This is a genomic window from Colwellia sp. MB3u-4, from assembly GCF_014077065.1.
Classification (GTDB): Bacteria; Pseudomonadota; Gammaproteobacteria; order Enterobacterales; family Alteromonadaceae; genus Cognaticolwellia.
Genome location: NZ_JACGVE010000076.1, coordinates 1 through 57,671 on the forward strand (window position 1 = coordinate 1; position 57,671 = coordinate 57,671).

A 57,671-nucleotide genomic window follows, 5' to 3' on the forward strand; every position below is an offset into this window, starting at 1 on the left:
TGGTGAATAATATCTATTAGATCACAGACGAAAACGGAGTTCAAGCTTAAAAAACAACCAATTCATCAAATGTAAAAAAAACGCAAAAACGTCTTTTTTGGAGAAATTCTACAGCCTCAACGCCCGCTTAAGCGGAAAGATATAGCTGGCTAAAATGTTGAACCGAGTGAAAACAGTCAACTGTATGTTTTCTGTTTGAAGTTCTTGTTAGCTCTATTGCCTCTAACACATTATATTTTTTATTTTTTATTTTTTGGAGAGGCTGAATATAACCATCTAAAAAACTTATTAAATGGATAGAACAATATCAAAATAATAATAAAGCGTATTAATATAGGCACAATATCAAATGAATTAATAAAGAAGCTATAATTTATTTCAAATCCATCCAGAATGGATCCAGTAAGGACACTAGCAAATATAGCGGACATATTACCTGCAAAACTAGAACCATTTTCAGGCATCAATACATCCATTTATGATAAAAGAGCTAACGCCTCGTTAAGCGGCAAATGATTGTTGGCTAAAATGTGAAGCAGAGCGGAACCAGGCAACTGTAATTTGTCCCGCTTGAACAGCTTAAGCATACTTAGCTCAAAACTTTAATTTGATTTAATGAAGCAACTCTTACATGTGTTTGAAAATAATATTTTTTAGTGATTTTTCCATTTGAAAAAATGGAAATTTTCATGCGCTTAGCCTCACCTGTCACCTCAATTGTTTTATTTATGAAGTATGAATCAGGAGATTCACCATATTTCTTCGTAAACGCATCAATTAATTTTGGATGAATCGCTACCGTAATATTTCTTCTATCTCGGTAATCTGTTTCAGTATTTAAGTAAATAATACCTCTTTGATTACCTGAAGCTTTAATTGGAAGCTGAAAAGTACCTTTGATTCCATCAGGTGCATTATCTTCAGTTAAAGCTATCACATTCATGATACTTGCTATATCTGTATTTGAGGTAACTTTAGATGTAGAACTACACCCGCTTAGAACTAATATGGATATTAAGATTAAATATTTCAATTTACGACTTCCTTGTTGGTATGCTTAACGACTTGTTAGTAGTATTTTACTCCACTCAAGTTTCTTTTTGGGATTTACGTCTTTTAATAAGACCTAAAGATAAAAACACTATAGAAGAAATTAAGAACACGGTTGAGCCGATAAAATCCTGCTCGATTACGTTATAAGCCAAACCTATAGCCATAATAAAAGATGCACCGAAATAAGATTTAAATTGAGATGACGAGTTTTTATTCATTAACACTACCCTTTGATTGAATGCTGAAACTTTAATACCAACGCCCCAATAAGAGGCTAAAATAGTGAGGCACGAACGGCCGCCAACTTTTTTAGCCCTTTTGATTGCCTTATTAGGTTTGCGATAACACCCCAAGCCCAATTTTTACACTTGTTATGATGGCAATATAAATCAATACACCGATAGACCTTTTTCGCCTGCGACAAAGTAATTCTTTAACAACGACACCATCATTATTCTCTAATTTGGATTGCCATAAAACTAGCCAAAAAATCTTAAGAGTAAAAGCTGTTCCATTAATTAATATCTCTTTTTTTCTTATCGGGCGCACACAAAGAAAGGCAGAATAAATAATTTTTTCATTTTCTTTTAACTCAAACTTTGTAGTGAAGCGATCATAGCAAGCTTCAAGTGTTGAATTTCCAATTTTATGGCGCTCTGCCTGAATCCGTTCAAAACCCATTTGTAAACCTAACGCCGCAATAAGCGGCTAAGTAATGGTTGGCTAAAATTGTGTAGCGAAACGTAGCCAACTGTTACGTGTCCTTGTTTATTTTCTTGTTAGTTTTTCATTACACCAGCACGCTTTTTAGCATAATAAATTGCTAGACTACAAATGATTATAAAAAGACTGTAGAAACTTACTTGATACTCCCACGGTACTTGTGGCAATGAACCATAAAGCCGAAGACTATCATTAACGATAAATATACTAATACCTGAAATTACCGCTGTAAATTTAAAATAAAATAGATTGCCAGTCTTAATTGCTACTATAGATATAACCAATATTAAGATAGCGATAAATGATGCTAGGGCTGACATTACACCGGGCACTACACTTGGCGCAAGAAGCATTACCTCGATTAGAATACACATCCACCCTAATACTTTTAAATACACCACTCCTCCTTGAAAAACTATTGCCCCGCTTGTTATATGCCAATTTGCTCATATAGCTCTAATGGTAGTCCATCAGGGTCACTAAAAAAGGTAAACTTTTTATTAGTATATTCATCTACTCTAATCGACTCAACATCCACGCTTTGAGACAAAAGGTAATTTCTAACAGATTCAACAGACTCTACATTAAATGCCAAATGCCTTAAACCTAGAGCTTCAGGGAAACTCGGTCTATCCGGTGAATTAGGGAAAGAAAATAATTCTATTTGACCACCATGTGGTAATTTTAGATCGAGTTTAAATGAATCTCGCTCTTCCCGATAATTTTCAGCTACAACCTCTAGTCCAAGAATTGAAACATAAAATCTCTTAGACTTTTTATAATCTGAGCAAATTATAGCAGCATGATGAATCGATTTGAGCACCTAATCTCCTTGGCATATAACGCCCAAATAAGGGGCTGATTAATAGTTGGCTAAAATGTGAAGCGGAGCGAAACGCAGCCAACTATTGCGTGTCCGTTTGATTGCCTTGTTAGTTGCTAATACTCTGGACTAAAAGTATATAACAAAAGTAAATTATAACAACTAGATAGAAAACTGAAATTATACTATTTATGCCCCATAAACAATGCCAGAATTTACCAGTAAAGTAACCTTTAATTCGAATTTTACTATTTAGCAGCCCTAAGGATGATGGAATTAAGGTTAATGCAGAAAAACACAATATAGGAAATACGCCAAACATTAAACCAAGTCCCGATGCACTAGCAGTAGACGCTGAAGTACCCGGTTCTATTGGAGATAAAAGAATATAAGTCAGGAGTATTCCAACTACTGCTGATAAGAAGCCTAACATTTGGAGAGTGCGCATAAACCCCTTTGCAACTAACGCCCCATTAAGCGGCAAAAAATTGTTGGCTAAAATAAGCGAGGCACGAGCAAAAAGCTAACTGTTTTTTGTCGGTTTGAATGCCTTATAGCTCTTGGAATGCCATACTATAAAAAAATTTCAGTCTATCGAGATACTTATGATTAAACAAATCATTATCGGAGCAATTGTTGCTTCACTAGCAGGTTGTAGTTCGTTCACACCAAATAAGGAGACCCGATTTACAACGTCGGTAACAATCTCCGAATACAATAACCTTGCCAGCGAATACATGCACAAGCCGACTTTTGGAACAATTCAACATTTTGATGACTATGATGCATATTACCTCAGAGCAGATCGTTATGGGCAAGGTTATTTAGGGATATATATCACTCCTGAAAACATAGAGCATTACGAAACAGCTCTAAATAAGTACTTGAAATGGAATGACATTGCTCTTGAAAGCAAGGATTTAATTGATAAAACCATAGTTTCGTTCAATCAGACAATGACCACCTGGAAATTGAATTTCTTTTCTGGAAATGTGCATTCTCATTATTTTAATGTATTAGCTTGCTCAGATGGTTTAATAGAAACGTGTACTACTATGGCAACTCTAGATAGCTCGAACGTTCGGAACCTTATTACAGAACTAGACAAGTTCAAAGCTAACTCGCTATCCAAACAACACGCTGAAGATAAGAACAATTAACTCATAAATTAAGAAGGGTATACCCTACCCTTCTGAGCTATAACGCTAAACTAAGCGGAAAAATACAGTTGGCTATAATGCGCAAAGCGCAGCCAACTGTAATTTTTCCGTTTGAGTGCTTTGTTATATGCGATTTATAAGCCCCATAACCAACCTATTTGAAAAGTAAACTGAGGGCTTGAGTAATCACCTGAACCAAAAGTTAAACCTGGCTCCATAAAAAAACCACCTTTTTTTAAGGTTGCAGAAAAACCCACATATTTCCATTTATCAGATTTAAACTTATTTTTTTCAATATCAGAGTATCCACTTATAATCTGGGCTGAATGAAAAAAAGAATCATTGTTTTGGTAAAAATTATAACCAACTTCAATTCCACTAATTTTATCTCCCCAGTAACCACCTGAAATCTGTAAAGGAACATCTAACTCATCGCTCTTAATAACAAAGTTAGCGCCCGCAGGAGAACCTAAAGACAAACCTAATGAAGTTGAATCTTCAGCTAAAGCTGAAAAAGAAGATAGTATTAAAAGACTAACGCATGTGATTTTTTTGTATTTTTGAACCATAACATTTCCTTGTTGGTGGTGATTAGCATATAACGCTTCGCTAAGCGGAAAATAATAATTGGCTATAATCGCGAAGCGATGGCCAACTGTTATTTTTCCGTTTAAGCAACTTGTTATACAAATTTAAAAATGAGGTCACCAAACCCCCAAACAAGAGTACCGAAAATAACCATAAAATGAGCAAAAGGCTTCATTTTTTTCTCTTCTTTTGTAGGGTTAAAATATTCAGCTAATTGAAGCATAGATATAGAGGAACCAGGTACATAGCTTCTTTTAATCGATGCACCTAAACTTAAGTGATACTCCAAAACAGCCCCTAGTAGAACTAATACTGCACCACTCCTAGCAAATAAATCTGCATTTTCAGGTGGTACATTCCAATCTACAATTAATGTAACTAGAGATACGAATAATCCAATAACGCATAAAGTAAACGCTGTTTTTGGGGATGATTTTTCACCAGAACTCATGTTTTCTCCTATTTGTATAACGCCCAAATAACAGGCTAAGTAATGGTTGGCTAAAATTGTGTAGCGAAGCGAAACGTAGCCAACTGTTACGTGTCCTTGTTGATTTTCTTGTTAGCCGAAAGTTGGGAACATGCAAGTTTATACGCAGCAATACCAAACCAGCCCATTGTAGGAATTGCCCACAACCTTTGGATTAAACCATTAATTTCTTGAGGAATAAACCCTGCGTAAATAAGCCAAAACATAAAAACATGCAATACAGTAACAGCAACAGATAAACTTTCAAATACACTAGATTTAATTACATCTTTAAACTCAAGAGCAAAAGCCATAGGAGCAATAATCATGAATATTGATAAGTTATATAAAAGATGAAGCGGAGTTTCGAGTGTCCAAATTCCCGCACTAATCATGCTTATACCAAATAAAGATGTTGCTAACATGGCTGTAGAAAATCGATTTAGCGAGAGTGATTGCATTGCAAATGCGAAACCACACATAGATAAACCAATCATAATGTCAGCTATGCGATGGGTATAAGCATAAATTGGATCTTCTAATGCAACATAACTAATACTTTTTGCAACGAAATCAAAATCAGGAATGACAACTCCAAGCCCTATATTCACTATTGAAGCGATCCAAATGATATGAGCTTGTTTCAGTAACCAGTAGTTTAGATTTTTCACCGTACTTCCTTTTTCGGCTAACAAGCTTATTAGACGGATAAAATCCCACTTTCAACAAAGGTGAATGTCCAACTAATGAATATTTATTCAAATTAATATACATAACTTAATATTAACATTCAACACGTTAATTTTACTTTTTGAATATAGCGATTAGAAAGACAGATTAAATCCCACTTTATACATAAAAGCGGGATATGAAGATTAACTGTATTTATATACAGCCTACATTTAAGATTAATAAGGAATGATTATGAAATCTGAATTTCTCTCGCATATCAAAGAAACTATGTGAAAAGTTTTAAAACTGAATGGATGCAAGTAACGGGTTATCGCTCATTTATTGAAGCTGAAAATGCAGTTGTTAACTATATCATTCGATATTAAAGCAAAGTTAGGCCTCACAGTTATAACGGAGGATTAACACCGAGTTAGTCAGAGAAAAGATACTGGCTAGAATACAAATCCGTGGCAAGCTTTACTTGACCACTACAGTTTTCGCTACTTCAGTTTTACGTTCATTAAGATCATAGCGGCGTTAACTTCTAGGGATTTGGACCCTACTCGAAGGATTAGCTCTATAAACACTAGGTTGTCGTAGAACACTAAATTCTAGATGAAAAAAAACCGCCAATCTTTCGATTAGCAGTTTTTTATAGTTTGACGTTGATATTGGGATTTGAACCCTACTCGAAAGATTAGCGCTATAAACCTTACCTTGTCGTAAATCACTAAATTCTAGACGAAAAAAACCGCTAATCTTTCGATTAGCGGTTTTTTATAATTTGGCGGAGAGATAGGGATTTGAACCCTAGAAGGGCTATAAACCCTTGCTGGTTTTCAAGACCAGTGCTTTCGACCACTCAGCCATCTCTCCAGTGTTCGAAAGCATTGCTGCTTCAGAACGGGGCGAATAATAGATACTGTTCACTGCTTTGTAAAGTGCTAATTTAGCTTATTAGGCTTTTTATTTGATTTTTACTGTCAAGTGCTTAATAAAGCATCAAATGGTGATTTTTACTCGCCTTTTTTCACGTTTATCTCATTTTTGCAGTGCGCTTAACTTTCAACGCATGAATACGATTTGTAACAATCGTATTCATCAGTAATTGCCACGGCAACTGTTATACTGTGCTATTGCGAGTTTCCCGGAGATATTGTGCCTAAATCAAGTCAATCAGTTGCTGACCGAAGTCTTTTAAGTTTAACCTGGCCCATTTTTATTGATCTATTTTTCATTTTCATGATCAATGTGACTGACGCCTGGTTTTTAAGCCGTATATCTGATTCTGCAGCTGCGTCAATAGGTGCTGTTATGCCTATTTTAGGCATTGCCTTTGCGCTTTACAGTACTATGCATCAAGGCGGTAGTAGTATTGCATCACAGCGTATTGGCGCTGGAGATCATAACAAGTTAGCCGCAACTTATGGTGTGCTGTTTGCCATTCTGCTCTTTATCGGTATTTTATTAAGCATTGTCATGATGGCTTTTGCGCCTCTCTTCGCGCAATGGATGGGTTTAACCGATGATATGGCAGGTATGGCGAGCATATACTTAAGCACCATAGGTATGGGCACTGCGATATTAGCCGTACGCTTTGCTGCCGCCGCTGTTTTAACCTCTCAAGGTAAAACACATTGGAATATGTGGTCAACTTTCGTCATGACCATAGTCAATATATTATTTAACTATCTATTGATTGACGGAAAACACGGCTTCCCTGATTTAGGAGTACAAGGTGTTGCCTATGCGTCGGTCATCGCTTGGGTTGTCAGTTTATGCTTTACCCTTGTGATCATTATTAAACATTTACATATCAAGATTACTTTACCCAAGCGCTGGCTATTATTTAAAACAGATAGTGCACCCATCTTAAAAATAGCACTGCCATCGGTGTTAGAGCCCATGTCGTGGCATCTAACCCAAATATTGATGACAGTTATGATCGTCACTATGGGTGAGCTTGCTTTAGCCACGCGTATTTATAGCTTTAATTTACTTTTTACCGCTATTTTATATGGCTTTGCTATCAGTTCAGGCGTACAAATTAAGGTCGCCCATTATATTGGTGCTAAGCGTTTTGAAGAGGCTGATAAACAACTGATGTTGGGACTTAAGCTAGGTATTGCCGGCGCGATGTTTTTTGTTTTCACCTTATTGGCATTTTCTGACCAGTTGTTTGCAATATTTACCAGCAATATTGAAATTTGGGCGTTGGGCAAGCTGATATTGATTATTGCCATCATTGGTGAATTTGGCCGAAGTTTTAATCTGATTGTTGGTGCATCATTGCGTGCGTCTGGCGATGCACGTTATGTGTCAATGGTTGGCTTTATTATTATGTGGTTTATGGCCTTACCCTTAGCTTGGCTTTTAGGGTTACATTATGGCTATGGTTTAGTGGGTATTTGGCTGGCAACCAGTTTAGATGAATGTATTCGAGGAATTATAGCCTTAAAGCGTTGGAATACAGGAATATGGCGCAGCAAAGGCATATATGTTGCCGAGATACCTGCACCACTGAGTATTAATAAGCGTACTGATGACCCAGAAGTTATTAATCAGGAGATAACACAACAACACAATGTTCAAGCAGCAAAAACTTGATAAAACACTTGATAAAAAAAGCCAGTATCATTATTGATGGTTTTCATGTGTTGGTGACAAAGCCCATTATTGCCTTAATTAGAGCGAGTAAAATGACACTTAAAAAGCAGGCTATTCAATATCTCCGTCATCATTTTCGTACTCGCTCAACATTTCATCAAAATGATCGAAGTCGGTGAAATCTTCATTTACAACAAGGGTATCAGTCACGTTATAACAGATACTTGCGGGCTTCGAATAGTTTGGCACCACATCATAACTAAAAACAGAATAGTATTTGGCTATATTGGCGTTACCATATTTATCGTAGGTATACTGGTCTTTTCCCGCATAGAGCTTAACCCCATCGAATGGTGACATGGGTGGATGAAAACAATTTCTCACCACATAACAACCAATAAAATCTTTATCTTCTGGGTTATCCCAACTCAATTTCACCAATGAATTTTCAATCGTTAGCGTTAAATTAGTCGGTGATGACACGGCATTTTTACGACGTGTGACATAGTTAATCATTAGACTCGGTTCGTTATTCTTGCCATTACATGACCAGTCAATAATAGCGTCACGTTCTTGGGAGATCGCCGTCGGTCTGATAATGAAGTACACAGGCTTTTCTTCAGAGTGAAGCCGTTCCAAATCTTGACGACAATAGCTGTCAAAAATCAGATGATGCTGGGCACTTTTTTTAAGTTGTGTGTTACTGATTTCATAACCGATAAATTCAATTTTCTGTCGATTCTTGACGCTAACATAATCCAGATCTTTAAGCTCTGCCAGTTCAATCGTAAAGCGAATATCTTTGTTTGTATTAATACTGTTTTTATTCTGCATAACCAGATAGGCATCAGTGATCACCGTTTCCTGGGGGTCTGGTAACTGATCCAATGAAAAAGCCATTTGACCATAAACAACCCCCCCTTCACTGTCAAACCCGCAGCTCAGACAATCTTCGTCTATTTTGTGCATTGAAATGGTGTTTAACGCTACCGGCGTTAATCTTAGCTCTGTGGGTTTCGCGCGATAAATAATATCAAGGAATGGTCGATAATGGACCCCACCACCAAATGGACCATAACCAATATCAAACTGCATAAGCTGAGATTTTTGCCCTAAGGGCAATGTGTTTGGTCCCTGTATTCTAAACAAAATACGACCACTCGTAATTTGATTTTGTAATAGCGCGCGCTCAACGCCGTTAAAGCGCCATTCTTTCCATATACCTTGTCTGAGATGATCAGACTCAATGGTTTGCCCTAAAGTAAGTAAAGGCACAGCATTTTGAACCTGATTAAAATCAGAGATGTCTTCTAGCGTATTAGCGTCAAGGATCGAAATACTCCATTCACCATAGGTTTCAATCTTGGCACCCACTCTATTCATCGGATATAAAGAAAAAATAGCCGATTTGATGGTTAGCTCAGGAGATAAGTTTTTCAGTGAAAAAGCAATTAAGCCAAAACAGATCCCTTTTTTACTAGAAACACCAATAAACATAGAATTTCGACCAAAATGTTTTTTATTGGCATCAAGACTATATTCGCCAAGGTAACCAATATCACTTTTGGCCGGAAGTAACGCACGAGAAAATTCATCCGGCGCCAACTTTGTTTTTAACCTGATTTCGGGACTAAACGGTGAATTTAGCATATTGCTGGGATCAATCGCGTGAAGATTATAATAATACATTTGACCGCTCTTCAATTGAATATCGGTAAACTCGCCACTATGAGTGATCGCAATCAAATTCTCTCTTGAACAAGCTGATTTAGAGGTGTCACTGCGAAATATTTCAAAATATATCGCTTTATTTTCCAGACTGTCCCAACTCAAACTAACGCTATCAGCAGTGATATCGGTCACATTGAAATTTGCAATACGCGCTGGAGCCTCTTTAACGTAATTTCTCACTGTTCTGAAAGCAAGCAACAAGGCCGGAATATTTTCATCAATCGATTGCGCCATATATTGCAAATAATCGGGAATATTTCGGCTACCCACTTCAACCACTATGCTCATTATTCCTCTATCATAATAATACTCTCGGCCGCTACCGTGGATCAAATTAAACGGTGGTTTTCCTCGATGAATACCGTATTCTCGTCCGGTAACTTTCCTGATTTCATTGTTCATGTTGGCGCACAACACATTCAAATCAGTGCCTTCAATTTCTTTCTCGTGATTGAATTTATGCGCAGGGAAAAAAACATTACCTTGTGAATGATAATCAAGAGCAACACGAATATTGGGGTGAGTCTCAACAAACACTTTGATGGCTTGAGTTTCAGGCTCAGAAAATGCGGCTGGACCTGAATATATCGCCGAACTGGTATCTGTTCCTTTTTTAAAACGCACGCCAAAATTACGATTAAGGTCAACACCAAAGGTATTGTCGCCGTTGTCCCTCCTATTTTTGCGCCAAAATGAAAAATGGGTATGCGAATATTCAAAACCGTCAGGGTTAAGACAAGGCACAATATAAAGACTACTACTATTGAGTGCCGATGATAACATCGGATGATGTTGATGGTTATCAATAATATATTGAATAAACTTTATCGCTAACTCATTGCCAATCCACTCGCGCGCATGAATTGAGCCGGTATAAAGCAAAGCCGGTTTATTGCCCGCGTTACTCACATCATTGGAAATTGTTGCCATCATGATGGGCCGTTTTTCCCACGTTTCACCTATGCTATTAACCTGAATTAGATCAGGGTATTCGCGCATCGCATTGGCCAAAAATTCACAGGTTTGCTGATAAGTTGAATATTGTTTTTTCATAATAGAAGGCCATTTTATTTTTCAATCAAATAATATTACTGTTATTCACTTATAACAGGCAGTACCGGCGGCAATTGCTCTTTTACTTGTATGTCTTCTCTGCCTACATTTTCCACAGTAGATATATCACTTTCCTGTGGATCAACTGATTGAACAGCCACTGCAGAGGTTTTATCAAGGCTTGGTTGATAACGCGCATAATTATCTTGATAATTCCAAACATCACTCGGCCATTCTTCGTACTGATTTGGCTCCGCATTAAGTAATGGAGATCCGTCTGCACTTATTTTGTCGAAGGTTTCACCACTATCGTTGACGCTCTGATGACATTGTCTTGAAAAACTGATGTGGCGCATAGTGCGAAGCAAAGCAGAATTTATTTTCCCTAACTCTTCCCAGTTATAAAGCGGGATATAAGGCTTAGAAAATTGGCCTGAAGACAAACTCCACATCAGGTACTGACCTATCCAGTCTCTGATATAAGAAAATGCGGCAAAAGCCGTAGCGCATTCTAAAATGCGGTATTGACCATCTTTTCCCACGGCGATATCACATGCCCAAAATTCAGCGTTTGCTGCTTTTGATGCCTTAACAGATAATTGCAAAACTTTTCGGGGTACTGCTTTATAATCCATGGAGCCACCTTGGCTCGTGTTGGTTAGCCATTTGCCTAGCGGTGGTCTTCGCCAAAAGGCACATACTGGTTTGTGACCGATTAACATCACCCGAATATCTGCTGCCATCGGGATAAAGTCTTGTACGTATACGGGGTAATATTTTTTGCTCTCTAAAAGTTCACAGGCCTGCGCAAATGAATCTACTTTGTGAACGAAATAGCCGCCATAGTTAGAGGGGCCATAAGATTTTTTGATGATTAGCGGATACGCTGACTTAGACAAAAAATCAAAGGCCTTTTGTGGTTGGTAAAAAATATGCGTATTAGGAATCGGCAGTGCATATTTTTTACAAAACCGAGTCACATTTTCCTTCGATTTATTTGAGAATTGGCTATCTAGGGAGGGGATAAATTGTACTGTTGGTAACGCGCGCGCAATTTCACGAAAAGTCTCATAAGCAGTCGCCGGAATATTACCGATCAATACCTCAATTTCTTTACTTTTTACCTTAGCAATAAAGCGTTCTTTGTCTTTACCCCAATGATAAACCACCTTTTCTATTTTATCAGGCCAGCCTTTAAAATTAGAGTAATCAAAAAAACGCTGTACATGGTCGAGATATAAAAAGGCAATTTTAGGCAATGTATTTGGCAAGTGCTTGCTCATGAATATTTCCTATAGCATTAAGTTTAACTTTGCGTTCGATTAAGTTGACGATTTTCTCAATTTTTAGCGCATTAAAATCCAGTCCGAATTTTTCTTGTTCCGGTGTGGCAAAGGCGGGAATACCGTTGACTTCCAATACCACAAATTGTTCGCGTTCTCGGTCATAAATCAGGTCAACCCCTGCAATATCTAAGCCTGTTAACCTAGCTGCGCGTAGCGAAAGAGCGGCTATTTGATCGTTTAGCTCGCGTAGAATTATCGAACCACCACAAGAAATATTTGTACGCCAGTCGCCTTGGGCTGCTTTGCGTCCGTAGCAACCCACAATTGTCCCGTCAACTACGTCTACTCGAAAATCTGTAAAGTCATTGTCTATCCATCTTTCGAGATAAAAACAACCAGGCTTAGTCTCATTCAATAACGGTAATAATTGTTCGAACTCGGCTGCACTTTCAATGTTAATAATACCCTTGCCGCCCCAGCCGTTAGTGGGTTTAAACAGTGCTTTGCCACCCCAGTTACGTAATATTTCTCTGGCCCTTTCCAACTCTTGGTGATGACATAATTGATAATTAGCGGTTGGGACACCATGTTGATTAAGTAAATGAGAGGTTTTAAACTTGTCTTCCGACACACAAAAAGCTTCAAAGCTATTAATACAAGGTACCGTCATATTGAGCGCTTGGTAGAGATAAACTTGATAATCACTCTGCTCACTAGCGTTATAGGAAAAGTAGAGATCTAGGTTTGCCATGTTCACCTCGCCGGAAAATATATGACCATTATTTGCATAGCCATTTTTCAAGCTCAGATTATTAATCACTGCAATCCCATTTTGATTTAGTTGCTCAATAATACGTTGCTGTATTACTTCCCCGCCGCCATTTCGGTACATCCACATCCCAATAGTGTAATCAGTCATATAGTTGCCACTCAGCAAAGTTAATCTAAAAATAAACGCTCGTATTTTTATCAAATATCAAGCTTAGTTCGAACCGTTATTAACCTCATCTGAATAATTATAAATTAATTAAGCGGCAACTAATTTGACAAATGTCAGGGTGAGGGATTATTAAATTTTTTAACCTTTACCCTAAGCGGTCATTAGTATTTTTATCGCCTATATTATTGACCAATAAGGAACCACATGAAGATTAATCTAGATTTAAAAGCTGGCACTGAGCCAATGAAATTGGACGGATCACATTATGATTTTTCGGAGCTCGCAGAACTCATAAAAATGAACTCCAATACCCACAACAAAAAAGGCGTCGATCTTTTAGGTAAGCGCTATCAAAGCCTTTTTGAAACATTGGGGTATCACACCAAACGATACCCCAGAAATGATATCGGCGATCATCTGCTATTTAGCTCTCAAACTAAGCGCGGCAATAAACTTTTACTGCTGGGTCACCTAGATACTGTTTTGCCACCAGAAGTGCCTAACCTGTTTAGTGAAGATAAAGATTGGATCTATGGACAAGGCGTCTGTGATATGAAAGGCGGCATTCATGTCGCCATTTGCGCCCTTAGGGAAGTAGCGAAAAGGCATGGAAGTATTGCTAATATCGACGTACTGCTAGTGAGCGATGAAGAAACAGGCAGTGATGATAGCCGCCAGATTACCGCCGTATTAGCAAAAAGCTATCAGGCCTGTCTGGTATTTGAAGCCGCAGGTAAAAACGGTGAAGTGGTGGTTGGACGCAAAGGTGTTGGCACTTTTGCTATTGATCTTAGCGGTAAAGCCGCGCATGCCGGTAATAATTATCTACAGGGTGCTGATGCTAATTTAGCGGCAGCAAAAATGCTTATCAAACTCAATCAGCTGACCAATCTTGCACAAGGCACAACAGTAAATGTTGGAAAAATTAGCGGCGGAATCGGTGCCAATACGATTTCACCCAATGCACATTTGCTACTGGAAATTCGTTACAACAAACACAACGAACGGGATCGTTTACTGGCTGCAATCAATGGTATCGTCGCAGCCGAGCAGGTAAAAGGTGTCACCGCCAAATTATCTGGTGGTATTCAACGCGACGTTATGCAAGCTAACGATAAGCAGGCTCAATTTCTCGCCAAGCTAGAATCTATTTTAGGTGAGAAATTACCGACAGAAACAAGAGGCGGAGTTAGTGATGCCAATATTGTTTCAGCAGCCGGCGTAGTGACACTTGACGGTTTTGGTCCCTTTGGGGAACACGACCATACAAAAGACGAGCGAGCATGTAAAAAGAGTTTCGTAAAACGTGTTCAACAAGTCAGCCTAATTTTACTAGAATATAATGGTGTAAAAACTAATATTTAGTGGCACATTGATCGCATAAAGACCTTACCTTTGCGCCTCTTCATCGGCAATTTGTTTACTTTTATTTATTCTCAACGCTAAATACAAGTCAGAATGAACATAAATGCCCTCGCTACCTGATTTAATATCTGCGTTTTTAAACCATGCCAGTAGTTGGCGTTTTCTACCGGCAAGTTCAAGGCGTACCCCGCGCTTTTTAAAGATAGTATTCAAATCTGCCAGCATGGCCATAACACTTAAATCTAAATGGGTGAAGCACGGAACCGCGTCAATAATGACACACTCAATACCATCTTTTTGTCGGGCATATTGCTCTAATAACCTACGTTTAAAAAAACTAGAATTAAAGTAGGTTAACGGTGAATTAAAACGATAGATGAAAACACCGTCTATCGCTTTGGCTTTATCGCTGGTATCTAAACTTCGCACCACACCATTGATATCAACACCAAGTATATTGTCTGTAGGACGCATTACGGTACGAATAAATTGAAATAAACCCAGTAATACCGCCAGTGTAATACCAGGAATAACACCAATAAACAGCACCGCAAATAATGTGATTAAGGTTAAGTAAAATGCTTGCCGGTCTTTTAATCTTAATCGCCATACCGCTTTTAAATCTAAAAGATGTATTGACGCAATGATCAATACAACACCCAATGCAGCGCTAGGAATAAACTCAAGTGGCGCCGTTAAAAAAATCGCAATAATGGCAATAATAATCGCCGCTATAATAGAGACTAATTGTGTTTTACCGCCATTGGCATCATTCACTGCCGTGCGAGAGTCTGCGCCGCTTACTGCGAAGCCTTGTGATAAAGCAGACGCAAAATTTGCCATGCCCAAGGCCATAAACTCTTTATCTGGGTCAATATCGTAGCTATTTTTTTCAGCAAAACTGCGTGCGGTTAGCATCATACTCACAAAGCTGACTATCGCTAGGTTAAGTGCTGGCATAACTAGCCCACGAATAATACCAAGATCAAAATCAGGTGCTTTAAATAAGGGTAAACCACCCTCAACAATGCCAATGGTTTTTATCTCAAACTGTTCTAAATTAAAAAACCATACTAACGTAGCTGCAAAAGCGATGGCGAACATAGAAGCGGGAAAAGTGGGTTTTAAGCGTTTGATAAGAAAATAAATGCTGACAGTAAATAAGGCCATTAATAGCGTTGGCACATGCGCTTGCGAGAGATATTCAGGTACACCCCCTAAACGCTCAACCAGGTGCCTTTCGTCAAATGTAAAACCAAAAACTTTAGAAAACTGACCCACAATAATGGTAATGGCGACACCATTTAATAGTCCCATCAAAATAGGTTTGGATAAAAAGTCCGCCAATACGCCAAGCTTAAAACGACTGGCAATTATGCACCAAAAACCTGTCATCGCCGTCATGGTGATCACTAATTGCCAATGCTTAACAATGTCACCTGCGGCTAAAGGCGTTACCACGGCGGCGATAACCGCACAGGTCGCGGCATCAGGGCCAACAATCAATTGCTTGGAGGTGCCAAATAGCGCATATATGATCATGGGTAAAACACAGGAATATAAGCCAACAACTGCATTAACACCGGTTAACTGTGCATAAGCGATAGCAACCGGTAAAGCAACGGCTGCAACCGACAATGCCGCTTTTGCATCATCAGCGAGCCATTTACGCTGATAATTGAACAAAACGTTCAAGCCAGGCATAAAGTTATATAAACGTGAAAGCAAAGTCGTTTCCTTACTGACAAAGTGAGTGTCTAAATAATAGAGTGCCTAAATAATAGAGTGATAAGACACTTAATATAGCGAATATAGGGTCTAGACACTCCTGACTGCTTTAAAAATCTCATTAAGGAATGAAGACAAAAACAAACGTATAAAGCATTGAAACCTAGATAAAAAACTTGTCAATAAATCAGTTCATAAAGCCACTAACAACCAATTTTTATCACGAAATCCCTTAGCCTTTAATCGTATAATAACCCTTAATTGATAACGAAACTGTTACCGGTTGTTGTGTGGTGTTTTTCCAATACCAACCGTGAGAGCCTTTAAAGGGTGTCGTTAGTGAACCTTGCATATTGTTTGTGGTGGCAATTGAAAAGCTTTCAAAATATCCCGTTGTATCCCCTGCTGGCTCACCGTGAAAATCAAAATAAAGTGCTGTAACACCTGATGTCCACTCGTACTCCACATGAGCATATTTATCCATATATAATTTATATTCTAAGCCTTTGCCTGCAGGGATAATAATCTCAACGTTATCAGTTCGTAATAAATCATTTTGTTTACCTCGCTCAACTATCAAGGTTGGCGACTTTTCTGACGCTTCGGCTATTGCCGTTAGCCCTAATGCTTTGCCACTACCCGTTGGGTCAATATTATATTCTGCTGGTAAAATGCAGGTGATCAGTAGCGTTATGGCCACTAGAAGCGCAATAGCAGTGGCTTTAACTAAAGTTGTCGTGCTATGTACAGGTATATTAAATTTATGCATGTTATATCCTAAATATCTTTTTATTTGTTTTATTTGTTTTATTGATTTACTTGATACGCTAACAACTCGCTAAAATAGGCCTAAGTTGATGGTACTTTAATCAGCGTAAATCACTCACGCTAACTGATAAAATAGCCAGTGAGTTGTAAACCTATCAGCATAAATCCGGCGCTTATTAGGCCGGTATTGGTCAATGTTGCAAAGCTTAAATAGCTACTATGTTTGCGCCAAAAACTTAATATTATTAATACCATGGCAAGTGCTAAAAGCTGACCTATTTCGACCCCCAGATTGAATGAAATAATATTGCTCACTAAGCCATTACTGGGTAACTGAAATTCTTGTATTTTAGTGGCTAAACCAAAACCATGAAATAAACCAAATACTGTGACAGCAATTTTAGTGTTGGGTTGGTAGTTAAATAGCCGTTGAAAGCCGCCTAAGTTATCAAAACCTTTATAGACCACAGATAACCCGATAATGGCATCGATAATATAGGGATTAATTTCAATCTGGCTAAATACGCCATAGAGCAAAGTTAAACTATGTCCTAGCGTGAATAAGCTGACATAAAGCAACACGTCTTTGCTGCGAAACAAAAAGAACACCACACCAACCAGAAATAATAAATGGTCATAACCTGTTAGCATGTGTTTTGCGCCAATATAAATAAACGGGAATATTGCGCTCCCTTCATTAGCCTCTAAAAACTGTTTTGTAACATCGTCTACGCCGTGAGCCAACAGTGAAAATGACGAAAAAAGTCCTGTCGTTATTAAGAGTAAAAGTATAAAGTTTTTACGGGTGTCATTCACTGAGTATTCCTTATTACTAGAGCTTGTTACTAGCGTTTTTATTAAATATTTTATCGCCGTGTTATACACTAAATTTGTATCTAAAGGTAATATACTAAATAATAGTTTCACCTTTATAAATAATTTGATCAACCCATAAGCGAATTTTCCTAATAGCGCGCTTTTAACGCCTGTTACTGTTGACAAAACGCTTATGCAAACCTTAGGTTAACTACTGTTAATGCCCATGAATGATACCCTGCAAATGATCAGCTTAGTTGATCTATCTATTGCTTTTATCCCTGTTGTTATTGCGCTGGCTTTTTTATATTTATGGTCACTCAATGTAAAACAAGCGAGCTATGCCCTTTCACGTATGCTCGTACAGCTATTATTTATTGGCTACGCACTAAGCTACATTTTTTATTCCGACAATCTTTGGTTAATCACCTCAATTTTATTAGCTATGGTCAGTATTTCTTGCTGGATTGCCTTACGCACATTACCTGCATATCGATTAGTGCTGTTTAAACAAGGTTTTATTGCCATATTATGTGGCGGTGGTTTTACTTTATTGGTGATCAGCCAAGGCGCATTGTCTTTAAGCCCATGGTATCAAGCACAAGTTATTATTCCACTGGCAGGTATGATATTCGCCACCGCGATGAACAGCATTAGTTTGTCTGCAGAACGAATATTTTCAGAACTGGACAATAACACCCCCTATCCAATAGCACGTAAGCAGGCACTTAATGCGGCGACAATACCCGTCATTAATTCATTATTCGCTGTGGGTTTAGTCTCATTACCCGGCATGATGACAGGGCAAATTCTGTCAGGGATTTCTCCTTTGATTGCCGTAAGATATCAAATTATTGTCATGTGTATGATTTTCGCCGCCGCCATACTTTCTGCGGTAATATTTTTACTCTTATCAGAAAATACCCTTAAAGAAATTATCAAAAAAAAGCACAGCACCCAAGCATAACTAGCTTGCTAATTACCTTATCATTTAAAAAACCGAATCATTTGAGGCTAATTATTGATAAAAGTACCATTTGAAACTACACTTATATTGGCAATAATAAGGTTGGTACTAATAAGGTTAGTAATAATCAGATTAGCGACTTTTATGGCACATTGATTTTATCAGGAGATCTATATGAAGGCTGCAAATAAGCAAAATCAAGCACCGAAAATTAACAGCGCCGTGGCCTTTAAACTCGGTAGTAATATATTAGAGAAATGGCAATGCAGTGCCAGCGACAAGCAAGCTATTTTAGGGTTGAGCAAAAGTAGCTATTATCGTTTTAACCATAATGAAAGCGCTAGCCTTTCTAACGACCAATTAGAGCGTATTAGTTACATTGCTAATATTCATCAAGCATTAAAAATGGTTTTTTCTAATCCTGACAATGTTTATGGCTTTATGGCGATGAAAAATGATAATCCTTACTTTAATGGTCATTCGCCACTGTCGCTGATCTCAAGTGGAAATTTTGGCACCTTATACGAAGTTTTCAAGCGGATAGACGCCATGCGTAACGGGCAGTGGTAAGATGAAGGCCAACACTAAAAAAGTAAAGTTGCTGAACAAAATTGCCTTTAGGTTAGTAAACTCAAAATTTCCTCCTATGACACTTTTTGATGATGTGGTCAGTCAAGAAGACTTTGCAACGGTTTACGCTATTCAAGCGCTAACCAACCCAAGAATATTAAATGAGCTTGGCGACTTATCACTACTATCAAGTAATGAAATTCCTTTTGGCATTGATGGTGTAAATTATGTAACCGCACCTTTTACCCATATTAATCCTGAAGGCTCACGCTTTAGCAATGGTGACTTTGGTGTGCTTTATCTTGCCGACACGATTGATACCGCCATTAAAGAAACCCTTTACCATCAAGACAAGTACTTTCAAAACCTGCAGGGTTTACATTATGACACTGTGGATATGCGTTGTTTAAAAGTAACCTTTAGTGCAAGTGTTGTTGATTTATTTCAAGTTAAAGGTATTTATGAACCAGAGGATTACTCGCTACCAAGGCGGCTTGGCGCAGAGCTTAAAAAGAATGCTCAGCAAGGTTTTCAATATTACTCGGTAAGAAATAAAGGTGCCACCTGTTGGGGATTATTCTCACCTATTCATGTCACTAGCGCTATTCAAACTAAACACTTTGAGTTTATTTTTGACGGAAAATCAATGTCGAAGGTTAGAGAGTTAGTTCATCAGCCACTGCACTTAAGCTAGCTTATTTTTAATGCCGGGTATGAGTTGATAGCCATGCGCACTGAAGATTAACACCTGATATAAGATAAAAATGGTTATGTATTGCTATTAAACAAGACATAACCATGAATGACTTAGCGAAAAAAGAGGCTTTCAACGCTAAGTGTTTCTGCTATATTTTTTAGTAAAACATTACTATTTCAAGCAATTAAAAAGCGAAGTCTTCACTCGCTAATGCCATCATTGAATCAACACCACCTTCAATACAAGCGGCGTGCCCTTTTGCACGTGGCAGTATGCGTTTAAAGTAAAAATTTGCTGTTTTAATTTTTGCTTGGTAAAACGCTTTATCTTCATCGCTATTTTTTAATTTATCTTCAGCCACTGCAGCCATTCTTGCCCAGAAATAGGCTAAAGTAACATAGCCTGCAAACATCAAATAGTCGACTGATGCGCCGCCAATTTCATCTGCGTTGCTCATGGCTTTTTTACCTACGTCAGCGGTTAATTCTTGCCATTGCTGAGAATAAGCCCCTAGTGCTTGAATATGCTCTGCCATTTCTGGATTACCTGCATGCTGTTGGCAGAATGCGCCAATATCAGTCATGAAAGGTTTTAAAATGGCGCCTTTACTGCCTAAAATTTTACGCGCAAGTAAATCTAAGGCTTGAATACCGGTAGTGCCTTCATATATGCAACTTATTTTAGTATCGCGCACTAATTGTTCCATGCCCCATTCTTTGATAAAGCCGTGACCACCTAATATTTGTATACCATGACTGGTACACTCAAAGCCTAATTCACTCAACAATGCTTTAGCTATCGGCGTTAACAAGGCAAGTCTTGTTTCAGCGTCTGCTACTTTGGCTGCATCTTTTTCGGCATGTGTTACATCAACTAACTGTGACAAATAACCCAATAACGCTCGGCCACCTTCAGCAATAGATTTTTGCGTTAACAACATTCTACGCACATCTGGATGCACAATAATCGGGTCTGCCGGACCATTTGGGTTTTTAACACCGCTAATAGAGCGCATTTGCAAACGGTCTTTAGCATAAGCTAATGCCCCTTGAAAAGACGCTTCTGTTGCTGCCGTACCTTCAAGTGCCACACCCAAGCGCGCTGCGTTCATAAAGGTAAACATACAGTTTAAACCGCGGTTAACTTCACCAATTAAATAGCCTTTGGCATTATCAAAATTAATCACACAAGTAGCGTTAGCGTTGATACCCATTTTGTGTTCAATAGAACCACAACTTACCGCGTTTTTGTCGGCTATTGTGCCATCATCGTTAATGTTGAATTTTGGTACGATGAAAAGAGAAATACCTTTACTACCTTCAGGCGAACCTGGAATACGGGCAATAACAATATGCACAATGTTGTCAGACAAATCATGCTCACCCGCTGAAATAAATATTTTTGAGCCGGTTAATGAATAGCTACCATCGTCTGTTAATTCTGCTTTGGTGCGCAACATGCCTAAATCGGTACCACAATGCGCTTCAGTTAAACACATAGTGCCGGTCCAGCTGCCTTCAACTAGCTTTGGCATAAATTGTTGCTTTTGTTTATCAGTACCATGCGCTTCAATGGTAGCCATTGCACCATGACTTAAACCAGGATACATAGCAAAACTATGATTCGCTGCTGACATCATTTCGCTGATCGCGCCATTCAATGAATGTGGCAAGCCTTGACCGCCAAACTCTACACTTTGAGATAATGTGGGCCAACCACCGTCGACATACTGTTTATAAGCATCTTTAAAGCCATCTGGTGTAGTTACTACGCCATCGGTCCATGTACAACCTTGTTGATCACCTATTTGATTAATGGGTGCAATAACCTGCTCAGTAAATTTGGCAGCTTCGCTAAGAATAGCATCAACCATATCTTCACTGGCATCAGTATAACCAAGTTCTTGGTAATGTTTGTTGCAGTCTAACAACTCTTGCATAACAAACTTTATATCTCTAATCGGGGCTTTATACTCAGGCATTTATTTATTCTCCAGTTATTATTAGATACAGTCTTTTTTTAATAGAAATTAACTTTACTACCGTTGAAAATAGCACAGTGGTAGTACCAGTACGAGCAATTAAGTTTTTTAGATTACTTTTAAATAAAATAACCATGAAAAAGCGTGTCACACTTAATTTCTGTAACCTTAACCTCGAACAATCAAGAGTATTCTGGCCATCATGGCTAGTAGTCTTATAATTTTATGTTAATCACAAGACAGTTATAAAACAAATGACTATTTTTTATTACCTACTATTATGTTTTCGTATACAAGAAGTCATCAAACACATCAATAATTTGACTAGTGTCAAGATAGCTTGTAACTTAGTTAACTATCGTTAAGTTTAGTGCCGTTTGTATCTCATATATCATCACTACTATATGTTTTTATAATACCGTCTTATTAAAACTATTCATTGGTATTATAAAAACATCGGCTTTAGCATAAGTAACACTAAAAGCATGATTTTATGCTGTAAGTTATTATTAAGCTTAGATTCAAATTAAACTAGCTTCACATTAAACTTAGCTTCAAGCAGTAAATTAATCATCCGCTATTTTAAATCATTATAAAGGACCTGTTATGTCAGTGATTGCCCTGTTAGAAAAACGCTATTCTACCCGTGCTTATTTGGATAAACCCATACCACAACCATTACTTGAATCCATTTTTACACAAGCACAACAAGCGCCTTCAAACTGTAATGTGCAACCTTGGCAAACCTGTGTAGTGTCGGGTGAGAAGAAAGAGCAGTTAAAAAACGCTCTGATCTCAACCGTCATGAAAGGTGCTGCACCCAATCCTGATTTTAACTGGCTACCTAAATATGAAGGCGTTCATCGCGATCGACAATTTGGTTCAGCGAATGCACTGTATAGTGCTATTGGCGTGACCCGAGAAGATAAGCAAGGCAGACAGCGTGCGATGATACGAAACTGGAGCTTTTTTGATGCTCCTCATGTTGCTTTTTTTACCATGGATAAATATTTAGATATTATGGGAGCCGTTGATCTGGGTATTTATGCCCAAACGCTTTCATTAATACTCGCAGAGCATGGGTTGTCATCTTGTATGCAAGGCGCACTGGGCCAATTCCCCGACCCCATAAAAGCAGCACTTAACTTACCAGAACAGCGTGGCATTTTATTTGGTATGTCATTTGGTTATGCTGATGAAAGCGCTGCCGTGAATAACACCCGAACTGAGCGTGAAGATATGGCCAATGCGGTGACCTTTTTTAAATAATATTAAAAAGCAGAGCAACATTTAATCGCTATATTGCTGAGAAAATATAACCCTATTTTTTAATCTGTTTAAAATTTTTAAGCAAACGCACAGTTTTTGCTGGCGATTGTTTCAGTGCCGCTGATACTATAATGGCAATTATATTAGCAATGGCTGAAAATCTTGGGTTATGAGCAAATCGCACCATAACCCAAGCTTATCTTGTTAACATTAGCAAAGGCAGCCGACCGAAAAGTAACAAGTTTTGCTTGGTAAGGCCATTTCATTCAAATTAAATAACTTTAGGAAGAACCGTGGAATTAATCGATTTAGACATTAATGAAAAAATTGCAACAATCACTTTAAAAAATGGCAAAGTTAACGCTATTTCTCACCAAGTGATAGCCGAAATAAATGACGCTTTAGATCAAGCTGAATCCGCAGGTGCTGTGGTTATTTTAACCGCTCAACCCGGTATATTCTCTGCTGGATTTGACTTAAAAACCATGAAAGAAAGTTCAGAGTCAGCAGTGGCCTTAGTTACCGCGGGTTCTACTTTGTCTCGTCGTATGTTGTCATTTCCTTTGCCAATTATCGGTGCATGTTCTGGTCATGCTATTGCTAAGGGGGCATTTTTATTACTGAGTTGTGATTATCGTATCGGCAGTTTAGGTAAATTTAAAATCGGCTTAAACGAAGTCACCATTGGTATGACTATGCACCAAGCCGGCATTGAAATAGCCCGCAATCGCATACCCACTAACTATTTAACCCGCTCGGTGATTAATGCAGAATTATTCTCGCCAGAAACAGCAGTTTTAGCTGGGTTTTTAGACACCTTAGTAGAACCAGAACAGTTAATGGCAACAGCGAAGGCAGCTGCCACTCATATGCTGACCTTGAATATGGATGCGCATCACGGTACTAAGTTAAAAACAAGAAAAGATATTTTAGCGACGTTAGATGCGGCAATTGCACTTGATGCAGCTATGGTTATCGCTTTATAGACGTTCTTTAAAGTCGGTTGATATACCTGCCTATGCACTTAAATCAGAACGTTAGTTTAAGTGCATAATAATCATCTGTAGTAAGGCCCTATACAGAAACCATCTAGCTGTAAACGTAGGATGGACTTCAGTCCATCAGTTTAAATGAAAGTTAACTGCTTTTAGTATTAAGACTCATTAAAAAAAACAAGACTAACTGCCGATTTTTTTTGGCCAATAGCATTAATCACCCGCTTAACAGTGACGGACTAAAGTCCGCCCTACAAAACAGTCGTCTAAATCCACATTGTCACCCATATGCCCTATGTAGGATGGACTTCAGTCCATCAAGTTAAATGAAATTTAACTGCTTTTAGTATTAAGACTAATAAAGAAAAATAATACCGGCTGCCTAGGTTTTTTGGCCGATACCATTAATCACTCGCTTAGCGGTTGACGGACTAAAGTCCGCCCTACAAAAAACCACCTAAATCTATATCGTCACCCGTAGGCCCTATGTAGGATGGACTTCAGTCCATCAAGTTAAATGAAATTTAACTGCTTTTGGCCTTGAGACTGATAAAAAAATAATACCTGCTGCCAATGTTTATTGGCACATAGCATTAATCACCCGCTTAGCGGTTGACGGACTAAAGTCCGCCCTACAAAAAACCACCTAAATCTATATCGTCACCCGTAGGCTCTATGTAGGATGGACTTCAGTCCATCAGGTTAAATGAAATTTAACTGCTTTTGGCATTAAGACTAATTAAGAAAAATAATACCGGCTGCCTAGGTTTTTTGGCCAATACCATTAATCACTCGCTTAACGGTTGACGGACTAAAGTCCGACCTACAAAAAATCTACCAAGCTAGATTATCACCCGTAGCTTCTCTGTAGGCCCGATATAAATTGGACTTTTTATTTATACTTACATGAGTCTTTAGCTTACTTCTTTAATAGCACGACCAATACCATCAACCGTTAGTGGAAACATTTTGTCGTCAATTAACCCTTTGATAATTGAAATTGACTGATGATAATCCCATTGATTTTCTGGTTGTGGGTTTAACCATGCCACCTTATTAAAATGCCCCAAAATTCGTTGCATATAATCAATGCCGGCTTTTTTATTCCAATGTTCAACACTGCCACCTGGGGCTATTATTTCATAAGGCCCCATGGTAGCGTCACCGACAAAAAGTACCTTATAATCACTGCCAAACGTTCTTATTATCTCTTCTAGATCAACGGTGTTAGTACGACGACGGCTGTTGTCTTTCCATAAACTTTCGTAAACACAATTATGAAAATAGAAAAACTCAAGGTGTTTAAACTCAGTATGCGCCGCTGAGAATAGCTCCTCACAGGTATGAATGTATTCATCCATAGAGCCGCCAATATCAAAAAACATCAATACTTTTACCGAATTATGACGCTCAGGCTCCATATGCACGTCGAGTAAGCCACCATTTTTTGCAGTAGAACGTATGGTGGTATTAATATCAAGCTTTTCACTAGCGCCAGTACGAGCAAATTTTCTCAGTTTTTTAAGCGCAAGTTTGATATTGCGCGTACCGAGTTCTTTATCTTGGTCAAAGTTTCTAAACTCTCGCTTATCCCACACTTTTACCGCTCGGTTATTACGATTACCGTCTTGACCCACACGAATACCTTCTGGGTGATAACCATAGGCGCCAAACGGTGATTTACCGCCGGTACCAACCCATTTGTTACCACCTTCGTGTCGTTTCTCTTGCTCTGCAAGGCGCTCTTTTAAGGTTTTCATTAATTCGTCAAGACCACCCAAGGCCTTTAACTTGTCTTTCTCTTCTTGGCTGAGTTGGCTTTCAAACTTTTTTCTTAGCCATTCATCCGGTACAACTTTGTCGAAAATATCGATCTTTTGCACACCGTCAAAATATTCAGCGAATGCACCATCAAACTTGTCATAATGGATCTCGTCTTTAACCATCACGATTTTAGCTAAATGATAAAAGGCTTCAACATCGGCAAAAACTACGCCTTTTTTTAGTAATGCAATAAGATCTAAGAGCTCGCGCAAACTCACCGGTACTTTGTGCTTTCTAAGGGTTAAAAATAAATCTATAAACACGTTTATTGCCTGTTTCTGCGACTAATAAAAGCGAGCTTTTCGAGTAATGACACATCTTGCTCATTTTTAAGTAAAGCGCCAAATAAAGGAATGATGTCTGACTTTTTATTGATCAATACATCTTGAGCAACATCGTCGGCCACTAGCAGTTTTAACCAGTCAATTAACTCAGACGTTGACGGTTTTTTCTTAATACCTTGCACGTCTCTTAGATCAAAAAACACCTCTAAAGTATGCGCTAACAGGTCTTGTTTTACATGCGGGTGATGTACGGCAATAATTTGTTCCATCTCTACTTTAGTTGGAAATTTAATGTAATGAAAGAAGCAGCGGCGCAAAAATGCATCGGGTAGCTCTTTTTCATTATTGGAGGTAATAATAATAATTGGTCGTTGTTTTGCTTTGATCACCTGTTGAGTTTCATAAACAAAAAACTCCATTTTATCAAGTTCTTGCAATAAATCATTGGGGAATTCTATATCAGCTTTGTCTATTTCATCAATTAATAATATCGGTCGTTTTTCTTCTTCAAACGCCTGCCAAAGCTTACCTTTAATAATATAATTTGAAATATCATTAACCCGTTCATCACCTAATTGGCTATCTCGTAAACGCGACACGGCGTCATATTCATACAAGCCCTGCTGTGCCTTAGTGGTCGATTTAATATGCCATTGGTATAATTTACAATTAAGTGACTTTGCTAATTCTTCTGCTAACTGGGTTTTACCCGTACCCGGCTCGCCTTTGATTAATAGTGGTTTTTCTAAGGTAATTGCTGCGTTTACCGCTAAGCGAAGTTCGTCTGATGCAATATAATTTTCTGTACTGTTAAACATGGTGTTACCTATAAAGATGATGCCCTGTAATGTTAGGCGTCATTAAAAATTGATGGATTAATATAACTATCTGACTCAATAATTACTCAGACCGGAAAAGGGTCTGGCGTGTCTGCTGATTGCTTTTATATTCACAAAACGCTTAAGGCTAATAATATCGTCTTAAGCTAAATAAGAGCAAACACTCAGTGAGTTTATTTTTAGTATCCTCCTACATGGCTTCACAAATATTGCAGTTACGATAATGGCTTTTAATTTCACTCATAAATATTGCCTAACTTAATAATGAGAAAATCGGTTAGTACTGCTTGAACACCGATCTACTCACTTTAGTTTCCTTAGATTTAGGTTAAAACTTTTCTTCAAACCATTTTTTAGTTAAACCTATTGTCACCATGCTTTTAAGTTTAAAAAGTGCCATCCAATCACCGTCTTCAGGTACTTCCTTGCCGCAACGTGGGTCTGAACGCTGCAGTGCTCCCGTCATTTTATGGTCGATTGGAATTGGCTCACAACCATGACCTGATTCACAGATAAAGTCCCAAGGGTCACGAGCCGGTACATGACAAGCAAAACAGTTGCCGTCAAAACGGTTTACCACATCAACAAAGCCACGTTTGGCGATTGTAGAGCCATTTTCATTAACTTCAAGTTCAAAAAACTCCCAGTCGCCAGTCGCTGGAGATGTTCCTGACTCTCGCTTAACCATCACTTCTGTAGGCACCAGTTGTACTACTGAGCCTGGAGGATAGATTGCGCCTTCTGGAGTGTTTGCCGCGGCTAAGGTACTTTTTATGTCACCTAAAAGGTTATCGACATAAAAGTGCCTTACGGGTGTCATTTCTCTTATACAACTGAAACTTGTTTCATCGACCTTAACAGCCTTTGTATCTAAAACGCTTCTAGCAACCACTGCTTCAGCCTTTACTGCGCTTGCTTGTGGCGTTTCTGCTTTAACAGATAACGCTGTCAAAGCAGCGAGTATCACTAAGCTACGGCTCAAATTAATCAACAATTTTTGCTACCTTCTCATTTCCATATAAATTTAACGCTATAGACTAGCAACATCCTTATTTGACTATAGCGTATTTTTTCTGCGCGAACATTATCTGAAAAAAGGTTATAAACCCATGTTTTATCTACAGATAATATTCGTTTGACGGATTAAATCTTAACGATTAACTTGCCTTTATTTTTACCCGTGAAGAATAAGTTTAAGCCTGTGATTGCCGACTCAAGCCCTTCTAAAACGTGCGCACGATGTTTGATTTTCCCTTGCATCACGTAAGGGGTCAGCTTGGTTAATAAGGCTGGAATTTCACCAAAATGATCTGGCATGGTAAAACCTTGTATCGTTAGACGTTTTTTTATGATCGGGATCCAATTTGGCGCTAAGTCAGGGTTTTGTTTTGGATAATCGGCAATTAAGCCACAAACGACAATACGACCATGCGCATTCATTCTTTCAAAGACATGGTGCTGTATTGGGCCACCCGTATTTTCAAAGTAAACGTCAACACCACTTGGGGTAAGTTCGGCTAATTTTTCAGCTAAATTATCTGTTTTATAATTAATAGCACCGTCAAAGCCTAATTCGTTAACAATCCAATCAGCTTTTTCATCACTACCAACCACGCCAATAACTCTAAGGCCATCCGCTTTCGCTAACTGCCCGACAATTGAACCAACCGAGCCTGCCGCACCAGAAACAACCAGGGTTTCACCACTTTTTGGCTTACCTATGCTGTACAAACCTTGTGTGGCGGTTAAGCCCGGTAAAGCAAATACCGATAAAATCGCTTCATCTGGCAGTGGCGCAGCAACTTTATTCAAGCCTGCACCGTCACTTAAGTGATATTCTTTCCAGCCCATCATGCCCATAACACGGTCGCCAACTTTAAAGTCAGCATGTTGACTTTCGACGACTTCGCCAATGCCTGAACTGCGCATCACATCGCCTAATGCCACCGGCGGAATATAACTTTCGGTGTCAGCACTCATCCAACCAAACATGGCTGGGTCAAGCGACATATGGTTTTGTTTTACTAAAAACTGCCCTTCTCCAACGGTTGGCATGGCGACTTGCACAACCTCAAATAGTTCTGGGCCAATGGGGCCAGTACCTGGACGAGCGATTAAATTAATTGCGGTATAAGTAGTCATTATATTTCTCCTAGTTATCTGCTTTACTGAATATACAGAGCCAGATTAATAAAGCCTGATAAACAGATAAAGCAGTGGTTAATTTTTATTAAGCCGATAGTGGCAAATAATGTTGATTTAACGGTTTAGCTGCGTAATTCTTTTCGCAGCACTTTGCCGACATTGCTCTTGGGTAATTCATCGATAAATTCTACAAACTTAGGACGTTTATAATTGGTTAGCATTTCATGACAGTGATCAAAAATGTCTTGTTCGGTTAAGTTAGGATCTTTTTTAACAATGAACACTTTTACTGCTTCACCGCTAGCATCGTTTTTAACACCAATGGCTGCCGCTTCAAGTACCCCTTGGTGCATCACGAGAACTTCTTCTATTTCATTGGGGAAAACGTTAAAACCAGAGACAATAATCATGTCTTTTTTACGATCGACAATCTTAAAAAAGCCATTCTCGTCCATGGTGGCGATATCACCTGTTGCTAACCAACCGTCTTTTAATACTTCATCAGTGGCGGCTTGACGATTAAAATAACCTTTCATCACTTGTGGGCCTTTTACCCACATTTCGCCCGGCTGTCCTAACGCAACATCCATACCATCATCATCGACTAAACGAATATCTGTTGAAGAAACAGGAATGCCGATAGAGCCATTGTAGTTTTCTTGGTTATAGGGGCTCATCGTCACTAAGGGGGCGCACTCAGTTAAGCCGTAACCTTCTAATAAACGTGTGCCAGTGACCTTTTCCCAAAGTTCTGCGACGGGACGTTGCACAGACATACCACCCCCAAAACCAAGTTTTAGTGGACTAAAGTCAAGTTTGTCAAAACCTGGGGTATGTAACAAACCATTAAATAAAGTGTTTACACCGGTTATGACGGTAAAAGGGTATTTAGCTAATTCTTTAACAAAACCGGCCATATCTCTAGGATTAGTAATTAATAGATTAGTGCCACCAAAGGGGATAAAACACAGACAGTTAGAGGTTAAGGCATAAACATGATAAAGCGGTAACGCGGTAACCATAATTTCTTTGCCAACCTCGTAAACATTTTTAGTCGCCGCATTAGATTGCTCAAGGTTAGCAACCATATTACGGTGGGTTAACATCGCGCCTTTTGAAGGTCCGGTTGTGCCGCCAGTATATTGTAAGAAAGCTAAATCAGTACCCACCACCTCAACCGGCGTAAAATTAAGCGCCGCGCCTTTTGCCATTGCCCGATTAAATTTTACTGCTTGAGGTAAATGGTACGCGGGTACTTGTTTCTTAACATACTTTAGTACGCCATTAATGATAGCGCCTTTAATTTTATTCAACCTGTCACCGACACCGGTAATAATAACCTGCTCTACGTCCGTTTTATCAATAACGGCGGCAAGTACATGAGCAAAGTTTTCGAGAATAAGAATGCCTTTTGCGCCCGAGTCTTTTAATTGGTGTTGTAATTCACGCGCGGTATAAAGCGGATTGACATTAACCACAGTCAGTCCAGCAATCAATGCGCCAAATAATGCGATAGGATATTGCAGGGTATTTGGGATCATAATGGCAAATTTATCACCTTTAACTAATCCTAAATCTTGTTGCAAATAAGCAGCAAAGTCGTTAGCTTGTTGTGCAAGTTCTTGATAAGAAATGCTGGCACCCATATTAATAAATGCGGTATTGTTTTGATAAAGTTTGGTGTATTTTAAAAACAAATCTGCCAAAGAGTTATATTTGTCTGGATCTATTTCAAATGCTAGACCCTTTGGGTAACTTTTTTCAAGCCAAATTCTTTCCATTTTATTCTCTCCCCAATTATTAATTTTTTAAGTGACCTTGTTAAGCCACCGTATTAAGTGACCTTAAATCAGCAACACTTACTATCTGATATTTAAAAAGTGGCATTTAATAAGTGATGTTATTATTATTTTTGCTACATTGCCTTTAATGTTTAAAGTACTTCAAATAAACCTGCTGCACCTTGACCACCACCAATACACATGCTGATCACCACATATTTTACACCGCGTCGTTTACCTTCAATTAACCCATGCATAACCATACGCGTGCCGCTCATGCCGTATGGATGACCAATTGAAATAGCACCGCCATTTACATTCAGACGATCTTCTGGAATACCCAGCTGTTGAGCACAATATAAAACTTGTACGGCAAAGGCTTCGTTAATTTCCCATAAACCAATATCGTCCATAGTTAACTTATTACGCGCTAGTAATTTTGGTATCGCATAAATGGGACCAATACCCATTTCATCCGGTTCACAACCCGCAACGGCCATGCCGCGATAAACGCCTAATGGCTTAAGTCCGCGCTGCTCGGCTAATTCACGCTCCATTAATACCACAGCGGCTGCACCGTCAGATAACTGTGACGCATTGCCACCGGTAATTGAACCATGTTCTTTTACTGCTTTCAACGCCGATAAACCTGCCATATGAGTTGATGGACGGTTGCCTTCATCTTGCGTTAAGGTCACTTCTACTTTACTGATAGCACCGGTTGCTTTGTCCATCACTAATTTTGTTGCTGTAACTGGTACAATTTCATCATCAAACTTATTTGCGGCTTGTGCCGCTGCCGTGCGTTGTTGAGATTTAAGTGCATAAGCATCTTGTGCTGCTCTTGATATATCATAACGATTAGCTACCACTTCTGCAGTATCTAGCATAGGCATATATATCGCTGGGCGATAGGATTTTACACTGGGATCAACCACGCGATGCATATTCATTTTATCGTTTTGCACTAAACTAATGGAGTCACAACCACCGGCAACCATCACTTGTGCGCCATCGCAAACAATATGATTTGCCGCGGTTGCTATCGACATTAAACCTGATGAACATTGTCTATCAATTGTCATACCCGCAACAGAAACAGGTAACTCGGCCGCCATAGCCACTTGACGAGCAAAGTTCATCCCTTGATTACCTTGTGTCAACGCAGCACCAAAAATACAATCTTCAATTTCATTTACATCAATTCCTGCCCGTTCTACTGCAGATTTTACCGCCACAGCGGCCAATGTTGGTGCTGATAAGTCATTAAATGCGCCACGATACGCCTTGCCAATTGGCGTACGAGCTACTGATACAATAACGGCTTCTCTCATGATACATCCCTATTAAGTCTTTGATAGTTAATCGATAGTTTTTCATCCAAATAGTTACGCGTGACTATTTTTTTGCTTTTTGTTGTGATTTCATAAAAGCCATGGCTTTTAAAACAAACTTTTCACCTTGTTTGGCACCTGACGCTAATGTCGTTTGGCCTGTTTGATTAGTTAACTCGGGCCATTGTTCACGTACAGTTTCAGGATTTTGGTTTTGCTCGGCAATAAAACAACCCTGGGTTTCAACGATACTGGCACTTGAATAGCCGCCTGCGCCAGCACATAAAATAAAGCGATTAGGGGCATCGTCATCACACAGTGTTAACAGACCGGCTGTTACCGCTTCAGGTGCAAAAGCTTGGACAATTTCTGCCGGCATTAAATCTTCCGTCATACGTGTGCCTGCAGTTGGCGCTAGGGCATTGACGCGAATATTATTTTTTGCGCCTTCAAGTACTAAAGTATTCATTAAACCTAACACCGCCATTTTTGCCGCGCCGTAATTTGCTTGACCGAAATTACCGTACATACCGCTTGAAGAGGTGGTCATTACGATACGGCCATAGTTTTGTTCGCGCATGATGTCCCAAACCGCTTTAGTGCAATTAACTGAGCCCATAACATGAACATCCATCACTAGTTTAAAGTCATCTAAGCTCATTTTAGCAAAAGATTTATCACGTAAAATACCGGCATTATTAATCAAGATATCAACATGACCCCATTTTTCCATAGCTTGGTTCACCATGTCTTGTACTTCATCAAAATTGGCAACGTTAGCACCGTGACTGATAGCTTCACCGCCATTTTCTGTAATTAAACGCACTACTTCTTCAGAGGCTTGTGACGATGCACCGCTACCATCGCGCGCACCACCTAAGTCATTAACCAGCACTTTTGCACCACGTGCTGCAAGTGCTAAGGCGTGTGAACGGCCTAAACCATTACCCGCGCCCGTAACAATAGCGACCTTACCTTCAAAACTTATTGGCATAATACTTCCTTAACATGCTTTAATTGGTTGTTTATTAATAGTTCACATTGAGACAATAGATAAGCTTATTTCACCATTTGCACTGAAAGCCATTCCGCCACTAATGCCGGTGTGTCACAACCTTCAATTTCAACCGTCACTTGTGTCGATAAACGATATTGCCCTGGTTTTTTCTCTTCAATCGCTAGCGTTTTAGCATGTGCTCTAACCCGACTATTTACCTTAACCGGTTGCAAGAACCTGACTTTATCAAAACCCGCGTTTAAGCCCATATAGAAACCCTCAATAATGACGCTGAAGTCTTCCGCAAAATGAGAAAGCATTGATAAAGATAAAAAGCCATGGGCTATGGTTGAGCCAAATGGCGTTGCTTTTGCCTTTTCTTCATCAATATGGATAAATTGATGATCTAGGGTGCAATCCGCAAATTGATTAATTTGCGCCTGCGTTATTTGGTGCCAAGGGGTTGGCTCAGCCTCAAAACCAATGTAATTGGCTAATTGATCTTTTGTTATTATGGTTGGCATAGTAAATTTCCTTTTAAGCGCATGATTATTAAGACCCTGGTTATTTAAGTACAGAGTTATTTAAGGCTCGTTAAGCTTTAAAACCAGTCTACTTTCATGTCATAGGTTGTACTGTCTGAATTTGCTAAAATACTCGACCATAGCGCTATTTTTGGTAACTCAAAACGATAAAAATACTGTAATGCTTTTAGCTTTCCGTGATAAAAGTCCTCATCGCTTTGATGCGGTTGTTTACTCAGTGCTTCGCTGGCCACTATGCCTTGCTTTAACCATAACCAGGCGACAATAACGTGACCAAAAAATTCAAGGTACTTTACTGAGTTAGCTAAAGCCAAATCGATATTGCCGGTCGACATTGCACCTAATACCACTTGAGTTGTTTGTTTTAAGGTCTCAACAGCAGCACTGAGTTGGCTAGAAAATTCAGCTAAATTTTTATAGGGTTTTGCTTGTTCAATGGTTCTATAAATTTCGGCTATAGTTGCTGTGTAGCCGGCCATTTTATTCATCGGTACTTTACGGGTTAATAAATCTAATGACTGAATTCCTGTGGTGCCTTCATGAATAGCATTTAAGCGATTGTCACGATAAAACAATTCAACAGGATGCTCGTTAATATAACCATGTCCACCCAAGACTTGAATAGCTAAGTCGTTAGCTTTAGTACCATATTCTGACGGCCAGGTTTTTATAATTGGCGTTAAAAAGTCTAATAACTCTTGTGCATCTTGTCGTGCTTCAATTGTGGGGGCCGTTTTTTCGTCATCGCTCAGTTGTGAGCCATAAAGCACCAGTGCAAGTGCGCCTTCAGCATAGGCCTTTTGTGCGAGTAACATACGGCGAACATCGGCGTGTTCAATAATATTAACCATGGGAGAAAGTGGATCTTTGCATGATGGCAAGCGCCCTTGTGGACGGTTTTTTGCGTAATCAAGCGAATATTGATAACCGGCAACCGCGAGTGTTGCAGCGCTAGTACCCACCATAATACGTGCCTCATTCATCATATGAAACATGTACTTAAGCCCTTGATTCTCTTCACCCACTAAGTAGCCCACTGAGCCATTTTTTTCACCAAAGCTTAAGGCTGTTGAGGTGTGAGCGCGACCACCCATTTTGTGAAACAAACCCGCTAGCGCCACCTCATTATCCTCACCCAAAGTGCCGTCATGGTTCACTAAAAATTTTGGCACGACAAATAATGAAATACCTTTAATACCTTTCACTGCGCCTTTTACTCGCGCAAGTACTAGATGGACAATATTTTCACTTAAGTCATGATCGCCACCAGAAATATAGATTTTATTACCGCTAATGCGATAAGTATCATCTGCTGACTTAACCGCTTTGGTGATTAAATCGCCAAGTCCTGAGCCGCTGCCTGGCTCGGTCATCGCCATGGTGCCCATGAATCGTCCTGAGCGCATGGGTTTAACCCATTTTTCAATCAGGGCTTTGCTACCATGGGCTTGCAGTAAATTTGCGTTAGCCGTGGTCAACATGTTGTAACCTAAGCCAACACCACCTGCGGCGGTTAGATAGGTGTTAGCCGCGCTTGCAATAATGGGCGGTAATTGCATGCCATTTGAGGAAAAATCTGCACTAGCTGAAGAAATACCCGAGGCTATTACGGCTTCAATAGCCGGTTTTAACTCAGGGATAAGGCTGACGTTTTTACCGTCAAAAGTAGGTTGATGGGTATCAAGTTTTTGTCGAATAGGTAAGAAGTGTTTCTCAGCTATGGCTTTAGCCGTATTAATGACCTCATTAAAAGTCTGACGGTCATGGTCTTGATAGCGTTCTCGTTTTATCAGTGATTCACTATCAAAAAGCTCATAAAGCATAAATTCAAGATCACGTTCATTCATTAATGTTGCAGACATAAAATTATCTTCTCATCTTTTTACTTAGTTCAATAACAGCGAGTTAGTGCAAGTGACTACATGGTTATTAACTTATTGCGCTGAAACACCGCCATCTATGGCGATACATTGCCCTGTCATGTAAGTATTCGCTGGAGATAACATCATCAGCATCATGGCAACAATTTCTTTAGGTTCGCCTAAGCGATTCATTGGGGCGCCTCTAGCCATTTTCTGTTGTTGTTCTTGGTCAGCAAAATTAGTCACCATAGGCGTTAAGGTAAAAAAGGGACAAATGGCATTGATACGAATATTGTCACGACCATATTCAACCGCACCAGACTTGGTTAAACCAATCACCGCATGTTTAGCCATCGCATAAGCACTACCTCTGGCGGCACCACTTAGGCCAGCCATAGAACTGACATTGAGAATGCTACCTTCACCTTGTTGCAACATTTGTTGTATTTGATGGCGCATGCCAAATTGAACACCTTTAACATTAATGGCAAATTGACTGTCCATTATGGCTTCGTCTATCTCATGTAGTGGCATAAATTCGTGCGCAACACCGGCGTTATTAACCCCTATATCAACACGGCCAAAGTGTTTAATCGCGGTGTCGACCATGGCTTTACAGTCATCATTTTTTGAAACATCACAAGCCAGTGCAATAACCTCAGCGCCAGTTGATGCAATATCTTCAGCAACTTTTAACACACCAGACTCGTTAATATCACTGATCACTAACTTGGCACCACGCTTAGCCAACTCTTGTGCTAACAGCTGTCCAAAGCCTTGCGCTGCGCCGGTAATAACAGCTACTTTTCCTGTAAAATCTAATAGTGCATCCATGGTATTTCCCTTACATTACAAATATTGTTGATGAATTTTTGTTATAACGCGCCGTTATCACTCAATTTACATGGCGATATTTTTCTTCAAAACTTACCTTTGGCATTACTTATCTGCTATTTTTTCGTCTGTTTTTTCGGCTGCCTGTTCGCCTTCCTGCTCGATAATACTTAAAGCCATTTGCGCTAAAGGTTCAACAAAGGCCCCCACTTTATTGGCCTGTTTATTTGATGCGTTGCCCTCTGATGCACGTTTTGCCACGCCTTGCACTATTGCCGCTAATCTAAAAAAGCTAAATGCTAGGTAAAAGGTCCAATTATCGATACGGTCAATGCCCATGCGTTGACAGTAACTTGCAACATATTCTGCTTCTGTGGGTATGCCTAAACTCACCCTATCAACACCTTGCAGGCCATCGATAGCGCCCATCCCTTGTGGCATACGCAGCTGCATACATTGATAAGCTAAATCAGAAAAAGGATGTCCTAACGTCGATAATTCCCAATCCAACACAGCCATGACTTCAGGCTTGTCTTTGGCAAACATCATATTGTCTAGGCGAAAGTCACCATGTACTAAGCAAACTCGGCCATCATCTTCAGGCAGGTGTTTTTCAAGCCAAAGTATCAGCTGGTCCATAGCCGAAATTTTCTCTAATTCTGTTGTGCGATATTGCGAAGACCAACGACCAAATTGTCGTTCAAAGTAGTTACCTGCTTTGCCATAATCACCTAAACCCACTAGGTCAATATCAACGCTGTGCAGAGCGACTAAGGTTTTATTCATCGCATCATATAGTTGGCTGCGATAAGCATTGGTTGAAATTTCAGCTAATGACGGACTCCAGTAAACGCTACCATCACAAAACTCCATCAAGTAAAACATAGCGCCAATAATACCGGTGTCGCGACAAAGGTGATAAACCTGAGCAACAGGTACGTCAGTACCTTTAAGAGCATCAAGCACTTCAAACTCTCGATCAACGGCGTGGGCAGATTTTAACAATTTTCCCGGTGGTTGGCTGCGCAATACATACAAACCCGATTCAGCCGTTACTTTAAAAGTAGGATTTGACTGCCCACCGGTAAACTTGCTTAATGTGATAGGGCCAATAAAACCTGCGACATGAGACTCAAGGTATTGAGTTAATTTTTCTACATCAAAAGCAAAGCTTGCTGTCATCTGTTTATCTCTTTTATTGGTTTAACCTGCTCAATGTTTACAGCAATTGACCTGAAGTTGTCTTTTTCACTAAATCGCGGCCAAGTTGCATCATGTGTACTTGATCTGGGCCATCCGCTAAACGCAAGGTTCTTTGGCCAGCAAAGGCATGGGCCAAAAAGGTATCTTGGCTGACACCAACGGCGCCATGGCATTGAATAGCACGGTCAAGTACATCAAGTGCCATACTCGGCGCGACGATTTTAATCATAGCGATAATATCTTTAGCGGCTTTATTGCCGTCAGTGTCCATTTTTTGCGCCGCTTTTAAGGTCATCAAGCGTGCTTGTTCAATCTGACAAGCAGAAATAGCTATGTCTTCACGCACGGATTGCTGTTTGATCATGGGGCGACCAAAAACAATACGCTCGTTAACCCGATGACACATTAAATCCAGCGCACGTTGTGCTACGCCAATAGAGCGCATGCAATGATGAATACGGCCTGGGCCTAAACGACCTTGGGCAATTTCAAAACCTTTGCCTTCACCCACAATAATGTTTTCAACCGGTACGCGGACATTGTCAAAGGTGATTTCAGCATGCCCTTCGGGAGCGTCGTTATAACCGAACACTTGCATTGGACGTACCATAGTTACGCCCGGTGTTTTCATCGGCACTAGCACTTGAGATTGCTGAATATAGCGGTTGCTATTGTCAGGATCAGTTTTGCCCATCACGATCATAATTTCACATTGTTTGCGACAGGCGCCACTGATATAAAATTTGCGACCATTGATAACATATTCATCACCTTCACGTTCTATGCGAAGTGCTATGTTGGTCGCATCACTTGAGGCAACTTCTGGCTCGGTCATGGCAAATGCTGAACGAATTTTGCCTTCAAGTAACGGCTCTAACCATTGTTTTTTCTGAGCTTCATTACCATATTTAGCCAATACTTCCATATTGCCAGTATCAGGTGCCGCGCAATTAAACACTTCTGGCGCCCACATCACTTTGCCCATAATTTCGGCAAGGGGAGCGTATTCTAAGTTAGTTAGCCCGGCACTATATTTACCGTAACTTACCGGTAAAAATAAATTCCATAAGCCTTGCGCTTTCGCCTTGGCTTTAAGTGCTTCCATTAAGGGCGGGGTTGACCATTGATCCTGAGCTACTTGTTCATGCATTTGTGCTTCAACAGGATAAACATGGCTGTCCATAAATGTGCTGACACGTGCCATTAATTCTTTAACTTTGTCGCTGTATTCAAAATCCATGGGTGATCCTTATTATTTTTTAGTATCTGGCTGTTATTTGTGTCGTTTTAGCGCCGTTAACCCTCTGCAGTCTTAAATTCACACTATCGCGAACATTTCTGCGATGGCGATTAACTTAATTTCATCAGCGCGGCTTTATTAAATTGTGCTATTTCATCAGCTTTATTGTCTTTAATTTTATTGACCCACTCTGGATCAACTAACAATGCTCGGCCGATAGCGACCAGATCAAATTCATCATTATTTAAACGTGCCAATAAACCATCGATACTGGTTGGGTTTGATGTACCCCCAAGGTCGACACTGCCTTCACCCGTAAAATCACTATCTAAACCCACACTACCGACAGTGATAACCGGTTTATTAGTAATTTTTTTCGTCCAACCGGCAAGATTAAGGGCTGAACCTTCAAATTCAGCTAGCCAAAATCGGCGCGTGCTGGCGTGAAAAATATCTACACCGGCATTGCTGAGTAACAATAAAAATGTTGTTAACTCTTCAGGTGTTTGACAAAGCTTAGCCTCATAATCTTGTTGTTTCCATTGAGAAAATCTAAAAATAATTGGAAAGTCTTCGCCAACCGCAAGGCGAATGGCTTGCACTATTTCAACAGCGAAACGTGCTCTATTTTCTAATGAGCCGCCATATTTATCGCTGCGTTGATTGGTGCCTTGCCAAAAAAATTGGTCAACTAAATAACCATGCGCGCCATGCACTTCAATTGCGTCAAAACCAATAGCTTTAGCATCAGCAGCCGCTTGAGCAAATGCGCTAACCACTTCATCAATATCTGCTTGGCTCATGGCAATACCGTTGGGTGTGCCCGGCTTATACAAACCTGAGGGGCTATAAGCCGGTATGGTTTTATCTGGGCCTATGCCCTCTTTACGTACTGAGCCTACATGCCATAACTGCGGGGCAATTTTCCCACCGGCGGCATGAACTTCATCAACCACATGTTTCCAACCCGCTAAGGCTTCTTCACCAAAAATAGCCGGCACACGCTCATAACCGTTGGCGGCTTTATGTGAGATAAACGTGCCTTCGGTAATAATTAAGCCAACATTACCTTCGGCTCTGCGACGATAATATTGAGCTACCTCGTCGGTTGGGATATAGTTTGGCGAAAATGTCCGAGTCATCGGTGCCATGACAGTACGATTTTTTAAGGTTAAACCACCGATGGATAAGGGTTGAAAAAGTTTAGCAGTACTATTTTCGGTGTTAGTTACGGCTTTAGTTAAGGTATTAGTTACGCCCTTATTTTCAGCTTTTGTTTCTACACTTTTTTCTACATTTTTTTCTGCGTCAATGCTAGTCATCTTATTCCCTAAACTCGTTCATTTTTATTTGCTCTGCGTAAATTAACTAAAGTGGCGACAATAAGTCTAACAGCCTGAGCCAACACTAATTGACGCTTGTGATATAAATTTAAAGGGCTATTACCTAGCCAATCAAATAGCCGCCATCAACATTAATCGCCGTACCTGTGGTGTAGCTTGAAGCGTTGGAAACCAAGTACAATACAGTACCCGCCATTTCTTCAGGCTGAGCCACTCGCTTCATCGGCACGTGATGTAACATTTGTGCTAATATTTTTGGATTATTAACTAAGGTAGAAGCAAACTTAGTGTCTGTGCCACCGGGTAATATGGCATTAACACGAATGTTAAATTGGGCACATTCTTTCGCGAAAGTTTTGGTCATCGAAATAACCGCAGCTTTAGTAATAGAATATATACCTTGATAATCGCCCGGTATAACGCCATTAATAGAGGCCACGTTAACAATCGCCCCACCGTTATTTGCTTTCATCAATTTAGCGCCAATCGTTGACATGAAAAAATAGCCACGAATATTAACGTCAACCGTTTTTTGAAACACCGCTAAATCAGTATCTAATACATGGCCAAAGTATGGATTTGTCGCGGCATTGTTCACTAATATATCTAGCTTACCGTGCTCTGCTGAAATTTGAGCAAATATGGCTTCTATCTGCTCCATTTCACCAATATGACAAGCAATGGCTTGTGCACTGCCACCCGCGGCAATAATTTGCTCAACAACGGCTTGGCAACCTGCTATTTTACGACTCGAGACAATAACATGAGCGCCGTTTTCTGCGAGCAGTTTAGCGATATGCTCACCAATGCCTCTGCTTGCACCGGTAACTAAAGCAATTTTTCCTGTTAAATCAAATAAATTGGTACTCATATCTTCATTCCTTGTTATAAATTTTGTTTTTATTTTTACTTGTCTCTTAACGCTTATCTCACCTAAACGTAACCCAGTCAGCACCCGCTTGGGTTAAATGACTATAATTATTAAAATAATCAATGCTTAAGTTTTTTTTTGAAAAGAGTAATTTAGTCACACCGGTATTACGTAACTGTTGAATGATTGCCAGTGTATTTTGATCTGATAAACCTAATATATGTTGAACAAGCACAGAGATTGTTCCGCCCGAGGTAAAAATACATATATCGTTTGACCCTTTGGCGTTATTTAAAGGTTTTTTAATCATTAATGCTTGGTTAATAACGTCTTGCAAAGCTGTGATACAACGTTTTTTAAATTGTGGCCAGCTCTCAATATAATCACTGTCGTATGCGCCACCAACCCAGCGTTTAATGGCCAATGAAAATTCTGCTTGAAAAATTTGATTGGCGTTGGCTAACTGATTTGTTTTTGCTACCTTATCAGCAAAATTTTTCCATTGGGCATCATAACGTGTCAGCACTTCTACATGGTTAAATTCATTAAAACCTGAATGTAAAATCCTCGCAGGCTTATTACCCTGATAACCTAATAAAAAGTTTTCAAGGGTTTGTTCATGGCGAAGTAAATCGCCCGAAAAAATGTGCTCAGGTGCCGGCAATGACTGCCAACACTTACCCAATAACTGAGATTGCATCGCCCCTTTTTTAGATAACTGATCATAATCAGCTTTACCAAATGAGGCTTGGCCATGACGAATCAGATAAATAGCGGCCATAAAACTAGGCTACTGCCATAACGTATTGGTTTTGCATTAGATTTAAATATTCTTTTATGATCATTTTATTGCTTACCACTTTATTGCTTACCAGTATATTACTTGCCATTGTCATGATTAAAATATCAGCTTAACGCGATTAATCTATGCTAAGTGCCCGCAAAAAATTAAGCAAATGAATAGTTCTTATAACTTACTATTCAAATTATGAATAGATAATAAGGTGGATTACTTGTAACATAACTAAAGAATAACGCATCACCGTTGACACTATTTTAATTGGCTTGTTATTAATTGCCTTGGTGCTTTTACGGATGATAATACAATTGTGGGTGATTTTTTGTAGGTCGGACTTTAGTCCGTCAACGGTTAAACCAGCTATTAACCTAGTGAGTTAACAAAGATCTACAGCGAGCTATTTTTTATCGGTCTTAATACCATAAGGAAAAAATGAATAGTTCTAGCTAACTAGTAGCCAAAAATGCACATAGATTAAAATAATAACATGACCAATAGTGGCTTAATGCTTGCTAAATTAAATGGAGAAAGTATGAAAGTAGATTTAAATCTATTTGTGGTGTTTGAAGCGATTTACTGCGAAGGAAATATTACCAAAGCGGCTTCAGCCCTTAACTTATCGCAACCTGCCGTGAGTCATTCATTAAGTAAACTTCGGCATAATTTTGATGATGCTTTATTTATTCGTCAAGGTAATCAGATGCGGCCAACACCGGTTGCCAATAATGTTATTGCCGATGTGCGTGAAGCCTTACAACAATTAAAAGTTTGCTTGGCGCAGTCTAGACAGTTCGAACCTTTAGTCTCGCGTAATAACTTCAATGTTTCGTTACATGGCGCTTTAGAAGCCTCATACTTACCCCCTTTAATGCAGCGCATCAGAAAAGAAGCGCCTTTAATTAATTTACAAAGTAGTCGCCGAGTCAATCGCCATGAATTGGAAAACAAATTGGCCAGTGGTGATATTGATTTAGCGATAGACACCTTATTGCCGGTTAGTGACAATATTTTGCATACCCAATTAGACCAAAGCAAATTGGTGGTGCTAGCACGAAAAAACCACCCTATTGTAAAATCGACACTTGATTTAGCGACCTACCTCGCACAAGAGCATGTACTGGTTTCATCTCGCACAGTAGGATTAAGTATTGAAGATTTTGAGTTAGGACGATTAGGACTACAACGAAAAATTGGCTTGAGGTGTCAGCATGCTTTTTCTGCCTGCCAAGTTATTGCCGATAACAACATGTTGCTTACACTGACCGAAACAACAGCGAAAATGTACAGCCAGCTGCTTGATTTGCAAGTATTTTCTTTACCCGTGAGTTTGCACGATATTGACGTGCATTTATATTGGCACCGCAATGTCGATTTTGACCCCGCCAATAAATGGTTAAGAAATCAAATTATTCAAACTACATCGACGAGTTCAACCCTTAACGGCCAAAATACGTAACCGAAAACACTTAACCGAAAACAATCGCGGCAATGAACTTATACCCATTTCATTAATTAGGTGGTCTACTTTATACACAGGAATAATGGCCAAATAGAAGGCATTTATTTAATAACGAGTTGTTCTAATTATTAAATAAATAACGCAGCAGTGGATTATTTTAACCCGTAAAAATGATCAGATAATTAGTGAGATTGGTATTAATAAGAAAATAATACTAACGTTGAAATTTAGTCTATGGGGCTAGCTGGCCTAAGACCGGCTAAGATTTAAAAACAGTTGTCACCAACTCGGAGGAGTCAGCTTTAAAGCTCAGATAAGATGTTTATATTATTTTTACCGGAACCGGTCTAACTTAACAGCCAACAAGTGTGGTTTTACATTTATTCATCCGTATTGAAACCCAGTATTGAAACCCAGTATTGAAACCTGATTTTACACTTAATTAAGTTGGTTCCATTTATTAATTATTTTATCTAACTCACCCGATTTTTTTAAATCACCAATGGCCTGATTAATCGCTGTAACCACGTCAGGTTTAACTGATTTTTTGCTGAAAATAATATGAATGTCTGCCTGGTAAATACTTAAAGCATGCTTTTCAAATTCTCCAGCCATTTTGTACTTGTCAGAGAAGGCTTTAATGGTGGCCGGATCAACCAAAAAACCATCAATGTGCCCGGCTAATAGTAAGGTTACATTCTCTTCAATATCAACAACTTCAAGAATATGTTCTTGAAATTCAGCCGTTTTCATTAACTTTTGATATTCATCACCGTAATAATAACCACTTTCGATACCAATCATGTAATTGCTGTTGGTTAAGTCTGATAAACCACCTAACTTAATACTATTAGCTTGGCCATTTCTAACAAATAAATTCACTGTCTCTTGTCTATAAGGTTCACTAAATATAGCGTAACGCTGTCTTTCTTCGCTTAATGACGCGCCCATAGCAACATCCATTTCACCGGTTTTTATATAGTGTAAATGTCGCTTCCAGGGTAATTCAGTATATTCTGCTGTATAACCAACTTTGGCAAATATTGTATTGAAAATTTCGAAATCTAAGCCGACAAGCTCTTGCTGGCTATTACGATATTGATAAGGAAACCAAAGTTCCCAGCCAACATAGAAATTTTTGGCATCACTAGTAAAATTTACCATTAAACAAACTAAGAGGAGAAATTTTTTCACAGCAACCTCACTTATGGCCTTAGCTAAATTATTTTTATTTCAAAGGCTTGAGCTTTAAGACTAACGCAGGATCTAAGCGCATATTAAACCAGTTTATGCGCCAATCTAAGTGTGGGCCTGTCGCTCGACCACTCGCGCCAACAGCAGCAACAAGTTGTCCTTTGCTTACTTTATCGCCAACACTGACATATGAAGCGCTTAAATGCAAAAATGTTGAACTAACACCATGGCCATGATCTATGATCATTGTGCCACCTGAGTAGAACATATCAGAGACAAACATCAGCACAGTACCATCGGCAGGCGCTTTAACAGCGTCACCTGTATCACCTGCATAATCTAAACCATAATGTGGCCATTTAGGCACACCGTTATAATAACGTTGACTACCATAAACGCCGGTAATTACCCCTTCAATAGGGGCAATAAATCCCTGAGCAAACGCGATTAAGTTACTGTCAATTTTTCGAGCGGCTTTAATTTTTTTATTATCTTCCCTAACACGAATATTGGCCTTTTTGTTAGGGTTCATAATGCTTTTAGCAATACCTTCAACCCGTTGAATATTGTATTCACGTTTTAGCGGTTTTAATATCTGCTGTTCAATTACGCCACTTGGGCTAATGATGGTGAGTTCACTATTATTTTTTTCATCTCGGCTGAAGCCTAACGCATAGTCGCCGTTTAAAGAAACCTTAATCACTTTACCATTAAGCATAACTTTATTTTCTGGCGCTGTTTTACCTACAATTAACGCCCCTTGAAAAAACTGCTCACTCAGTTGCGTTTGAGTTGACGTTTTTGCTAACACCACTTGCGTGGCCAGTAAACTAGCTATAAAGGTGAGTATTAATAATAATGAACACTGTTTAGCCATTAGCAATCGCTCCTTTAGCAACACCTTCAAAAGCAACCACTTTAAATTCATCGTTCGGGGCTTGCTTTTTAAGCTGACGCACAATAAAGTCAGCCAATAACTCAACCGTTGAGTCGCAATCAACCACATCTAAAATATTACTTGTCACGGCAATATCAAATCGACCTTGTGGTGCAAAGTAAGAAAAAAATTGGTGATCGGGCGTCAAATTAGCCATCGCCGTAGCTGACAACTCTATCTCACTTAACTCCATGCGGTCATCTTCACTGGCAAGATATATATCTTGCCAACGTGAACTCCAAGCCGCTTCAAGCGCTGCTGAGCGTTGACCATTTTTATAGATATGAATTTTTGAACGATGACCATGAGCGATACGCTGACAATTACCGTCATGTAATTTTAAACCATGGGTATAGTGATAATAAGCACCCTCAATATTTTCTGGCCGTAATTTTAGTATCAAACCTTGGACATTTTTTGGTAAATGACTCAAAATTATATCGGTTAAATAATTTGTCACCGCCGCGATGTCTATTTGCTTGGTATCTATTTTGGCAAATGCACAGCTCGGTGATTGTAAATAGTAGCTACTCTGCTTAGCACTGAAATTGACAAATTCATGACCTGCTCGATGGGAGGATACTTCCACACTAACGGTGTTACTTTGCATGGGCAATAATAACTTATGATCAACCGCATCATCTATAATGGCCTTAATTTGCTTTTTAACCACAGCAAAATCAAGCACCATACTCATTTCATTTAAACTACCCTCAAGCAAAACATCAACAATCCAACTTTCGCCCACAATGCCACGTTCAGCACAACAGTACGAGAAGTCGATAACGGTTAAATCATTTACAAATAACTGCATTTAATAACTCTCCTCCAACTTAACTTGCCAAGCAATGGTTTCATTCGCGCGAATAGGCACCACTTCGTCGTTACCAAAAGCCATGGTGGCCGGTACAGTCCATGCGGCTTTAACTAGGGTTATTTTGTCAGTGTTGACCGGTAAGTTATAAAACTTAGGACCATGTAAACTAGCAAAGCCTTCAAGCTTTTCAAGCGCACCGGCTTGTTCAAATGCTTCAGCATATAACTCGATAGCAGCATGTGCGGTGTAAGCACCGGCACAACCACAGGCATTCTCTTTTGCATGTTGTGAATGCGGCGCAGAATCTGTACCTAGGAAAAATTTATCACTGCCACTGGTCGCCGCGGCAACTAAGGCGTCTTGATGAATATTACGTTTTAATATTGGCAAGCAATAATAATGTGGACGAATACCGCCCACTAACATGTGGTTACGATTAAATAATAAATGATGAACGGTAATGGTTGCAGCTACGTTGTCACCCGCTGCTTTAACAAAATCAACCGCATTTTTGGTGGTGATATGCTCTAACACTATTTTTAATGTCGGATGCTTTGCCACTAGTGGGCGCAATATAGTATCGATAAAAATCGCTTCACGGTCAAAAATATCAATATCGTGACTGGTGACTTCGCCATGCACCAACAACGGCATGTTCTCGGCTTCCATCGCCGCAAATACGGGGGCAAGATTATCGATGTTAGTTACGCCAGATGAAGAATTTGTTGTGGCTCCTGCTGGGTAAAGCTTGGCCGCATAAACAATACCTGAGGCTTTTGCCGCTTTAATATCTTCTGCGCTGGTTTGATCGGTTAAATACAACACCATTAGCGGTTGGAACTGTGCACTCGGCTTTGCCGCCATTATACGCTGATGATATTGACGCGCTAATTCAGCATTGGTTACCGGTGGTACTAGGTTTGGCATAATAATAGCACGGCCAAAGTAGCGGCTAATATCAGCAACGGTGTTATTTAAGCTGGCGCCATCGCGCAAATGTACATGCCAGTCGTCTGGTCGAGTAATGGTTAATGTGGTCATTTTCTTTCCTAATGTCATCTATTCATCTGCTACTGCCGTGTGTAGGCAATATGTTTTATCACTTATTAGCTTAGCTTGAGCTAATACTAGTATTCGTCTTCTGAACTTTCTGAGCTTTCTGTTTCTGTGCTTAGCCCTGACGTTATGGCTTGGCCTTGGCTAGCGCTCTGGTTAGCATTACTTTCTAATAACGCTAGTAGTTGATCTTTTAAATTTGGCGGCACTTTATAAATGGTAATACTTTCATTGGCTGGATTATAAACCACATCTTGTCCAAAATGACTACGCTCGAAACTTAAACTGATACCGTTACCATAACCCGCATATTTAGTGACTTTATTTACTACGGCTTGATCATGAGGAAACGATTCCTCAATGGGGTATGATTGCTCTTGGCAAAACTTATAAAAGTCTTGGCCGCTCTCTTCGGTTTTAATCACATCACTTATTTCTTGCAATGAAACATCTTGCGCCGACTCTTTTTGCTCTTTGCAGTAACTTAAGAGTTCTTTACGACTGTGTTGTTTTTCATTGGCGTCAAATTGATTAACCGCAACATAATCTTCAACCGCTTGCACTAAGGTTTGGGTTTGTTCTTTTGAGTTTAAGCCTTCTTCACAGCTTAAAAAATCTAAGAAAAAGTCAGACACTTTTCTGCCCGCGCGACCTTTAATAAAAGAAATATAACGGTTACCTTGGGCATTATTCTGATAATCGAATAAATCGATGCGAGCCGCTAACTGAAGCTTATTGGTATCAAGGTGTTGATCAGCTGAAATATGTAAATCACCGTCAACGGAATAATGTTCAGAAATAGGAATTATCGCCGCGAGTAAGTAGCGTCCACCCATATACTCGTAATGACAAACAATTAAATAACCGGTTTCTGCCAGGTCATATTTTTCTAATTCATTTTTAAGTAAATTTCCCGCTTGGCTACTAAATTCATGAAAACTTTGTGAATCACCTAAATAGCTTTCCATAATATCAACAAATCGGGCTTTGTCGCCTTGGGCTGGCATAGCAGAAAAATGTCCGTAGGCCTTACTGCCTTTGCTGTTGTAAATTTTATGTAGTGCATCAACAAAACTTTCAATTTTGCTGCTAGCTGCAACATTCTCAGGACCTAACCTGAGTACAACTTCGCCAGTTTCTTCTTTTTTGGTTAAAAAATGCAGTGCAATATTCGAAATTATTAAGCTCATAGATAAAGGTCAGTATTATATTGTTCGGGCATTTGATAAACTTATGTCTGTTTATTAAATTACCATTAAGTGTATAAGATGCCCATTGTATCCAAGTATTCCAACGAACGTGTAGAAAAAATTATTAAAGATTTGCTTGATGTACTCGTTAACGAGTCTGCAACCCCTGATCTAGCGCTAATGTGCCTAGGAAATACCCTAACAGAAATTATTACAAATAATGTGCCGAAAAAGGAACGAGAGGCAATAGTAGACAATTTTACCAAGGCATTAAAACAATCTATACAAAATTCTAAATAAAACGTATAAATAATCAGCGACATTCATAAAAAATAATAAGAGAATTAAACGACGCAATGGTTTCATTTGAATCAAAACCCTATAGTAAGCGACTATTACAGTTAATTAGCTGGAGCCACTGGTTCACTTTTTTTAATATTATTGCGGCGATCTTATTATCGTCAATTTATGTATTTAGTGAAGCAATGCCTGACACTTTGTTAGGGCAAACCTACTTAGTCACCACTTGGTTAAGCCATATAGCTTTCTTAACTTTTATGAGTTTTGTGCTCATTTTGTTTCCAATCACCCTGTTGTTTCCTCGAACCCGATTTATTCGGGTGGTCGCTTCTATCATTTTTAGTGCCCAGTTATTGCTTTTGCTGCTCGACGCATTTATCTATACCCGCTTAGGCTATCATTTAAATATTTCATCAAGTGCGCCCATACTTGACCTTATTAATAACGAAATACAACAAAATAGCCGAGCGTTCTGGTTTGTTAGTCTAGTATTGACCATGGTGATATTATCATTTGAACTGATAGCGTCAAATTATGCTTGGAAACACCTAAAAGCATTACAAAAAACTATTTTTGCGCGCTTTATCGTTATTCCTCTGGTAAGCTTTTTCTTTTTTAGTCATATTATTCATATTTGGGCTGATGCCAACCTTGAATATGACGTATTACGCCAAGACACAGTATTGCCCTTGTCTTATCCATCAACCGCCAAAACCTTATTAACCAAATATGGTATGTTCGATCAAGTGGATTACATTGCCCGTCGCACCAGCCCGCTTGCCTTTACAGATGCCGTACCTCAGTACCCGCTTTATCAAGGCCAATGTCTCAACGACACCGAATTAAAACAATCGGTTTTCATGGTGATTACAGACCAAATATTGCAAACTCAACAACTAGATAAAATAAAACAAAGAACTAAGCAAGGTGTACTATCGCTAGACAATCATATTGATAACGCGTCACCAAAAGAAGCTTGGTTTAACTTGTTTTATAGCTTGCCAAGTATTTACCAAAAAGCCTTGCTCGAACAGCAAGCACAACCGCTATTATTTCAAATTATGGCTCAGAAAGATTTAGCCACATCACTTACTATTGTCGGTGAAGATCACAATGAAGCCTCAGTCATTAATACCGATGGTTTGTTAAGCCTGACCCATAAACTATTTCCAACAGTAACAAAACTAGCCGATATATCGAGTTTGATATTTGCGGATAAACTCAATAGTTACGCCCCAGGTTTACACGTGTTTTATTTTAAAGGTAACAATAGCTATCAGTTTGAACTGTTTTTAGACGCTTTAATGTCGGTGCAAAATAACCAACGAGGCGATAAGCAACTCAAGGATATCCTTTGGATCAGCTCTATTGGTAATAGCACCACAGAAACAAGTTTATCGATTAAACCTGCGCTATTGGTTTTACCGGCAAGTAAAAATAAATCAATTAATAAACTCACCAGTCATATGGATATGCAACCTACGCTGATTAAAAACTGGCTAAACTGCGATATTAAAGCCACAAGCTATAGCAACGGTACTGATATCAAAAAATTAAATAATGACCGTATTATTGCTAATACCATGGACAACGGCATTGTAGTGTTTAATAAAGATAAATCGATGTTTGTTGACCAAAATGGTAACTTTCAAAGTTATTCTATTCAACTGGCCGCCCCTATTACGGCAAAGCCTGATTTTCCATTAATGATTGATGGTGTTCACTTTATTAAGAAATTTAGTAAACAATTCGATGAACAAGTGGATAAACAATTGAATAACGTACAATAATTAGACGCTTAACTCAATTGATGATGTTTTTTAATTGCATTCGAGCGATAAATCATTAAGATAGCCCACATAAGCTTTTATCCCCATTAAGCTTATCAATCGGGGTATAGCGCAGCTTGGTAGCGCGCGCGTCTGGGGGACGTGAGGTCGCAAGTTCGAATCTTGCTACTCCGACCACATTTAGAGCAAAAAAGCCCTGTCTTGACAGGGCTTTTTTGTAACTGTTATATGTTAACTCGATGTAATACCCAGTTGATTAATTATCTACTCATGTTTTATCGCTTATTGACCAAGATAAATGACCAAGATAAACCTTAACAGCTAATTTTAGGTATATCTCGCCACTTACTCGTAAAGCTTGGCGAAAGAAATTCACGTCGCATATGCCACTTATCAATTTTACCTTGTGCGGCTAATTGCAAAGTATCATTACCGTAACGATTATTTATCCCGTCATAACAGCGCATTAGCTCTGGATCTTCTTCATTTAGCGAAAACAAATCACCTTGTTGAAATTGAGTATTTTCAAGCTCAATGGCTCCTACCCCACAACGATAAAAGTTAACACCGCCGGCATAAACACAATCAAAAACGGCTGATATAGCGTTCGCGATACTTAGGGTGTTATCTGTTGCCACTAAAAATTCATAAATTATCGATTTGTGGTAATAATTATCATCATGAGGCGAGCTAGCAGCGGATATCACCAGCCGTTTTACGCGCGAATGCTGTTGTCTTAGTTTACGACCTACAATGGCGCCGTGGCTCACTAAAGCCGCTTTTAATTGATGTTCTTCATTTATCCGTTGACCAAAGCTTCTAGTGGAAAATATTTCTTTTTTTGCCTGCTTAACTTCATCCCAGTTTAAACAAACTATACCGTTTAACTCGTTAACCGTTCGTTCAACCATAACGCTAAATTGGCTGCGCATAATTTTAGGTGACTGGTTGGCTAAATCCCAAGCGGAATTTATTCCCAACACGTTTAAACGCTTGCCTAATCGACTACCAATGCCCCACACGTCAGTAACCGCCATTTTTGATAATATGTCTTTACGTGACGTGACATCATCCACAACTGCCACACCGTTATAGCCCGCTAATTTTTTAGCTGCGTGGTTTGCGGCTTTCGCTAATGTCGGCGTTGAGCCAAAGCCAACACCCACAGGCAAACGCGTTTCCTGCCAAACCGCACGTCGTATTTCATGGCCATATTTATGCCAATCATTAATAATTTGGTTATAGTTTTTAAATTGTAGAAAAGACTCGTCAATCGAGTAAACATATTGGTTATCGCAGAAACGGCCAATAACATTCATCATTTTGTCACTGAGATCGGCATATAGCTCATAGTTAGACGAGCGCACAACCACATGGTGTTTGGCTAAAAAATGTTTAATTTGAAAATAAGGTTTAAATTTTGGTATACCTAAACGCCGACCAATTGGACACACAGCACATATACAGCCATCGTTGTTTGTTAGTACGACCACAGGCCGATTTCTGATTGAGGGGTCAAACACCTTCTCACAAGACGCGTAGAAAGATACGGCATCAACTAACGCATACATGCGCTTAACTCCCTTAGCTGTCGATGCAAACGAATTGAACGGGTAACGACTCCCTCTATTTGAAATTCATCCTCAGGTGTAATGCTGACCGGTTGATGCTTGAACGATGCAGATAATAGCCTAGCGTTTTTTTTATCAATAAGTTTACAAGTAAAACAGCCATTGTAATTCGCCACAATAACATCACCATCTTTTACTGGCTCGCTACGATCCACTAGCAATAAATCACCATCAAAAATGCCAACCTCTTGCATCGACTGCCCTTGCGCCAAACCGATAAAGGTGGCATCGGGGTGTGCTATCAAGAGTTGATCTAACGATAAGCCGAGTTCTTTATATTCAGCTGCAGGTGATTCAAAGCCGGATATACCCGCCTCAATAAAAATGGGAATAACTTTCATAAAATACAACCTATACTGTACATTTAACCAGTATAGGTTGAGGCGTAAAATTGAGGAAGCTTTTTGTTAACTGCTTATACCGTTTTTCTGATGGATAAAATAAAGCTGGCGCTTGTCACTTTGTCTATATTAACGTTGTCTATATTAACTTTGCTTTAAAATATTTTATAACTCAGTAGCAAACACAACTTGACTGAAACTTTACTGCGCCCTTTTAACCTGGCTATTTTAAATGTCGTTATTCTTTAGCGCATTGTGTTAACGTCGGTCTCATAGCAAAACACGGGGACAAACACGAGGTTTTTTATAAAAACTTTCCAAAATTTATTGCACACTACTTAATATATTAGTTTACTATAATGTAATGGAGCAAAAAATAAATATACCTTAATGAAAAATAAAATAAAAATCACAAAACCAAGTACTGCCAGTGACTCCCGTCGGTTGAATGCTCTAAAAAAACCATCCAATATTGTCGGCATCGGTGCTTCTGCGGGCGGTTTAGAAGCATTGGAAGACTTTTTTACTCAGGTACAAACGCCTTCCGATATGGCGTTTGTTGTTATCCAGCACTTAGATCCCTCTCGCACAGGCATCATGGCTGAGTTGTTGCAACGTACGACGCAAATGATAGTCAAAGAAGCTCGCAACCACATGAAAGTACAGGGAAATTGTGTTTATGTAATTCCTCCCAACAAAGATTTATCCATTTTGCACGGCTCATTATTTTTGTTTGAGCCCGTGCTTAGTTGCGGATTACGCTTACCGATTGATTTTTTCTTTCGATCGCTTGCCAGTGATCAGCGCGAACATGCTGTGGCCGTTATTCTTTCTGGCATGGGTTCTGATGGCACCCTAGGTTTACATGCCATCAAACAAAATGCTGGACTGTCTCTGGCCCAGTCGCCTGAATTTGCAAAATTTGCTTCTATGCCTCAAAGCGCCATTAATGCAGAATTAATCGACATCGTTGCCCCCGCTAAAGAATTACCCGAACATATACTGAGTGGGCTCAAACATGGCCCTCGTATTGCCCCAAAAGATATTGAACCAAGGTTAGAAATCAAATCAAAAAGTACATTGGAACAAATCGTTATTATCTTGCGTGAACGCACAGGAAACGACTTCTCACTGTACAAAAAAAATACCATCTATCGTCGTATTGAACGGCGTATGGACCTACATCAACTTGAAAATATAGCGCTTTATGCGCGTTATCTGCGAGAGAACCCACAAGAACAAGACCTATTATTTAAAGAACTGTTAATTGGGGTAACCCATTTTTTTCGCGATAAAGACGTTTGGGCGCAACTCAAGTCAAGCTCGCTGCCAGCACTATTAGAAAATTATCCTGAAGGTAAAGAACTTCGAGCTTGGGTTACCGCCTGCTCGACCGGTGAAGAGGCTTATTCACTCGCCATGACTATGATGGATGTCTTAGATGAGCTTAGGCCTAAAGCGCGTTTTAAACTACAAATTTTTGCGACCGATCTTGATGAAGATGCTATCAATATTGCCCGGCAAGGCTTTTATCCAGCAAGCATTGAGGCGGATATAACGCCCACACAATTGGCGCGTTATTTCATTAAAGATGATAGAGGTTATCGTATCAATAAGAAGATACGTGACATGATCATCTTTGCACCCCAGAATATCATCATGGATCCACCATTTACCAAGTTAGATATTGTTACCTGCCGTAATCTGCTAATTTACCTTGGACCAGAATTACAAAAAAAGTTAATTCCATTGTTCCACTACGCATTGAATTCTCATGGTATTTTGATGTTGGGCAATGCCGAAACCATAGGTAATTTTACCCACTTGTTCTTAGCACTTAACGATAGTGCACGGATTTTTACCCGTATCGATATTTCCAAAAAACGAATGGATGTCGACTTTCCCTCAAGGATATTTCCTGTTATATCTTTGATACACAATGAACCCAAGAGAACCCGCGACATGAGTAAAGACATCATTAACCTACAAACGCAGGCAGACCAAATCCTACTACAAAATTACTCGCCTGCAGCGGTATTGGTTAATGCTGCCGGTGATATTATGTATATCAATGGTCGCACGGGTAAATATTTAGAAGCCTCGGCGGGTAAGGCCAATTGGAATATTCACGTGATGGCGCATGAAGAACTCCTCATGCACCTTAACCTCGCGATGAAAAAAGCGCAGACACAAGAAGCGCCAGTTATTATTGAAAACCTAATGGTAGGCAAAGAAACGATTAACTTAACGGTGCAAGCCATTGCTAAGCCAAAAGCTTTGATGGGTTTGCTGATGGTGGTTTTTACCAAGGTGTTAACACCAACCGCGCAGCTGGGTAAAAAACGGGGTAAAGCAGCAGAAAATAATCAGCTAGAACTGCAACATGCGCGCGATGAGATAGAAGCAACTCGCGAACAAATGCAGGCGGCACAAGAAGAACTCAGGTCCACCAATGAAGAGTTACAATCAACCAATGAGGAATTGCAATCCACCAATGAAGAATTGACCACTTCTAAAGAAGAAATGCAGTCAATGAATGAAGAGTTGCAAACGGTTAATACCGAACTACAATCTAAAGTTGATGATTTGTCATGGGTCAACAACGACATGAAAAACCTGCTTAATAGCACAGAAATAGCGACGATATTTCTCGATAATGGGCTACGTGTAAGACGATTCACCAACTACGCCACCCACCTATTTAAGCTGATCCCGAGTGATGTCGGTCGACCACTGTCTGACATAGTTACTGAGCTCGATTATACTTCACTACAAAAAGATGCGCGGGAAGTGTTAGACACACTGGTTTTCATAGAAAAAGAAATAACCGCCAGTAATAATCGTTGGTTTAGGGTGCGCATTATGCCTTATGCCACACAAGAAAACGTGATTGACGGCGTGGTCATTACCTTCACTGACATTAGCGAAGCCAAGCTGCTTGAATCACAGTTACGTAAAATAAAGCCAACTATATGACCAAGCCTACACAGCCACCCAAACTATTAGCGAAACTCTCACCCAAAGAGTTACGCCAGCTTGCTGAAGCACAAGTGAAAAAAAATAAGGACAACAAAAAAGCTGTTCTTATCGAAAATGATACCCTAAAGCTGTTACACGAACTGCAAGTTCATCAAATTGAATTGGAGATGCAAAATGATGAGTTGCAGCAAGCGCGGATAACTGAAAAATTACATTATCGCTACACTGAGTTATTTGAGTTTGCACCCATTGCTTATTTTTCTTTTGATCTGCAAGGTAAAATTACTCAGGTCAATTTACGAGGTGCGAACTTATTGGCTATTGATCGCGTTCACTTAGTCGGAAAAAGCTTTGTCAACTACGTCACAATACCTCATCGCCATACTTTTAATGATTGTTTGGCAAAAGTATTTCAGCATAAGGGCATACAATCTTTTGAGATATTAGTTCGCGTTAACAAGACAACACGTTGGCTAAATATCGAAGCTAATCTGGGTATTACAGGCACTGATTGTCTTGCCGCACTGATTGACGTTACCGAAAGAAAACAAGCTGAAAATGAGCAAAAACTGTCCGCCAGTGTCTTTACTTATGCTAGAGAAGGCATCACGATTACCGATAGTAATGCTATTATTATCGATGTTAACGACAGTTTCACCCGTATAACAGGTTATAGTCGTGAAGAGGCGATTGGTCAAAACCTGCGTTTTCTCCAATCAAGTCAAGAGACCCCTGAATTTTTTTCCAACATTGATCAAGCACTGCAAAAAGATGGCAATTGGTCTGGTGAAATTTGGAACAAGCGTAAAAATGGTGAAGTGTATGCTGAAATGACGACCATTAGTGCGGTGTGCAATGAGCATGGCATCGCGACCCATTATATCACCTTAGCTAACGATATTACCCCGATGAAAGAGCATCAAACTCAACTAGAGAGAATAGCTCATTACGATGTACTGACTAATTTACCCAATCGAGTATTGCTGGCTGACCGATTATCTCAAGCCATGTTACAGTGCCGTCGTCACAAGCATTTACTTGCCGTGGCTTTTCTAGATTTAGACGGTTTTAAAGCGGTTAATGATATGCATGATCATGACGTGGGGGATAAACTACTCATTGCCCTCTCAGTTCGTATGAAAGAGGCGTTACGCGAGGGTGATACCTTAGCCCGCATTGGCGGTGATGAGTTTGTCGCCGTATTAACTGATTTAGACAAAGTGGAAGATTGTGAGCCGGTATTAGAACGCTTGTTATTATCCGCGTCTGAGCCGATTACTGTCAATAATGTTATCTTCCATTTATCAGCCAGTATTGGCATAACGATTTACCCACAAGATAATGCCAATGCTGACCAGCTAGTACGCCATGCCGATCAAGCTATGTATGTAGCTAAAGGGTCAGGTAAAAATTGTTATCATTTGTTTGATACCGCTCAAGATGACGCGGTTAAAATGCATCAAGAAAACCTAGAAGCTATTCGTAATGCCTTAGACCATCATCAATTTGTACTTCATTATCAGCCTAAGGTTAATATGAAGACTGGAATAGTGATAGGCGTTGAAGCGCTTATTCGCTGGCAACATCCTCAACGAGGGTTATTAAACCCTATCGATTTTTTACCCGTTATTGAAAATAACCCGATGAATATTGAGGTGGGTGAATGGGTTATTGATAGCGCACTGACACAAATCAGCGAATGGAAAAAAATGGGGCTTAGCCTCCTAAACATAAGCGTAAACATTGCTGCGGTTCAATTACAACAGTCTAGCTTTACACAGACCTTAACCTCATTACTAGCAGCCCACCCCGATG

49 protein-coding genes and 2 tRNA genes (1 of these 51 running past the window's edge) are annotated in these 57,671 nt (G+C 39.4%); 14 read left to right on the plus strand and 37 right to left on the minus strand.

The annotated features are described in order from the left end of the window. Window positions 1-589: 589 nt before the first annotated feature. The 4 genes from H4J61_RS07985 to H4J61_RS08000 all read right to left on the minus strand — a co-directional run bounded on the left by H4J61_RS07985 (window position 590) and on the right by H4J61_RS08000 (window position 2,599). Window positions 590-1,033, minus strand: a complete 444-nt coding sequence (locus H4J61_RS07985) for a hypothetical protein (RefSeq protein ID WP_182184649.1) — start codon at window positions 1,031-1,033, stop codon at window positions 590-592. 350 nt (window positions 1,034-1,383) lie between these two features. After that, window positions 1,384-1,734 (minus strand): hypothetical protein, encoded by a 351-nt coding sequence (locus H4J61_RS07990; protein WP_182184650.1) that lies wholly within the window; start codon window positions 1,732-1,734, stop codon window positions 1,384-1,386. Window positions 1,735-1,832: 98 nt separating this feature from the next. After that, complete coding sequence (locus tag H4J61_RS07995) at window positions 1,833-2,174, minus strand: hypothetical protein (RefSeq protein WP_182184651.1); 342 nt, start codon at window positions 2,172-2,174, stop codon at window positions 1,833-1,835. Between the two features lie 32 nt (window positions 2,175-2,206). Then, window positions 2,207-2,599: a VOC family protein gene (locus H4J61_RS08000; RefSeq protein ID WP_182184652.1), complete on the minus strand. Its 393-nt coding sequence runs from the start codon at window positions 2,597-2,599 to the stop codon at window positions 2,207-2,209. A 605-nt stretch (window positions 2,600-3,204) separates the two neighbouring features. Between H4J61_RS08000 and H4J61_RS08005 the strand changes: the two genes are divergently transcribed. Next, complete coding sequence (locus H4J61_RS08005) at window positions 3,205-3,759, plus strand: hypothetical protein (protein ID WP_182184653.1); 555 nt, start codon at window positions 3,205-3,207, stop codon at window positions 3,757-3,759. Between the two features lie 134 nt (window positions 3,760-3,893). Here H4J61_RS08005 and H4J61_RS08010 read toward each other — a convergent pair whose 3' ends face one another. The 4 genes from H4J61_RS08010 to H4J61_RS08025 all read right to left on the minus strand — a co-directional run bounded on the left by H4J61_RS08010 (window position 3,894) and on the right by H4J61_RS08025 (window position 6,364). Next, window positions 3,894-4,328, minus strand: coding sequence for a hypothetical protein (locus H4J61_RS08010; protein WP_182184654.1), 435 nt, complete (start codon window positions 4,326-4,328; stop codon window positions 3,894-3,896). 113 nt (window positions 4,329-4,441) lie between these two features. Then, entirely contained in the window at window positions 4,442-4,798 is a 357-nt protein-coding gene (locus H4J61_RS08015; RefSeq protein WP_182184655.1) for a hypothetical protein, read from the minus strand. A gap of 86 nt (window positions 4,799-4,884) precedes the next feature. Further along, complete coding sequence (locus tag H4J61_RS08020) at window positions 4,885-5,487, minus strand: DUF998 domain-containing protein (RefSeq protein ID WP_182184656.1); 603 nt, start codon at window positions 5,485-5,487, stop codon at window positions 4,885-4,887. Window positions 5,488-6,273: 786 nt separating this feature from the next. Next, window positions 6,274-6,364, minus strand: a tRNA-Ser gene (locus H4J61_RS08025). Between the two features lie 282 nt (window positions 6,365-6,646). Here H4J61_RS08025 and H4J61_RS08030 point away from each other — a divergent pair. Next, a complete protein-coding gene (locus H4J61_RS08030; protein ID WP_182184657.1) occupies window positions 6,647-8,095 on the plus strand; it encodes an MATE family efflux transporter in 1,449 nt (482 codons plus the stop codon). A 111-nt stretch (window positions 8,096-8,206) separates the two neighbouring features. Here H4J61_RS08030 and H4J61_RS08035 read toward each other — a convergent pair whose 3' ends face one another. Genes H4J61_RS08035 through H4J61_RS08045 form a run of 3 tightly spaced genes read right to left on the minus strand, consistent with a single transcriptional unit; the run spans window position 8,207 to window position 13,084 of the window. Then, entirely contained in the window at window positions 8,207-10,879 is a 2,673-nt protein-coding gene (locus H4J61_RS08035) for a M14 family zinc carboxypeptidase (RefSeq protein WP_182184658.1), read from the minus strand. Window positions 10,880-10,920: 41 nt separating this feature from the next. Further along, window positions 10,921-12,162 (minus strand): RimK family alpha-L-glutamate ligase, encoded by a 1,242-nt coding sequence (locus tag H4J61_RS08040; RefSeq protein WP_182184659.1) that lies wholly within the window; start codon window positions 12,160-12,162, stop codon window positions 10,921-10,923. After that, window positions 12,131-13,084, minus strand: a complete 954-nt coding sequence (locus H4J61_RS08045) for a RimK family alpha-L-glutamate ligase (RefSeq protein WP_182184660.1) — start codon at window positions 13,082-13,084, stop codon at window positions 12,131-12,133. Before H4J61_RS08045 ends, H4J61_RS08040 begins: the two co-directional genes overlap by 32 nt. 225 nt (window positions 13,085-13,309) lie before the next feature. Here H4J61_RS08045 and H4J61_RS08050 point away from each other — a divergent pair, with 225 nt between their 5' ends. Further along, window positions 13,310-14,470: a M20 family metallopeptidase gene (locus H4J61_RS08050; protein WP_259363197.1), complete on the plus strand. Its 1,161-nt coding sequence runs from the start codon at window positions 13,310-13,312 to the stop codon at window positions 14,468-14,470. A gap of 24 nt (window positions 14,471-14,494) precedes the next feature. Here H4J61_RS08050 and H4J61_RS08055 read toward each other — a convergent pair whose 3' ends face one another. The 3 genes from H4J61_RS08055 to H4J61_RS08065 form a co-directional block, all read right to left on the minus strand. After that, window positions 14,495-16,198 (minus strand): SulP family inorganic anion transporter, encoded by a 1,704-nt coding sequence (locus H4J61_RS08055; protein WP_182184661.1) that lies wholly within the window; start codon window positions 16,196-16,198, stop codon window positions 14,495-14,497. A 232-nt stretch (window positions 16,199-16,430) separates the two neighbouring features. After that, a complete protein-coding gene (locus tag H4J61_RS08060) occupies window positions 16,431-16,967 on the minus strand; it encodes a hypothetical protein (RefSeq protein ID WP_182184662.1) in 537 nt (178 codons plus the stop codon). A 119-nt stretch (window positions 16,968-17,086) separates the two neighbouring features. After that, complete coding sequence (locus tag H4J61_RS08065) at window positions 17,087-17,782, minus strand: HupE/UreJ family protein (RefSeq protein ID WP_182184663.1); 696 nt, start codon at window positions 17,780-17,782, stop codon at window positions 17,087-17,089. 220 nt (window positions 17,783-18,002) lie between these two features. Here H4J61_RS08065 and H4J61_RS08070 point away from each other — a divergent pair, with 220 nt between their 5' ends. The 3 genes from H4J61_RS08070 to H4J61_RS08080 all read left to right on the plus strand — a co-directional run bounded on the left by H4J61_RS08070 (window position 18,003) and on the right by H4J61_RS08080 (window position 20,013). Further along, a complete protein-coding gene (locus tag H4J61_RS08070) occupies window positions 18,003-18,749 on the plus strand; it encodes an ABC transporter permease (protein ID WP_259363198.1) in 747 nt (248 codons plus the stop codon). Between the two features lie 174 nt (window positions 18,750-18,923). Beyond that, the gene (locus tag H4J61_RS08075) at window positions 18,924-19,319 is read left to right on the plus strand and encodes an antitoxin Xre-like helix-turn-helix domain-containing protein (RefSeq protein ID WP_182136743.1); all 396 of its coding nucleotides are present in this window, start codon (window positions 18,924-18,926) and stop codon (window positions 19,317-19,319) included. Between the two features lie 76 nt (window positions 19,320-19,395). Then, window positions 19,396-20,013 carry an RES family NAD+ phosphorylase gene (locus H4J61_RS08080; protein WP_259363199.1) on the plus strand — a complete coding sequence of 206 codons (618 nt, stop codon included), beginning with the start codon at window positions 19,396-19,398 and terminating at the stop codon, window positions 20,011-20,013. 187 nt (window positions 20,014-20,200) lie between these two features. Here H4J61_RS08080 and H4J61_RS08085 read toward each other — a convergent pair whose 3' ends face one another. After that, on the minus strand, window positions 20,201-21,997 hold the full coding sequence (locus H4J61_RS08085; RefSeq protein ID WP_182136745.1) for an acyl-CoA dehydrogenase C-terminal domain-containing protein: 1,797 nt from the start codon (window positions 21,995-21,997) through the stop codon (window positions 20,201-20,203). Between the two features lie 606 nt (window positions 21,998-22,603). Here H4J61_RS08085 and H4J61_RS08090 point away from each other — a divergent pair. Together H4J61_RS08090 and H4J61_RS08095 are read left to right on the plus strand one after the other, a co-directional pair. Beyond that, complete coding sequence (locus tag H4J61_RS08090; protein ID WP_182184665.1) at window positions 22,604-23,266, plus strand: nitroreductase family protein; 663 nt, start codon at window positions 22,604-22,606, stop codon at window positions 23,264-23,266. A 293-nt stretch (window positions 23,267-23,559) separates the two neighbouring features. Next, the gene (locus H4J61_RS08095; RefSeq protein ID WP_182136747.1) at window positions 23,560-24,252 is read left to right on the plus strand and encodes a crotonase/enoyl-CoA hydratase family protein; all 693 of its coding nucleotides are present in this window, start codon (window positions 23,560-23,562) and stop codon (window positions 24,250-24,252) included. Between the two features lie 923 nt (window positions 24,253-25,175). Here H4J61_RS08095 and H4J61_RS08100 read toward each other — a convergent pair. The 15 genes from H4J61_RS08100 to H4J61_RS08170 all read right to left on the minus strand — a co-directional run bounded on the left by H4J61_RS08100 (window position 25,176) and on the right by H4J61_RS08170 (window position 42,144). Beyond that, entirely contained in the window at window positions 25,176-26,348 is a 1,173-nt protein-coding gene (locus tag H4J61_RS08100) for a VWA domain-containing protein (protein WP_182136748.1), read from the minus strand. 2 nt (window positions 26,349-26,350) lie between these two features. Then, window positions 26,351-27,187, minus strand: a complete 837-nt coding sequence (locus H4J61_RS08105) for a MoxR family ATPase (RefSeq protein ID WP_182184666.1) — start codon at window positions 27,185-27,187, stop codon at window positions 26,351-26,353. A gap of 349 nt (window positions 27,188-27,536) precedes the next feature. Further along, complete coding sequence (locus H4J61_RS08110; RefSeq protein WP_259363202.1) at window positions 27,537-28,202, minus strand: hypothetical protein; 666 nt, start codon at window positions 28,200-28,202, stop codon at window positions 27,537-27,539. A gap of 149 nt (window positions 28,203-28,351) precedes the next feature. Next, window positions 28,352-29,350: an NADP-dependent oxidoreductase gene (locus tag H4J61_RS08115; RefSeq protein WP_182184667.1), complete on the minus strand. Its 999-nt coding sequence runs from the start codon at window positions 29,348-29,350 to the stop codon at window positions 28,352-28,354. 125 nt (window positions 29,351-29,475) lie between these two features. Next, entirely contained in the window at window positions 29,476-31,134 is a 1,659-nt protein-coding gene (locus H4J61_RS08120) for an AMP-binding protein (protein WP_182184668.1), read from the minus strand. Window positions 31,135-31,286: 152 nt separating this feature from the next. Beyond that, window positions 31,287-32,468 carry an acetyl-CoA C-acyltransferase gene (locus H4J61_RS08125; RefSeq protein ID WP_182184669.1) on the minus strand — a complete coding sequence of 394 codons (1,182 nt, stop codon included), beginning with the start codon at window positions 32,466-32,468 and terminating at the stop codon, window positions 31,287-31,289. A 64-nt stretch (window positions 32,469-32,532) separates the two neighbouring features. Next, window positions 32,533-33,462 (minus strand): SDR family NAD(P)-dependent oxidoreductase, encoded by a 930-nt coding sequence (locus tag H4J61_RS08130; RefSeq protein ID WP_182184670.1) that lies wholly within the window; start codon window positions 33,460-33,462, stop codon window positions 32,533-32,535. Between the two features lie 65 nt (window positions 33,463-33,527). Further along, window positions 33,528-33,989: a MaoC family dehydratase gene (locus H4J61_RS08135; RefSeq protein WP_182184671.1), complete on the minus strand. Its 462-nt coding sequence runs from the start codon at window positions 33,987-33,989 to the stop codon at window positions 33,528-33,530. A 77-nt stretch (window positions 33,990-34,066) separates the two neighbouring features. Then, entirely contained in the window at window positions 34,067-35,872 is a 1,806-nt protein-coding gene (locus H4J61_RS08140) for an acyl-CoA dehydrogenase (protein ID WP_182184672.1), read from the minus strand. A 72-nt stretch (window positions 35,873-35,944) separates the two neighbouring features. After that, on the minus strand, window positions 35,945-36,706 hold the full coding sequence (locus H4J61_RS08145) for an SDR family NAD(P)-dependent oxidoreductase (RefSeq protein ID WP_182136756.1): 762 nt from the start codon (window positions 36,704-36,706) through the stop codon (window positions 35,945-35,947). A gap of 105 nt (window positions 36,707-36,811) precedes the next feature. Beyond that, on the minus strand, window positions 36,812-37,888 hold the full coding sequence (locus tag H4J61_RS08150; protein ID WP_182184673.1) for a phosphotransferase family protein: 1,077 nt from the start codon (window positions 37,886-37,888) through the stop codon (window positions 36,812-36,814). 37 nt (window positions 37,889-37,925) lie between these two features. Further along, a complete protein-coding gene (locus H4J61_RS08155) occupies window positions 37,926-39,149 on the minus strand; it encodes an acyl-CoA dehydrogenase family protein (protein ID WP_182184674.1) in 1,224 nt (407 codons plus the stop codon). Between the two features lie 110 nt (window positions 39,150-39,259). After that, a complete protein-coding gene (locus tag H4J61_RS08160; RefSeq protein WP_182184675.1) occupies window positions 39,260-40,471 on the minus strand; it encodes an NADH:flavin oxidoreductase in 1,212 nt (403 codons plus the stop codon). Between the two features lie 124 nt (window positions 40,472-40,595). Continuing rightward, a complete protein-coding gene (locus tag H4J61_RS08165; protein ID WP_182184676.1) occupies window positions 40,596-41,363 on the minus strand; it encodes an SDR family oxidoreductase in 768 nt (255 codons plus the stop codon). Between the two features lie 58 nt (window positions 41,364-41,421). Beyond that, window positions 41,422-42,144, minus strand: coding sequence for a histidine phosphatase family protein (locus H4J61_RS08170; protein ID WP_182184677.1), 723 nt, complete (start codon window positions 42,142-42,144; stop codon window positions 41,422-41,424). A gap of 550 nt (window positions 42,145-42,694) precedes the next feature. On the opposite strand from H4J61_RS08170, the gene H4J61_RS08175 reads away from it, so the two are divergent. Beyond that, entirely contained in the window at window positions 42,695-43,618 is a 924-nt protein-coding gene (locus H4J61_RS08175; RefSeq protein ID WP_182136762.1) for a LysR family transcriptional regulator, read from the plus strand. A 441-nt stretch (window positions 43,619-44,059) separates the two neighbouring features. Here H4J61_RS08175 and H4J61_RS08180 read toward each other — a convergent pair whose 3' ends face one another. The 5 genes from H4J61_RS08180 to yejK form a co-directional block, all read right to left on the minus strand. Further along, a complete protein-coding gene (locus H4J61_RS08180) occupies window positions 44,060-44,815 on the minus strand; it encodes an ABC transporter substrate-binding protein (RefSeq protein ID WP_182184678.1) in 756 nt (251 codons plus the stop codon). Window positions 44,816-44,849: 34 nt separating this feature from the next. After that, entirely contained in the window at window positions 44,850-45,692 is an 843-nt protein-coding gene (locus H4J61_RS08185; RefSeq protein WP_182184679.1) for a M23 family metallopeptidase, read from the minus strand. Continuing rightward, complete coding sequence (locus H4J61_RS08190; RefSeq protein ID WP_182184680.1) at window positions 45,685-46,566, minus strand: 6-carboxytetrahydropterin synthase; 882 nt, start codon at window positions 46,564-46,566, stop codon at window positions 45,685-45,687. The genes H4J61_RS08185 and H4J61_RS08190 overlap by 8 nt, the downstream gene beginning before the upstream one ends. Beyond that, window positions 46,567-47,610, minus strand: coding sequence for a dihydroorotase (gene pyrC, locus H4J61_RS08195; RefSeq protein WP_182184681.1), 1,044 nt, complete (start codon window positions 47,608-47,610; stop codon window positions 46,567-46,569). Between the two features lie 86 nt (window positions 47,611-47,696). After that, window positions 47,697-48,815 (minus strand): nucleoid-associated protein YejK, encoded by a 1,119-nt coding sequence (gene yejK, locus H4J61_RS08200; RefSeq protein WP_182184682.1) that lies wholly within the window; start codon window positions 48,813-48,815, stop codon window positions 47,697-47,699. A 78-nt stretch (window positions 48,816-48,893) separates the two neighbouring features. On the opposite strand from yejK, the gene H4J61_RS08205 reads away from it, so the two are divergent. From H4J61_RS08205 to H4J61_RS08215, 3 genes are all read left to right on the plus strand, one after another. Further along, window positions 48,894-49,115: a DUF1414 domain-containing protein gene (locus H4J61_RS08205; protein WP_182136768.1), complete on the plus strand. Its 222-nt coding sequence runs from the start codon at window positions 48,894-48,896 to the stop codon at window positions 49,113-49,115. A gap of 56 nt (window positions 49,116-49,171) precedes the next feature. Next, the gene (locus tag H4J61_RS08210; protein WP_182184683.1) at window positions 49,172-50,905 is read left to right on the plus strand and encodes a DUF3413 domain-containing protein; all 1,734 of its coding nucleotides are present in this window, start codon (window positions 49,172-49,174) and stop codon (window positions 50,903-50,905) included. A gap of 100 nt (window positions 50,906-51,005) precedes the next feature. Then, window positions 51,006-51,082: transfer RNA gene (locus tag H4J61_RS08215), tRNA-Pro, on the plus strand. Between the two features lie 137 nt (window positions 51,083-51,219). Here H4J61_RS08215 and H4J61_RS08220 read toward each other — a convergent pair. After that, window positions 51,220-52,476, minus strand: coding sequence for a Y-family DNA polymerase (locus H4J61_RS08220; RefSeq protein WP_182184684.1), 1,257 nt, complete (start codon window positions 52,474-52,476; stop codon window positions 51,220-51,222). Then, entirely contained in the window at window positions 52,464-52,877 is a 414-nt protein-coding gene (locus H4J61_RS08225; RefSeq protein ID WP_182184685.1) for a LexA family transcriptional regulator, read from the minus strand. The genes H4J61_RS08220 and H4J61_RS08225 overlap by 13 nt, the downstream gene beginning before the upstream one ends. A gap of 390 nt (window positions 52,878-53,267) precedes the next feature. On the opposite strand from H4J61_RS08225, the gene H4J61_RS08230 reads away from it, so the two are divergent. After that, window positions 53,268-55,853 carry a chemotaxis protein CheB gene (locus H4J61_RS08230; protein WP_182184686.1) on the plus strand — a complete coding sequence of 862 codons (2,586 nt, stop codon included), beginning with the start codon at window positions 53,268-53,270 and terminating at the stop codon, window positions 55,851-55,853. Next, window positions 55,850-57,671 carry the 5' portion of a bifunctional diguanylate cyclase/phosphodiesterase gene (locus tag H4J61_RS08235; protein ID WP_259363203.1) on the plus strand. Its footprint extends 437 nt past the window's final position, so only the first 1,822 of its 2,259 coding nucleotides appear in the window; the start codon lies at window positions 55,850-55,852; the stop codon falls past the right edge of the window. Before H4J61_RS08230 ends, H4J61_RS08235 begins: the two co-directional genes overlap by 4 nt.

Excerpts from the sequence above, each read along its gene's own strand:
- H4J61_RS08205 (WP_182136768.1), top strand. The coding sequence starts at position 48,894 with ATGCCCATTGTATCCAAGTATTCCAACGAACGTGTAGAAAAAATTATT.
- H4J61_RS08150 (WP_182184673.1), bottom strand. The coding sequence starts at position 37,888 with ATGACAGCAAGCTTTGCTTTTGATGTAGAAAAATTAACTCAATACCTT.
- H4J61_RS08115 (WP_182184667.1), bottom strand. The coding sequence starts at position 29,350 with ATGACTACTTATACCGCAATTAATTTAATCGCTCGTCCAGGTACTGGC.
- H4J61_RS07990 (WP_182184650.1), bottom strand. The coding sequence starts at position 1,734 with ATGGGTTTTGAACGGATTCAGGCAGAGCGCCATAAAATTGGAAATTCA.
- H4J61_RS08220 (WP_182184684.1), bottom strand. The coding sequence starts at position 52,476 with ATGTATGCGTTAGTTGATGCCGTATCTTTCTACGCGTCTTGTGAGAAG.
- H4J61_RS08140 (WP_182184672.1), bottom strand. The coding sequence starts at position 35,872 with ATGTCTGCAACATTAATGAATGAACGTGATCTTGAATTTATGCTTTAT.
- H4J61_RS08075 (WP_182136743.1), top strand. The coding sequence starts at position 18,924 with ATGAAGGCTGCAAATAAGCAAAATCAAGCACCGAAAATTAACAGCGCC.
- H4J61_RS08185 (WP_182184679.1), bottom strand. The coding sequence starts at position 45,692 with ATGGCTAAACAGTGTTCATTATTATTAATACTCACCTTTATAGCTAGT.
- H4J61_RS08040 (WP_182184659.1), bottom strand. The coding sequence starts at position 12,162 with ATGAGCAAGCACTTGCCAAATACATTGCCTAAAATTGCCTTTTTATAT.
- H4J61_RS08070 (WP_259363198.1), top strand. The coding sequence starts at position 18,003 with ATGCCCATGAATGATACCCTGCAAATGATCAGCTTAGTTGATCTATCT.
- H4J61_RS08190 (WP_182184680.1), bottom strand. The coding sequence starts at position 46,566 with ATGCAGTTATTTGTAAATGATTTAACCGTTATCGACTTCTCGTACTGT.
- H4J61_RS08060 (WP_182184662.1), bottom strand. The coding sequence starts at position 16,967 with ATGCATAAATTTAATATACCTGTACATAGCACGACAACTTTAGTTAAA.
- H4J61_RS08225 (WP_182184685.1), bottom strand. The coding sequence starts at position 52,877 with ATGAAAGTTATTCCCATTTTTATTGAGGCGGGTATATCCGGCTTTGAA.
- H4J61_RS08165 (WP_182184676.1), bottom strand. The coding sequence starts at position 41,363 with ATGAGTACCAATTTATTTGATTTAACAGGAAAAATTGCTTTAGTTACC.
- H4J61_RS08085 (WP_182136745.1), bottom strand. The coding sequence starts at position 21,997 with ATGCCTGAGTATAAAGCCCCGATTAGAGATATAAAGTTTGTTATGCAA.
- H4J61_RS08035 (WP_182184658.1), bottom strand. The coding sequence starts at position 10,879 with ATGAAAAAACAATATTCAACTTATCAGCAAACCTGTGAATTTTTGGCC.
- H4J61_RS08105 (WP_182184666.1), bottom strand. The coding sequence starts at position 27,187 with ATGTTTAACAGTACAGAAAATTATATTGCATCAGACGAACTTCGCTTA.
- yejK (WP_182184682.1), bottom strand. The coding sequence starts at position 48,815 with ATGAGCTTAATAATTTCGAATATTGCACTGCATTTTTTAACCAAAAAA.
- H4J61_RS08145 (WP_182136756.1), bottom strand. The coding sequence starts at position 36,706 with ATGGATGCACTATTAGATTTTACAGGAAAAGTAGCTGTTATTACCGGC.
- pyrC (WP_182184681.1), bottom strand. The coding sequence starts at position 47,610 with ATGACCACATTAACCATTACTCGACCAGACGACTGGCATGTACATTTG.
- H4J61_RS08170 (WP_182184677.1), bottom strand. The coding sequence starts at position 42,144 with ATGGCCGCTATTTATCTGATTCGTCATGGCCAAGCCTCATTTGGTAAA.
- H4J61_RS08015 (WP_182184655.1), bottom strand. The coding sequence starts at position 4,798 with ATGAGTTCTGGTGAAAAATCATCCCCAAAAACAGCGTTTACTTTATGC.
- H4J61_RS08160 (WP_182184675.1), bottom strand. The coding sequence starts at position 40,471 with ATGACTAGCATTGACGCAGAAAAAAATGTAGAAAAAAGTGTAGAAACA.
- H4J61_RS08080 (WP_259363199.1), top strand. The coding sequence starts at position 19,396 with ATGACACTTTTTGATGATGTGGTCAGTCAAGAAGACTTTGCAACGGTT.
- H4J61_RS08050 (WP_259363197.1), top strand. The coding sequence starts at position 13,310 with ATGAAGATTAATCTAGATTTAAAAGCTGGCACTGAGCCAATGAAATTG.
- H4J61_RS08210 (WP_182184683.1), top strand. The coding sequence starts at position 49,172 with ATGGTTTCATTTGAATCAAAACCCTATAGTAAGCGACTATTACAGTTA.
- H4J61_RS08175 (WP_182136762.1), top strand. The coding sequence starts at position 42,695 with ATGAAAGTAGATTTAAATCTATTTGTGGTGTTTGAAGCGATTTACTGC.
- H4J61_RS08045 (WP_182184660.1), bottom strand. The coding sequence starts at position 13,084 with ATGACTGATTACACTATTGGGATGTGGATGTACCGAAATGGCGGCGGG.
- H4J61_RS08125 (WP_182184669.1), bottom strand. The coding sequence starts at position 32,468 with ATGAGAGAAGCCGTTATTGTATCAGTAGCTCGTACGCCAATTGGCAAG.
- H4J61_RS08130 (WP_182184670.1), bottom strand. The coding sequence starts at position 33,462 with ATGCCAATAAGTTTTGAAGGTAAGGTCGCTATTGTTACGGGCGCGGGT.
- H4J61_RS08010 (WP_182184654.1), bottom strand. The coding sequence starts at position 4,328 with ATGGTTCAAAAATACAAAAAAATCACATGCGTTAGTCTTTTAATACTA.
- H4J61_RS08230 (WP_182184686.1), top strand. The coding sequence starts at position 53,268 with ATGAAAAATAAAATAAAAATCACAAAACCAAGTACTGCCAGTGACTCC.
- H4J61_RS08155 (WP_182184674.1), bottom strand. The coding sequence starts at position 39,149 with ATGGATTTTGAATACAGCGACAAAGTTAAAGAATTAATGGCACGTGTC.
- H4J61_RS08005 (WP_182184653.1), top strand. The coding sequence starts at position 3,205 with ATGATTAAACAAATCATTATCGGAGCAATTGTTGCTTCACTAGCAGGT.
- H4J61_RS08090 (WP_182184665.1), top strand. The coding sequence starts at position 22,604 with ATGTCAGTGATTGCCCTGTTAGAAAAACGCTATTCTACCCGTGCTTAT.
- H4J61_RS08135 (WP_182184671.1), bottom strand. The coding sequence starts at position 33,989 with ATGCCAACCATAATAACAAAAGATCAATTAGCCAATTACATTGGTTTT.
- H4J61_RS08120 (WP_182184668.1), bottom strand. The coding sequence starts at position 31,134 with ATGGAAAGAATTTGGCTTGAAAAAAGTTACCCAAAGGGTCTAGCATTT.